This window comes from Phytobacter sp. (assembly GCF_059074235.1).
In genome coordinates, this window is record NZ_JCACPZ010000006.1 from 519,044 (window position 1) to 576,714 (window position 57,671).

General features: G+C 50.1%; 48 protein-coding genes (2 of these 48 running past the window's edge). 18 read left to right on the top strand and 30 right to left on the bottom strand.

Features of this window, described 5'->3' with window-relative positions; all coding sequences use genetic code 11:
• The 3 genes from pagP to AC5JPW_RS17185 form a co-directional block, all read left to right on the top strand.
• Positions 1–329: the 3' portion of a lipid IV(A) palmitoyltransferase PagP gene (gene pagP / locus AC5JPW_RS17175; RefSeq protein ID WP_494242392.1), read on the top strand. The gene continues 205 nt to the left of window position 1, outside the view; 329 of the gene's 534 nt are visible here — the last part of the coding sequence; its start codon lies off the left edge, out of view; it ends in the stop codon at positions 327–329.
• 397 nt (positions 330–726) lie between these two features.
• Complete coding sequence (locus AC5JPW_RS17180) at positions 727–1,836, top strand: ABC transporter substrate-binding protein (protein ID WP_494242252.1); 1,110 nt, start codon at positions 727–729, stop codon at positions 1,834–1,836.
• A gap of 102 nt (positions 1,837–1,938) precedes the next feature.
• The gene (locus tag AC5JPW_RS17185; RefSeq protein ID WP_494242254.1) at positions 1,939–2,487 is read left to right on the top strand and encodes a TetR/AcrR family transcriptional regulator; all 549 of its coding nucleotides are present in this window, start codon (positions 1,939–1,941) and stop codon (positions 2,485–2,487) included.
• A 43-nt stretch (positions 2,488–2,530) separates the two neighbouring features.
• Here the strand turns inward: AC5JPW_RS17185 and AC5JPW_RS17190 are convergent, their stop codons facing one another.
• The 6 genes from AC5JPW_RS17190 to AC5JPW_RS17215 all read right to left on the bottom strand — a co-directional run bounded on the left by AC5JPW_RS17190 (position 2,531) and on the right by AC5JPW_RS17215 (position 6,516).
• On the bottom strand, positions 2,531–2,779 hold the full coding sequence (locus AC5JPW_RS17190) for a biofilm development regulator YmgB/AriR family protein (protein ID WP_494242256.1): 249 nt from the start codon (positions 2,777–2,779) through the stop codon (positions 2,531–2,533).
• A gap of 76 nt (positions 2,780–2,855) precedes the next feature.
• Positions 2,856–3,125, bottom strand: a complete 270-nt coding sequence (locus AC5JPW_RS17195) for a hypothetical protein (RefSeq protein WP_494242258.1) — start codon at positions 3,123–3,125, stop codon at positions 2,856–2,858.
• Positions 3,126–3,260: 135 nt separating this feature from the next.
• Positions 3,261–3,506, bottom strand: a complete 246-nt coding sequence (gene ycgZ / locus AC5JPW_RS17200; RefSeq protein ID WP_494242259.1) for a regulatory protein YcgZ — start codon at positions 3,504–3,506, stop codon at positions 3,261–3,263.
• Between the two features lie 288 nt (positions 3,507–3,794).
• Entirely contained in the window at positions 3,795–4,727 is a 933-nt protein-coding gene (locus tag AC5JPW_RS17205; RefSeq protein WP_494242261.1) for a nucleoside recognition domain-containing protein, read from the bottom strand.
• 214 nt (positions 4,728–4,941) lie between these two features.
• Positions 4,942–5,898, bottom strand: coding sequence for a quinone oxidoreductase family protein (locus tag AC5JPW_RS17210; protein ID WP_494242263.1), 957 nt, complete (start codon positions 5,896–5,898; stop codon positions 4,942–4,944).
• 15 nt (positions 5,899–5,913) lie between these two features.
• A complete protein-coding gene (locus AC5JPW_RS17215) occupies positions 5,914–6,516 on the bottom strand; it encodes a TetR/AcrR family transcriptional regulator (protein ID WP_494242265.1) in 603 nt (200 codons plus the stop codon).
• 142 nt (positions 6,517–6,658) lie between these two features.
• On the opposite strand from AC5JPW_RS17215, the gene AC5JPW_RS17220 reads away from it, so the two are divergent.
• On the top strand, positions 6,659–7,051 hold the full coding sequence (locus tag AC5JPW_RS17220) for a RidA family protein (protein ID WP_494242267.1): 393 nt from the start codon (positions 6,659–6,661) through the stop codon (positions 7,049–7,051).
• 195 nt (positions 7,052–7,246) lie between these two features.
• Here the strand turns inward: AC5JPW_RS17220 and AC5JPW_RS17225 are convergent, their stop codons facing one another.
• Both AC5JPW_RS17225 and AC5JPW_RS17230 read right to left on the bottom strand, forming a co-directional pair.
• Positions 7,247–8,512, bottom strand: coding sequence for an MFS transporter (locus tag AC5JPW_RS17225; protein ID WP_494242269.1), 1,266 nt, complete (start codon positions 8,510–8,512; stop codon positions 7,247–7,249).
• Between the two features lie 55 nt (positions 8,513–8,567).
• Positions 8,568–11,675: a beta-galactosidase gene (locus AC5JPW_RS17230; protein ID WP_494242271.1), complete on the bottom strand. Its 3,108-nt coding sequence runs from the start codon at positions 11,673–11,675 to the stop codon at positions 8,568–8,570.
• A gap of 200 nt (positions 11,676–11,875) precedes the next feature.
• Here AC5JPW_RS17230 and AC5JPW_RS17235 point away from each other — a divergent pair, with 200 nt between their 5' ends.
• The 5 genes from AC5JPW_RS17235 to AC5JPW_RS17255 all read left to right on the top strand — a co-directional run bounded on the left by AC5JPW_RS17235 (position 11,876) and on the right by AC5JPW_RS17255 (position 18,257).
• Positions 11,876–12,946: a LacI family DNA-binding transcriptional regulator gene (locus AC5JPW_RS17235; protein ID WP_494242394.1), complete on the top strand. Its 1,071-nt coding sequence runs from the start codon at positions 11,876–11,878 to the stop codon at positions 12,944–12,946.
• A 158-nt stretch (positions 12,947–13,104) separates the two neighbouring features.
• A complete protein-coding gene (locus AC5JPW_RS17240; protein WP_494242272.1) occupies positions 13,105–14,850 on the top strand; it encodes a patatin-like phospholipase family protein in 1,746 nt (581 codons plus the stop codon).
• 206 nt (positions 14,851–15,056) lie between these two features.
• On the top strand, positions 15,057–16,430 hold the full coding sequence (locus AC5JPW_RS17245; RefSeq protein WP_494242274.1) for an ATP-binding protein: 1,374 nt from the start codon (positions 15,057–15,059) through the stop codon (positions 16,428–16,430).
• An 83-nt stretch (positions 16,431–16,513) separates the two neighbouring features.
• Complete coding sequence (locus AC5JPW_RS17250; protein ID WP_494242276.1) at positions 16,514–16,960, top strand: eCIS core domain-containing protein; 447 nt, start codon at positions 16,514–16,516, stop codon at positions 16,958–16,960.
• 136 nt (positions 16,961–17,096) lie between these two features.
• Complete coding sequence (locus AC5JPW_RS17255; protein WP_494242278.1) at positions 17,097–18,257, top strand: hypothetical protein; 1,161 nt, start codon at positions 17,097–17,099, stop codon at positions 18,255–18,257.
• A gap of 224 nt (positions 18,258–18,481) precedes the next feature.
• Here AC5JPW_RS17255 and AC5JPW_RS17260 read toward each other — a convergent pair whose 3' ends face one another.
• The 14 genes from AC5JPW_RS17260 to AC5JPW_RS17325 all read right to left on the bottom strand — a co-directional run bounded on the left by AC5JPW_RS17260 (position 18,482) and on the right by AC5JPW_RS17325 (position 40,389).
• Positions 18,482–21,076: a hypothetical protein gene (locus AC5JPW_RS17260; protein WP_494242280.1), complete on the bottom strand. Its 2,595-nt coding sequence runs from the start codon at positions 21,074–21,076 to the stop codon at positions 18,482–18,484.
• Positions 21,077–21,086: 10 nt separating this feature from the next.
• On the bottom strand, positions 21,087–25,166 hold the full coding sequence (locus AC5JPW_RS17265; RefSeq protein ID WP_494242281.1) for a contractile injection system tape measure protein: 4,080 nt from the start codon (positions 25,164–25,166) through the stop codon (positions 21,087–21,089).
• A complete protein-coding gene (locus tag AC5JPW_RS17270) occupies positions 25,163–27,523 on the bottom strand; it encodes a hypothetical protein (RefSeq protein WP_494242283.1) in 2,361 nt (786 codons plus the stop codon). The genes AC5JPW_RS17265 and AC5JPW_RS17270 overlap by 4 nt, the downstream gene beginning before the upstream one ends.
• An 8-nt stretch (positions 27,524–27,531) precedes the next feature.
• Positions 27,532–28,362, bottom strand: coding sequence for a hypothetical protein (locus AC5JPW_RS17275; protein ID WP_494242285.1), 831 nt, complete (start codon positions 28,360–28,362; stop codon positions 27,532–27,534).
• Complete coding sequence (locus tag AC5JPW_RS17280) at positions 28,362–32,327, bottom strand: baseplate J/gp47 family protein (protein WP_494242287.1); 3,966 nt, start codon at positions 32,325–32,327, stop codon at positions 28,362–28,364. Before AC5JPW_RS17280 ends, AC5JPW_RS17275 begins: the two co-directional genes overlap by 1 nt.
• A complete protein-coding gene (locus AC5JPW_RS17285; RefSeq protein ID WP_494242289.1) occupies positions 32,324–32,776 on the bottom strand; it encodes a GPW/gp25 family protein in 453 nt (150 codons plus the stop codon). The genes AC5JPW_RS17280 and AC5JPW_RS17285 overlap by 4 nt, the downstream gene beginning before the upstream one ends.
• Positions 32,777–32,805: 29 nt before the next feature.
• Entirely contained in the window at positions 32,806–33,105 is a 300-nt protein-coding gene (locus tag AC5JPW_RS17290) for a PAAR domain-containing protein (RefSeq protein WP_494242291.1), read from the bottom strand.
• Between the two features lie 19 nt (positions 33,106–33,124).
• Positions 33,125–34,915, bottom strand: coding sequence for a type VI secretion system tip protein VgrG (gene vgrG / locus AC5JPW_RS17295; RefSeq protein WP_494242293.1), 1,791 nt, complete (start codon positions 34,913–34,915; stop codon positions 33,125–33,127).
• A gap of 14 nt (positions 34,916–34,929) precedes the next feature.
• Positions 34,930–35,583, bottom strand: coding sequence for a CIS tube protein (locus AC5JPW_RS17300; protein ID WP_494242295.1), 654 nt, complete (start codon positions 35,581–35,583; stop codon positions 34,930–34,932).
• A gap of 197 nt (positions 35,584–35,780) precedes the next feature.
• On the bottom strand, positions 35,781–36,257 hold the full coding sequence (locus tag AC5JPW_RS17305; RefSeq protein WP_494242297.1) for a phage tail protein: 477 nt from the start codon (positions 36,255–36,257) through the stop codon (positions 35,781–35,783).
• A gap of 76 nt (positions 36,258–36,333) precedes the next feature.
• Positions 36,334–36,804 (bottom strand): phage tail protein, encoded by a 471-nt coding sequence (locus AC5JPW_RS17310; RefSeq protein ID WP_494242298.1) that lies wholly within the window; start codon positions 36,802–36,804, stop codon positions 36,334–36,336.
• 77 nt (positions 36,805–36,881) lie between these two features.
• A complete protein-coding gene (locus tag AC5JPW_RS17315; RefSeq protein ID WP_494242300.1) occupies positions 36,882–38,441 on the bottom strand; it encodes a phage tail sheath family protein in 1,560 nt (519 codons plus the stop codon).
• A 580-nt stretch (positions 38,442–39,021) separates the two neighbouring features.
• Positions 39,022–39,804, bottom strand: coding sequence for a hypothetical protein (locus AC5JPW_RS17320; protein WP_494242302.1), 783 nt, complete (start codon positions 39,802–39,804; stop codon positions 39,022–39,024).
• Positions 39,805–40,389, bottom strand: coding sequence for a Pvc16 family protein (locus AC5JPW_RS17325; protein WP_494242304.1), 585 nt, complete (start codon positions 40,387–40,389; stop codon positions 39,805–39,807).
• 376 nt (positions 40,390–40,765) lie between these two features.
• Here AC5JPW_RS17325 and AC5JPW_RS17330 point away from each other — a divergent pair, with 376 nt between their 5' ends.
• The gene (locus AC5JPW_RS17330) at positions 40,766–42,121 is read left to right on the top strand and encodes a hypothetical protein (protein WP_494242306.1); all 1,356 of its coding nucleotides are present in this window, start codon (positions 40,766–40,768) and stop codon (positions 42,119–42,121) included.
• 526 nt (positions 42,122–42,647) lie between these two features.
• Here the strand turns inward: AC5JPW_RS17330 and AC5JPW_RS17335 are convergent.
• The 7 genes from AC5JPW_RS17335 to AC5JPW_RS17365 are packed head-to-tail and all read right to left on the bottom strand — an operon-like array spanning position 42,648 to position 49,113.
• Positions 42,648–43,886: a Zn-dependent hydrolase gene (locus AC5JPW_RS17335; RefSeq protein ID WP_494242308.1), complete on the bottom strand. Its 1,239-nt coding sequence runs from the start codon at positions 43,884–43,886 to the stop codon at positions 42,648–42,650.
• Positions 43,883–44,365 (bottom strand): L-2-amino-thiazoline-4-carboxylic acid hydrolase, encoded by a 483-nt coding sequence (locus AC5JPW_RS17340; RefSeq protein WP_494242309.1) that lies wholly within the window; start codon positions 44,363–44,365, stop codon positions 43,883–43,885. The genes AC5JPW_RS17335 and AC5JPW_RS17340 overlap by 4 nt, the downstream gene beginning before the upstream one ends.
• A 17-nt stretch (positions 44,366–44,382) precedes the next feature.
• On the bottom strand, positions 44,383–45,540 hold the full coding sequence (locus AC5JPW_RS17345) for a branched-chain amino acid ABC transporter substrate-binding protein (RefSeq protein ID WP_494242311.1): 1,158 nt from the start codon (positions 45,538–45,540) through the stop codon (positions 44,383–44,385).
• Between the two features lie 25 nt (positions 45,541–45,565).
• Positions 45,566–46,288 carry an ABC transporter ATP-binding protein gene (locus AC5JPW_RS17350; RefSeq protein ID WP_494242313.1) on the bottom strand — a complete coding sequence of 241 codons (723 nt, stop codon included), beginning with the start codon at positions 46,286–46,288 and terminating at the stop codon, positions 45,566–45,568.
• Positions 46,281–47,048: an ABC transporter ATP-binding protein gene (locus AC5JPW_RS17355; protein ID WP_494242315.1), complete on the bottom strand. Its 768-nt coding sequence runs from the start codon at positions 47,046–47,048 to the stop codon at positions 46,281–46,283. The genes AC5JPW_RS17350 and AC5JPW_RS17355 overlap by 8 nt, the downstream gene beginning before the upstream one ends.
• Positions 47,045–48,154 (bottom strand): ABC transporter permease subunit, encoded by a 1,110-nt coding sequence (locus AC5JPW_RS17360; RefSeq protein ID WP_494242316.1) that lies wholly within the window; start codon positions 48,152–48,154, stop codon positions 47,045–47,047. The genes AC5JPW_RS17355 and AC5JPW_RS17360 overlap by 4 nt, the downstream gene beginning before the upstream one ends.
• 8 nt (positions 48,155–48,162) lie before the next feature.
• Positions 48,163–49,113, bottom strand: coding sequence for a branched-chain amino acid ABC transporter permease (locus AC5JPW_RS17365; protein WP_494242318.1), 951 nt, complete (start codon positions 49,111–49,113; stop codon positions 48,163–48,165).
• A gap of 169 nt (positions 49,114–49,282) precedes the next feature.
• Between AC5JPW_RS17365 and AC5JPW_RS17370 the strand changes: the two genes are divergently transcribed.
• Positions 49,283–50,218: a LysR substrate-binding domain-containing protein gene (locus tag AC5JPW_RS17370; protein WP_494242320.1), complete on the top strand. Its 936-nt coding sequence runs from the start codon at positions 49,283–49,285 to the stop codon at positions 50,216–50,218.
• A gap of 31 nt (positions 50,219–50,249) precedes the next feature.
• On the opposite strand, the gene AC5JPW_RS17375 is transcribed toward AC5JPW_RS17370, so the two are convergent.
• Positions 50,250–51,140: a LysR family transcriptional regulator gene (locus AC5JPW_RS17375; RefSeq protein WP_494242322.1), complete on the bottom strand. Its 891-nt coding sequence runs from the start codon at positions 51,138–51,140 to the stop codon at positions 50,250–50,252.
• A gap of 96 nt (positions 51,141–51,236) precedes the next feature.
• Here AC5JPW_RS17375 and AC5JPW_RS17380 point away from each other — a divergent pair, with 96 nt between their 5' ends.
• The 7 genes from AC5JPW_RS17380 to AC5JPW_RS17410 all read left to right on the top strand — a co-directional run.
• Positions 51,237–52,034, top strand: coding sequence for a substrate-binding periplasmic protein (locus tag AC5JPW_RS17380; protein ID WP_494242324.1), 798 nt, complete (start codon positions 51,237–51,239; stop codon positions 52,032–52,034).
• Positions 52,031–52,822, top strand: coding sequence for an amino acid ABC transporter ATP-binding protein (locus tag AC5JPW_RS17385; protein WP_494242326.1), 792 nt, complete (start codon positions 52,031–52,033; stop codon positions 52,820–52,822). The genes AC5JPW_RS17380 and AC5JPW_RS17385 overlap by 4 nt, the downstream gene beginning before the upstream one ends.
• Positions 52,822–53,499 carry an amino acid ABC transporter permease gene (locus tag AC5JPW_RS17390; protein WP_494242328.1) on the top strand — a complete coding sequence of 226 codons (678 nt, stop codon included), beginning with the start codon at positions 52,822–52,824 and terminating at the stop codon, positions 53,497–53,499. Before AC5JPW_RS17385 ends, AC5JPW_RS17390 begins: the two co-directional genes overlap by 1 nt.
• A gap of 4 nt (positions 53,500–53,503) precedes the next feature.
• Positions 53,504–54,916, top strand: coding sequence for an MmgE/PrpD family protein (locus AC5JPW_RS17395; RefSeq protein WP_494242330.1), 1,413 nt, complete (start codon positions 53,504–53,506; stop codon positions 54,914–54,916).
• A 193-nt stretch (positions 54,917–55,109) separates the two neighbouring features.
• Positions 55,110–56,576, top strand: a complete 1,467-nt coding sequence (locus AC5JPW_RS17400) for an FAD-dependent oxidoreductase (RefSeq protein ID WP_494242332.1) — start codon at positions 55,110–55,112, stop codon at positions 56,574–56,576.
• Between the two features lie 11 nt (positions 56,577–56,587).
• Positions 56,588–57,280: an SDR family oxidoreductase gene (locus AC5JPW_RS17405; RefSeq protein ID WP_494242334.1), complete on the top strand. Its 693-nt coding sequence runs from the start codon at positions 56,588–56,590 to the stop codon at positions 57,278–57,280.
• Positions 57,281–57,499: 219 nt separating this feature from the next.
• Positions 57,500–57,671 carry the start of a TIGR04028 family ABC transporter substrate-binding protein gene (locus AC5JPW_RS17410; protein WP_494242336.1) on the top strand. The gene runs 1,463 nt beyond the window's last position, so the window shows 172 of its 1,635 coding nt (coding positions 1–172); the start codon lies at positions 57,500–57,502; the stop codon falls past the right edge of the window.

Here is a 57,671-nt window from a genome sequence, read left to right on the forward strand (position 1 = left end):
GTTTTGGCATATCACGCTATAACGATGAAGGCGACTGGAGTTCGCTCTATGCGATGGCGTTTAAAGATTCCCATAACGAATGGCAGCCGATCATGGGCTACGGTTGGGAGAATGGCTGGTATCTCGATGAGCAGCGTGATTTCCGCTTAGGACTGGGCTTTACCGCCGCGATTACTGCACGTGAAGACATTGGAAACTACATCCCCGTGCCAATCGTGCTTCCCCTGGTATCCGCAAGCTACAAGCGCTTCAGTGTCCAGTTCACCTACATTCCAGGTACGTACAATAACGGCAATGTGTTGTTCGGTTGGATGCGTTTCGGCTTTTAATCAAAAAGCACTCGCTCAGTGTTGGTTCGTTACCGACCCTGAGCGAGGCGTCAATGTTTCAATGTCAGCGAACCGCTTTATTTAATGCAATACAGAATCAAGTCGGCACGCGGGGCTTATCTTTCTCCTCCTGCTTATTCTCAATGGGCAAAAATGAACTTTTATTTTGTACAAAAGTACAGAAATTGAGATTATATTCTTAAATATTTAATAATCTTCACTTAATTAGTGTTTTTATCTAAAAAAAATAAAAATACATAATTAATATCATGATAATAATGTTGGTTTATTTTGAATGAGTTGTTCAGGGAAGGCCGGTTTTCATCGTTTCTGCCACGGCGTAGCATCCCTTTCGTTGAGGTGAATCCACCTCCTGGTGCGTAAAAAAGGGATCGTTATGTCAGTATCTAAAAAACAACTTCGTTTACTCAGTCTGGCTTTAGCCGCCGTCGTTCCAGCGACCTGGGCCGCCGTTTTACCTGAAACTCAGTCACTGGAGCAGCTCTACCAGCGCGCATTGAAAGAGGGCGGTGAAGTCGTGGTTTATGCGGGCGGCGATACGCCCGGCCAGCAGGACGGTATCAAGCAGGCCTTCGAAAAACGTTTTCCTGGCATTAAGCTCAATGTGATTGTCGACTACAGCAAGTTCCATGATGCGCGTATCGATAATCAACTGGCGACCAACACCCTGGTGCCGGATGTCGTGCAATTACAGACTCTGCAGGACTATCCGCGCTGGAAACAGGAAGGGGTGCTGATGGACTACAAACCGGCTGGCTGGGATAAAATCTGGCCTGCGTTCCGCGATAATGACGGGGCCTGGACGGGCGTCTTTGTGGATGCCTTCTCTAACGTCGTCAACGTGAAAAATCTGCCGCAAAACAAGTGGCCACGTGAAGCGAAGGATTATCTGGATCCGGTACTGAAAGGCAAAATTGTTCTGACCTGGCCGAATGATGACGACGCGGTGTTGTTCTGGTTCAAACAGGTCGTTGATCAATATGGTTGGGATTATGTCGCCAAAATCAAAGCACAGAACCCCATCCTGGTACGTGGCACTCAGGCACCGGCTGACGACGTAGAAAGCGGTAAAGCGCTGGCAACGTTCTCTACCGATGGCGCACTGGCAGTAGATGACAAAGCCAACTCGCGCTTTATGCTGCCGGAACACGACAAGTTTGTTTCATGGGCGCAGCGTGCGGCTATCTTCAAAAAAGCCAAACACCCGGAAACCGCCAAGCTCTATCTGAACTGGTTGCTGGATAAAAATACCCAGTCAAACGTCTGGTACATGTGGTCAGTCCGTACCGACGTAGCACCGGTGAAAGGTTACAAACACGTGTGGGAATACAAGAATACCGACCCTGTTGCCTTTGATGAATTCATGAGCGATCGTGCAGCGGTTGAGCGCTTCCGTGCCCAAATGACCCTGTACTTTGGTGAAGTCACCGGCGAACCGTCTCCGGGCTGGCCGGGTTTGCACCCGACCCAGGCGTTGGCACACTAAGTTGTTGCAACAGCAGTGTTATGATAAATAACACTGCTGGCAAAAAGCCAGTGTGCAGTACCATGCGCCGGTACTGTTGTTTTACCTATTAGGGAAAGCGCAATGTCACAGTCTAAAAGTGAAGCGACGAAAGAGAGAATTATTCGCGGAGCGGCTGAAGTTATCCGTCGGGACGGGTTGCAGGCCTGTACGCATCGCGCGGTTGCTGAAGAAGCGGGTGTGTCTTTAGGCACCACAACCTATCAATTTCGTACCTTAGATGAACTGCTTGAGGCGGTAATGCAACTGGCCATTGAGGAGTTCACCCACTCAACTCGCCACTGGCTGAAGGTGAACAATATCGGTTCACCGGAATCTATCCTGACGCGATTTGTTCTGTGGACACTGAGTGAACGTTCTCGCTTAAGTACAGAGTACGAACTGTTTGTTGCAGCCGTATCACGACCCTTGCTTCGTCCTTGTGCAATGAACTGGCTACATGTTCATGAACACCTGCTTATGGAGTATTTACAGCTCACACCTGAAAAAGCGAAAGCGGCGGTGTCCTTTATCGATGCCTGGTTGATGCGCGGCATTCTGGATGAACCGGAAGCGCTTCTGGCTGAAGCGCAGATTTGTGCAGTGTTTCGGGCGATAGTGCAGGGAGAATAAGGAGAGTCATGTTTGCCGCATAAAGTGAAAATGTGGCAGTGTATTAAATATCGTCCGGCGTGCGACCAACCACAATTTCAAGCGTTTGTCGTATCACATCCAACCTCTGTGCACTCTGCGTGTTTTCTATTTCCGCAATCAGCTGAAGAATGATGGCTTTATTGGTGACGGGAATCCCCTTTGCAATCAGACTCCTGACCGCCTGACCGAGCATTTCGGTCTCTTCTGTCAGGCGCTGACCCGCGCTGTGGAAGAAGTTGATAAGGTCCGCTTGTGCCGTGAGTTGACGCATAATTTTTCCTTGTTATCTGGGAGCTCTGCCTGGACTCGCTGGGGTGACTACAGTCCTTGAGGACGAAACAATGTGCTCAATGTTTGGTATTGCGATTTGTGTCTTCACGCATTGTTGGCAGGGGGTGATCGCCTGATGCATGATTTAGCGCCGTAATGCTGTCGCGTACTTCCGTCAGCGCAAGAGTGAGCGCAATTTTTCGCACGCTGTCTTGCTCTTCCCGCGCCATTATTCTCAACTGCTGAAGAAGAGCGGACTGGGTAATCGCCACACCTTCATTCAGCAATGCCATGACGGCTTCGCCGACGATAATGTCTGTTTGGATCTCTTTTTCACTTCTGTGCATAACCGTTTCTCTGAGTGCCTGTATTTTCCTCTCTTGGACAGTTCCTGACGCAGTCACTTCCTGTTGCTCTGAGCCAGATGATGCTCTGTGCGCGTCATCTGGCTCGTTCCTGATGCGTCGTCGGTCAACGCAACCTTATAATCCATCATCAAACAGGAGGTTAAGTAACTCCTGATAGTGCTTTCCCTGCTCCGGGTTGGATGACTGGCTAAGTTTTGCAAGAAGCCGATCGCAAAGCGCCTTTTTGTTGAGGCGGTCGCCTGCCGAAAGAATTTCTCGCGTGATCTGTCCAAGCGTTTGTTGCTGAGAGGACGACGATGCGCGGGAAAAATAACCCAGGACAGCACGAGTGGCTTGTTGTGTGAACTCAGTCTGACGCATACGTTATTCCTCTGATTAAGGGGTTAAAATAAGTTCAGGATTGTTCCGTTAAAAAAAATAATAAATGTAGAAATAAATGTAAAGACTGGGCTACAAAATTTAACAATTGCCGTGAGCCCGGATTTTGTAGCCTGGAATAGGTCAATTGCAGGCCCTGTGCATCGCGCTAAACGCAGCGGTGGCGCGGGGTTTTCAACATTTACATAGTGAAGGAAAGGGAATCAGACCGGGCCTGTGAAACCTTCTGCAGAACATTCTGAATTTCCATTTCGTGTAAGACATGGGCGCTCAGTAGAGGAAGGCATGGATGATGCTGCGGACCGCAATGCCGATAATCGCGCCGGGGATGACAAAGCGAAAAAGTCTGACGAATCGGCTGGCGATCCCTAAGTAAATACCAATACCTGGCAGATCGAAAGTCTGGATCAGGAACCCCGCAGAAGCATTGACTTGCTCTGGCGTGACCAGCCCTTTGCGCAAAAGCTCTGAAATCACGCCAAAATAGGCCGTTCCTCCCGCCAGAAACTTGGTCATGGTCGGCAACACATAAACGTCAGGAATGCTGAAGTACAACATCACGGGGGAAAGCAAGGTGGTCAGGGCAGTGATAAAACCGGCTTCTTTCAGCATGCCAACAATGGTTAGTGAGAGCAGCAGCATGGGCAAAGAACCGAGGGCTAGACGTATCGCATCCGCTCCAGCACCATTGATGATATTGATAAGACTGGTGGAGGATTTGTCATTCAGTGGCTCCGTCGCTTCGTGGTTCACAATCACGGTCGACAGTTTTTTGCCGAAGAGATGATAGGTCACCGCTGCTGCGACCAGTCCGCCAATAATCGAAATAATAATCGCGCTTCCCCAGTGCAACCCAAACGGGATCAGCGGGTAAAAGACGTTGCCTTGCCCCATCGCAAATAACATCGCCAGTGCCGCGGCAAGTTGGCGTTCTGAAGTGCCACGTTTTTCCATAATGGCTAACGCGGCAATGGGAGCGGCAAAACTGACAAAATTAAGTTGAATCAGGGCAAAAATGGCTAACCCGGAAATGCCAAACGGTTTGAGAACCGGGGTCGTAAGCCGAACAACGGCATCTACAACGCCTTTTGCTTCTAGGTACTTCATGACAATCAGCATGATTATCATGACGGGGATAAGCGTGTATAGCGCGACATCAACAGACGTTTTTCCTGCTGACATAATGACATCAATAATATTCATTACGGGTCCTGGTGAAAATTCACGACGCGGAATCTACACCTCTGCAAGGGCGTGTGACCCCCATGTTGTGCTCTTAAACCCGATTTGTCTAATACGGGAAAATGATTCCTGGCGCGATGAATTGAGCGGGAATACAGGCGGTTGGATGAAAAATCAGTAGCAGAAATGTCAAGCCAGTCAGGCACGACCTATCATCAGTGCCTGACTGGTTATTTCATGGGCGCAGGATGATGCGTCCCAGAACCCGGTTTTCCTCGGCGTAGCGATGGGCAAGGGCGGCATCTGCCAGGGCAAACTGGCGGTCAATCACGATCTGGAACTTACCCTCAAGGGCGTCTTGCAATAACCGATCGACCAACGTTCTGGCTTGCGCATTGGCCAGTTCACGGCCCCAGAAAAGCCCCGTCAACGTCTGGTTGGCATTTTGCAACGCGGTTAAATCGGCATTAGCCGTTCCGCCAGCATTGCCCGCCAGCACAATCGTGCCCCATTCACGCAGGCAGGCGAGGGAGGCGTTCAACGTCGAACCCACAAGTTCAAGTACCCTGTCCACGCCAGTGCCTCCGGTTAGTCGAAGAACTTCAGCCACGATATCCTGCTGGCGATAGTCCAGCGCAACGTCCAGTCCAAGTGCCTGTAAGGCGGCAACACGCTCGCTACCGGAAAGGGTCGCGATTACCCGCGCACCATGGTTTTTGGCCAACTGGATAGCGGCGATGCCCACTCCCCCCGCGCCGCCCTGAATCAGCAACGTATCGCCTGGCTTGAGCGCGCCCCGAACAAACAGCGCTTGTGCCGCTGTACCAAAACTCACCGGGATAACGCTGGCTGTCACTGCATCAAGACCATCAGGAATGAGCCATGACCAGATCGCCGGGACAGCACGGTATTCGGCGTGCGACCCCGTCAGTGCCAGCGTTGCGACCCGTTGCCCAGGGTGGCGATCCTGTACCCGTTGACCGACCTCAACAATGGTTCCTGCCGCCGAGTATCCGGGGATTATGCCTTCTTCCCCCGCATCGGCGTTGGCACGATTAATCAGATCCCCACCTTCAAGCGCAATGGCTTCAACCTTGATAAGCACCTCATCGGGGCCGCAAACCGGACGGGGAACATCACAATAGTGCATAACGTCCGGGTTTCCCGGTTGGTAATAGAGAGCAGCTTTCATTTTGCGTATCTCCTTTCAGGATGTGGCGGGCAGATTGCGTAAGCCGCTCGCCAGTTGCACAAAGGCTTCAATCGCTTTGGGCAGTGCGAGTTGCGGCGCATCGCTACCGGCCACCCAGAGCGCGGCGTTGAGCGCGGCACTGTTGAGCAAATGTGCCGCAGCACCGGCATCGACCGTTTTCATCACCCCGCGAGCGATCATGACCGTAACGGCCTGACGGGTCGCCTCAAGGCAGCCGTTCTGACTCGGCCAGCGGCTGGGATCGCCCAAAAAGGCCGGGCCATCAAGCAGAACAATGCGTTGTACTTCAGCGTCCAGCGCCAGCTCAATATAGGCAATGCCTTCCGCCAGCAGTTTTTCCCAGTCACCACTAACTTCGGCAGCCGCTGCTTTGGCTCGCGCCGCCATTTCTCCGTCGACCTGTGCCACAACCGCGGCCAGCAGCCCCTGTTTGTCGCCAAAATTATGGTACAGCGCACCACGCGTCAGTCCGACGCTGGCGGTCAACTCATCCATAGATGCAGCAGCAAAGCCTTTTTCAGCGAAGGCCTTACGTGCGGCGGCGATCAATTTGGTCCGGTTTTCTTCCATTGTTTCGGCGCGACGTCGTGCAGCCATAGCCTCTCCTTTTCATATACGTATTGTATCTCATTTGACATACGCTACGTATGTGTGATTAATTTCATATACGCAATGTATATTAAATCATGTATAGACGCTGTGCATCCCACATCGCACCCTCACAACAAAAGGTAACGCTATGATCCCACGTGAACCGATTTTTCCTGCCAGCCGTCATGCTCTGTATGAAGCGCACGGTTACTCTGCTGCCATTCGCTCGGGCGATCTGTTGTTTGTTTCCGGCCAGGTGGGCAGCCGTGAAGACGGTTCCCCTGAACCGGATTTCGCCGCTCAGGTCCAACTGGCGTTTGATAATCTGCGGGCCACGCTGGCGGCGGCGGGGTGCACATTTGACGATCTGATTGATGTCACCACCTTTCACACTGACCCGGAGAATCAATTTGCGGCAATCATGCAGGTCAAGCAGGCGCTTTTCCCGCATCCTCCCTATCCAAACTGGACGGCGGTAGGGGTGACCTGGCTGGCGGGATTTGATTTTGAAATTAAGGTGATTGCGCGTATTCCGTCATAACGCCTGAGCTATGTGACCGTTGGTATTAGAGTTAAGCCTGAGCCGAGCGCTCGTCCGATGTACGTGAGGTCAGCTATGTGCCTCCCAACACTACCGCTATTGCGTGAGCTAAAAATTGCCCATTTGATTGATGCTGCAGAAAGTCATTAAAACCGACAAAAAACAGAGCCCGTCCAGTGAGACGGGCTCTGTTTATCAGGCTGCGCTGTTGACGCTGCTCGCCGGAAGTAGCGTTTTACTCCCCTTAAGGGTGAAGAGGGAAATAATGGTGAAGGTCAGCGTAATCGACCCCAGAATAAAGTAAGCCTGGTGGAAGCCGACTGTGTCATACATACGTCCTACCCATGCCGATAACACCACGCCTGAAAGCTGTTTCGATAAGTTAAAGCCAATCAGGAACAGCGTCGCGGAAAGTCGTGGATTAAAGGCCGAAGAGATATATTTAAAGGTGCCGACCAACAGGAACGGCAGCTCAAACATATGCAGCATTTTTAAGATAACCACTTCCACCGCCGAAGAGGCGAAAGACGATCCTAAAATACGTGCTGACATAATCACGCCTGCTGCCATCAAGGCGTTCTTTGCGCCAATGCGATTCACGATAGCGGGCGCGAAGAACATGATGGTGGCGTTGAGCAATTCCCCACCGGTAGTGACGAAGCCAAACACTTCGGTCCCACGTTGTGGACTGGAGAAAAAGCCTTTAAAGAAGTTGGCAAACTGCTGGTCGAATACGTCATAGACGCTGGCAACACCGACGACATAAACAATAAAGCCCCAAAAACGTGGCATTCGCAGCAGTTCAGCGGCGGTGCGCATAGAGAACGCCTGACGGTTGGCCCCCAGCGCATCAATCACCAGCTCGCTGTTACTGCCTTCCGGTTTTGACATCCACAACAGTACGCCAAGCACCAGCGCAAAGCCGGAGGCGATCCAGAAGGTAATATTGGGGTCGATGCCAAACAAAATACCGGTAATAGAGGCGCATAACGCCCAGCCGATACAACCGGAGACGCGCACTTTGCCATATTCAAAGCGGTTCGCACGGCTGACGCGTTCTATATAGGCTTCCACCGCGCCAGAGCCACTGGAGAACACCACGCCTAAATAGATCCCACCCGCCAGCGCACCGGCGAAGATATTCAGTTGCAGTAACGGTGAGAGGACAAAAATAAAGAAAGGTGCAAACAGAATCAGCAAGACCGTAATGGTCCACAGCAGGTGTTTGCGTAATCCCAGCTTGTCGGAGATCAGACCGAATACCGGCTGGAAAATAATCGCAAACAGCGAGATGGAGGAGAAAACAATCCCCGTCTCGGTTTTGGTTAAATGGTTTACTTCCGCCAGCCAGACAGGGAAAAAGGGAAAATAGGCCGACATAATGAAGTAATAGAAGAAAAAGAAGAGCATAAAGTAAATAAAGTTATGCCGTTCTCTTGGTACGAGTTCAGAGAGTTTCATTGTGACTGTTCCATCCTGTTCTGCCTGTAAGGTGGGGGCTTAACGCCCCCGATTATTATTGGAAGTGGAGCGTTAACTGATATTGCCATTGTGTTTCGAGCAGCAACCATTGCTGCAATACGCTGGGGGTCCAGGAGTCATCCCCGCCGACGCCCATATGCTGACCATCCAGGGTTATCCAGACGCCATTTTCCGGCTGCATCCTGTGCCAGTGGTCGGTCTCCATTAATTGCGTGGTGCTGTAGGGCTGAACGGAGAAGTGGAAATTCCCCGTCACGTGCCAGCGCCCCCAGTCCAGCGCTTGCGTATCGCAACGCAGGCCATTTTCGGTGGGGAAAATGTACGGTGTCGTCATCTCATCCAGTGGCAACGTCCAGCGGGAGAAACAGGCGCTGCTACGACGATCCGGGTAGTTCTCATGCGGGCCAAAGCCCAGCCAGGAGACGGTTTTATTCTGCTCCGGCACCTGGAAATTCAACCCGACGCGTGGCAACGGTGGCAGCGTACTCGCACGTTCGCCATCCACCGCCAGATGCAGCTTGCCCTCGGCATCAAAGGTCATCTGCCAGTGGCTGACAATCACGACTTCATCTTCGCGCAGGTAGTGCCAGCGGCTGTCAACCACCACCTCATGAGCCAGCCGTTGCGCGTCACACTGCACGCAGCGCACGGTGAGGTTGTACAGCCCGGCGCTTTTCCAGCGTTCAACCCAGGCGTTAGGATCGATGCGTTCCACTTCGCTTACGCCAATGTCGTTATCCAGCGGGGCGCGCACAAACTGGTCGCGAAGCGGTGTCAGCAATTGTTCCACGCCGTCCACCTGCCAGTGGCTTAACAGCCCGCTCTGGCGGTCAATCGTCCATTTTTGCACGCCATGGTGTACCGCCCAGGCGGTGTCGCTGCCCTCAAGCGCGGGGGCATCACCCATAGATTGCGGTGCGCGCAGTACCAGCGGGGCGGCGAGGGGGAACTGCTGCCAGGCGACGCGATGCCCGGCGTCGGACCAGGCGGTGGCCTGTGGCTGAATCACCTCCAGCGTCAGCCAGACCTCTTCGGCTCCGGCAGGCAGAGTCAACACTTCGGTCAGCGTTAGTTCCTGTTGGCCTTCAGGTGCGATTTCCAGCATCACGCTACCGTGGGCAACGGTTTCTCCTGCCGCCTGAACCTGCCAGTGCAGCGCTTCGTTATCCGTGGTGCGGAACAGATATTCGCTGGTAAGGCTGATACGCAGCGGGTTTTGTTCCAGCAGAGCAAACTGGAAAAATTGCTGTGCATGTTTCGCTTCAATCAATGACGGGTGAGGGCGACGGTCGGGAAATACCAGGCCGTTCATGCAGAACTGGCGATCGTTAGGTTTATCGCCAAAATCTCCGCCGTAGGCCCAGCCCGTGGTGCCATCGTCGAACGTTTTGGTAATGGCCTGATCGGCCCAGTCCCAGATAAAGCCCCCCTGTAGGCGCGGATAGTCGCGAAATGCCTGCCAGTAATCGGCAACGTTGCCCAGACTGTTGCCCATCGCATGGGCGTATTCGCAGAGGATCAGTGGGCGCTGTTCGCCCGGCAGACTGATCCACTTTTTGATTCCCCATTTCGGGACTGCCGGAATCGGCAGGTCGCTGTCTACGCGGGCATACATTGGGCACAGAATATCGGTGGTGGTGCTGTTCGCGCCGCCGCCTTCGTACTGCACCGGGCGGGAAGGATCGTTACGTTTAAGCCAGTGGTACATGGCTTCATGGTTGCTGCCGCCACCAGATTCGTTACCCAGCGACCAGATAATAATCGACGGGTGATTACGGTTGTTCTGCACCATCCTGGTCACGCGTGCGCTCCAGGCAGGCAGCCAGGCCGGATCGTCAGAAAGGCGGTTCATCGGCACCATGCCGTGGGTTTCGATGTTGGCTTCATCGACCACGTACAGGCCGTACTGGTTACAGAGTTCATACCAGCGCGGGGCATTGGGGTAGTGTGAGCAGCGGCTGGCGTTAAAGTTGTTCTGCTTCATCAGCAGAATGTCCTGAATCATATCCTCTTCAGTCACAACCTGACCGCGCTGGTGGTGATGCTCGTGACGGTTTACGCCGCGAATCAACAGCGGTTTGCCGTTAAGCTTCAACAGACCGTTGTCGATTTCAACCCGACGAAAACCAATGTCCCAGGCTTCGGCCTCGATCAATTCATCGCCGCGCCATAAAGAGACCACCGCCCGGTAGCAATTCGGTGTCTCCGCACTCCACAATGCCGGACGCTCAACGGGCAAACGCATCATGGCGCGTTCAGCATAACTACCGCGCTCATCAATGGCTGGTGAACCGGGTTGCTGCTGATGGCTGACGATGCGCTGTGTGCCATTCCAGAGCTCGACGCTGATCGTCAGCTTTTCAAGTACCTGTGCCGGGGCGGCAACGGTAGCATTAACCTCCAGTTCGGCGTCACGATAGAGCGCATCGAGATGCGGAGTGAGTTGCACATCACTCAGGTGTAACGTGGGTTTGTTCAGTAACCAGACGGAACGGAAGATGCCGCTCATCCGCCACATATCCTGATCTTCAAGCCAGGTGCCTGCGCTCCAGCGCATCACCATCACGCAGAGGCGGTTATCACCTGCCTTCAAAAAAGGGCTGAGGTCGAACGCCGCCGGCAGTCGGCTGTCCTGCGAGTAACCGACCCACTCGCCATTGCACCACAGATGAAATGCGGAGTTCACGCCATCGAAAATAACCTGCGTTTGGCCCTCGGTGCGCCAGCCGTCTTCAACGGTAAACGTCAGCGAGTAGCAGCCGGTCGGGTTCTCTTCGGGCACGCGCGGCGGGGTGGTTTCAATGGGATAGCGCACGTTGGTATAGATGGGGGCGTCATAACCTTCCATTTGCCAGTTCGATGGTACAGGCGTGCTGCGACTGTCGGACAGGTCGTTTTGCAACCAACCGGCATCCACGTCAAACGGACTGCGGGCATACGAAAACTGCCACTGTCCGTCCAGTTGGCGGCGGTGCGTTGAGGAGTGATTTTCCTGCGCGGAGCGAACATCGCGCCAACTGGAGAAGGTCGGATGGGCGGCCAGGCGATTGAGGTGTGTGATGGTCTGATTTTGCCAGTCTTCACGGGCAAGAACCTCATCAAACTTAGGCCCCCGGAGGGTATGTAATTCACGCTGTTGCATAGGTATACCTGAATAAAAGTGAAAAATGTCATTCGCTAGACAAGATGCAGGAGTTATCAGATATTTTTTAAATAGCCTCAATATTGGCGAAATTGAAACTCATTAGCGATCACGAAACAGCGGAAAAATGGATGATTTTTGTCGTCTCTTAGACATAAAATGTTAGCGAGCGACATTGTTATTGCAGGGTGAAAAAGATGATGCAGCACCGCACGGCAACCTTAGAAGATGTGGCACGAGAGGCCGGAGTCTCTCAGCAGACGGTTTCACGCGTGTTGAACAAACCTGAGGTGGTTTCAGAACGTACCCGGGAGAAAGTCATCCGTGCGATGCAGGCGTTGCACTATGTGCCTAACCGTTCGGCACAGCTGCTGGCGGGGAAATCAGCACCGTCAATTGGATTGATTACCGCATCGCTGACGCTGCATGCACCTTCACAAATTGCCGCGGCGGTAAAAAGTCACGCCGGTGTGCATCAACTGGAGGTGGCGATTGCGATGCCCGTGATCGCAGATTACGCGTCACTGCAGGCGCGGTTAAATGAATTTCGGGCGCAGAATATTCGCGGCGCAATCATCAATTTACCGCTGGAAGGGAGCATTGCGGAGAAGCTGGTGGATGAAAATCCGGATATCTGTTGCCTGTTTTTAGATATTTCGCCGGAGACCGATGTCTGCTGTGTGCGCTTCGATCACCTTGAGGGGTGTGGGGCCTGCGTGACGCATCTTTGGGAACTTGGGCACCGGGAATTTGGCTTACTTGCCGGACCCGAGAGTTCAGTCTCAGCGCGAATGAGGCTGAGTAGCTGGCGTGAAACATTGCACCGACTCGGGGTCAGTAACGCGGTGACGGTGTTTGGTGACTGGAGTGCGGCCAGCGGCTGGCAGAAGGCTTTCGAGTTGTTGCATCAGTATCCGAAGATGAGCGCGATCGTGGTGGCGAATGACCAAATGGCATTGGGGGTACTGAGCGCTCTGGCGCAGCTCAATCGCACCGGAAGCAGGGCGGTGTCGGTCACCGGTTATGACGACACGGCAGACAGCCTCTATTTCCAGCCGCCGCTTACCACCGTGGCGCAGGATTTTAACAAACTCGGCAAACGGGCTGTGGAATTACTCATCCAGCAAATGGCGGCACCGCAGATGCGCATCCGTGAGTTGCTGCCGACGCGACTGGTCATTCGCCAGTCTACCTGGCCTTATGACAGGGAAGAGGATGATGAAAAGGCTCAATTGATCACGCAACTGAAAACGCTGGTGGAAAAGCTATAAGGCGGGATATGCGCTGCTGAAACCTGCGAGCGAGAAAGCGTTAAATAGCGATGTGTTGATAAGCTAATTGATTGTAAACTCTTTTTTTCGATAAACACGCGGCAATGCCTGCCAGTCTGACAGTACGCCATGCGTTGCACCTGAGTCCAGGGAAGGTCATGAAAGTCTCCATTTCGTTGTTTGCATTTTTGTTTGCATCCGCAATCTGTCTTACGGGATGTGGGCCAACGGTATCCGGCCAGCCTGCGGCCCGTACTTCAGGTGATTTACCCCTGGTACAACAGCCTGTCTGCTCCGTTGATGAGTCGGGTAAGCGTACGGCATTTTTTGTGACAATATCTGGCGGGGGTTCCCGTGCGGCACTCTTTGGGGCGAGGGTCTTATCGGAACTTGAACATGTGGACGGCGAGGATCTGGCTCGTCATATCAATGTTATCTCGTCTGTTTCTGGTGGTTCACTGGCGGCAGCGCTGTATGGCATCTCGAAAGATGCCGGGCAGGGAGAGGCGTGGCGTCCCGTCTGGGATGATAATCTGATTAATGAACGCCTTGACGCTAACCTGAGATTGAGCGCTGCTGCAAAGTTAGCCAACCCCGCATTTCTCGGCAGCTATATTTTTGGTCACCAGACCCGAACGGATGCCCTGTTCGCGGCTCTGGATTCGGATGTCTTCGATGTGTCCGGAGAGCACGGCTCGCTCACGTTGGGTGATATGAACCCGACACGACCCCAAATCATCCTTAATTCAACGATTGCCACCCGGGATGATTCAGATGCATTTCGCCCCCGTCCATTCGGCAGCCTTTTTACCTTTACGAAGAGCAATCTTGGTTCTATCGGTGTTGACTACTCCAGCATGCCCGTTTCCCGGGCTGTCGCCGCCTCTGCAGCATTCCCTGGCATGATGTCGCCGGTCGTCCTGAATCGCTTTCAACGGGGCTCTGACGAGACGGTGGCCGGTATACCAAAGTATATCCATCTGATTGACGGTGGTGCTTCGGATAACCTGGGGCTGCTGGCGGTGAAAAGAGCGCTTATCGAAGATTCTCACCGGTTACTGACACAATGCGATCAGGTGATTGTGTTGACGGTGGATGCTTTTGGTATTCAGGGCAATCATCGGGACGATAGCCCGGATATGCGCTCACCGCTGGGGTTGGTCATTGATACCAATACGTTACTCTCTGCTTTTGATTCACTTCTGGCTGTCAGCAGGACACGAGCACTGGCGGAATTCAAATCGCGAATGTTCGTGCCACCTGCTAACAGCGAGCAGTGCCACAAAGAGGGGCTTCCTGACAACATTTGTGTGGGTGGGGTGCGTGCAAACTGGGAGGAGATAAACACTCTGCTTAAGCAGAAGCTATTTTTCGTCCATCTTTCATTTGATAGTGAGGAAATAGCCAGGCCTCCGTCAGTCGAAATTTGTAAAGGAAATTATGACAAGGGTCGGTTTTCAGATTGTAATACCTCGCCAATCAACAGGAACATTTACGGGCAAGAAGTTAAGGCACTTCGAACGCGGTTGAAGTTGATTCCCACAACCTTCGGACTACCTCAAGACAATGTCGCGGATATTAGCGCTTTCACGAAACTCCTGTTTTGGCCAGAGAATAAGTGTTTAATGCATCTTCGTGACATGCTTCTAAGAGGGGTTCAGCACACTGATGCCTTTAACGAGAATGCGACTAACTCCTGTGATGAAACGACCTCAGTGACTGATGAACAAATGTTTCGTCAGAGAATGCTTAGTGGGGCAATTGGTGACTGGATCCTTGAGAGCGGTAAGAAAAAATGGATTAAGCTTCCACCCGAAAAACCGCTGACACCGGAACAGCGAGAAGCGCTCTGGAATGAGACGCTCTTTTACTATGGCTGGAATGGTCGTGAATATCAGCAGTAAATTTTGTTTACGGGTGCACCTACAAAGGCTGTGCGCTGGCGCAACTGTTTGCGAGGTCCTTGCGTGCGGCGCGTTTTTGCGGAACACTCGGTCACGGCTACACAGATTAAAAATGCCGCACTAATGTCGTGCTATAATGGATGGGTTACATACGCTTCCGGCAAAAACAGTCTTAATCTTGAAACTTCTTTTTCCAGGGATATGCCATGTCCAGCCAGGAAAATGTCGAAAATAATCAGCAAGCAAATAATGTCTTCGTGCTCTATTGCGAAATGGCGTGGTTGTCGCAAGTCATTAACCAGGTTATTTGCAGCTATTTAAAACAAGAGGGGCATGAACGCCACTGGATTGATATTCCCCCTCCGGATTTGGTAAAGGGCACACCCTATGCCGAATTGATTATTGACTGGGAGCTCTCTATTTTTGACCGCCTGGCTCTGGCGCTTGCCATAGCGCCGAGCGTGAAACCCGATACTCTCGATATATTCTTTGGACTTAATAGCCTTATTGATCGTCCCTTTACGGAATTTGGCGGCGTCAGTGATAAAGCTTTTAGCGGTTTTATTCCCACCGGGCAAACACTCAACTTTCTTATTAGTGCCAATGACCCCGAGTGGCGTGTTTACGTTCACGCTATTTTCTCGAATAAACATCGCCTGATGGCGGAACAGGTCACCCAGCTACTTTCGGTTGATGAAGGGGTGCCCAAATGGGCCGGTATTTACCGAGTATGCGACGAGTGGCTACACTATTTTACGACCGGAGAGCGCCTGCGTCCGGAATTAAGCGCCAGCTTCCCTGCCCATCTACTGGAATCGCCACTGGAATGGGGCGATCTGGTACTGAATGGAGAAGTGATGGCACAGGTTGAAGAGCTGCATGCCTGGCTTAAACATGGTCATACGTTGATGAACGAGTGGCAACTGGCAAAAAAGGTGAAGCCGGGTTATCGGGCAGTTTTCTTTGGCCCGCCGGGGACTGGTAAAACACTCACCGCCGCGCTGTTGGGCAAGGCGACTCAGCGGGATGTATATCGCGTCGATTTGTCGATGGTAGTGTCGAAGTATATTGGTGAGACAGAGAAAAACTTATCACGTGTATTTGACGCTGCCAGCTATAAAGAGTGGATCCTATTTTTTGATGAAGGTGATGCCCTGTTTGGTAAACGCTCTGAGGTCAGTTCTTCCAACGATCGACATGCTAACCAATTGACGGGCTATTTATTGCAAAAGATTGAGGATTTTCCGGGTACGGTGATTATCGCCACCAACTTAAAAACGAATATGGATGAAGCCTTTACCCGACGCTTTCAGAGCATGGTGCAATTTGCTATTCCCGGACCGCAGGAGCGCTTACAGCTGTGGCGAAATGCGTTTAATGGTGTGTGTGTGCCCGGCGAGGATGTCAGTTTACCCGCCATCGCTGATCGCTATGAAGTTTCCGGCGGGCAAATTATCAACGTGCTGCGCCAGTGTGCATTAATCGCTATTCAGCGCGGGGAACGCACGGTATCGCAGGACGATATTGTTGCCAGCATTCGTCAGGAATTCAGGAAAGATAACAAACTCTTTTTTGAGTGATAGTCGCATCAGGTTGCGGATTTACTTGCACAAAGGGTGGTTTCTTGTTGATTTATTACGATTGAGAAAGAGGACGGTTTGCGATGTTTTCAAAGCAGAAGGCCCAACATCAGTCAGCCCGACATAGGGTTACTCCGGCGTCGGTCTCGCAGCGTAAAGATAATCATGCGGCGGCGCTGGAGGACAATCGTGCACAGACCGTGCAAAGACAGCCCAATAAAACCGGGCTACCCGATACCTTAAAAAATGGCATGGAAAATCTCAGCGGCATGAGTCTGAATCATGTCCGGGTGCATTACAACTCCGACAAACCCGCCACCGTGCAGGCACATGCCTATGCGCAGGGCAGCGATATACACCTCGCTTCCGGCCAGGAAAAACACTTACCGCATGAACTTGGGCACGTAGTACAGCAGGCGCAGGGACGGGTTTCTGCGACGACCTCAGTCGCCGGAATGGCGGTGAATGATAGCCCGGCGTTGGAACATGAGGCGGATGTTCTGGGGGCCAGCGCGCTGCGGGGAGGTTAGGCGGTGGGGCGCTGTGCGTAATAAAGAATGAAACACGTTTATAACATCCGATGAAAACCAATTAAAAAAAATAAAACAGCTAAAAAACATGCTGATTGGTTGGCAAAAAAATGATAAAACCAGGAAGGTATAATATATGTATGAACATGTGGAAAAACCGCAAAATAATCAAGTCACTGCGGTTGCAAGCAAGGTCGTTAAAAAGGAAGGGGAAAGGCGAGGGAATATTGAGCTTATAGACAACCGATCCACTAGTGTGGCTCAAAGAGAAAATATTAAATTAAACTCCGAAGCAAGAAAACAGAACGTGCGCACCGAACACTTAAAGTACAGCCCGATTGTTCAGCGGCAAGTAAATGAAAATTTAAGGGTGGGTGATCATGTCTTAATAAGAGAGTTAGGTATAATTGGTAGGATTAGTATTGTCTGTTTACCTGGCGATGATACTTATTTTGTGACTCCATTAGGCTTAAATCCTTTCGGTGAGGGGAGTGGTTCTTATAAATTAGATGAGTTAGATTATGATAATGATTTTGATTATAAAGGGCGTGTGCCTATATCAAGTGATATGATTTTAAATGCGTTAATGGCAGCAGAGAAACTATCAGGTGAAATCAAAAAAATAATGGACGATGATAAAACTGAAGAATATGGTGATGTGGTTGTTTCTCCTCAGGGGCAGTTAGCTAAGTGCATTGAAGTGTGTAAGGATAAAAAACCTGATGAAATAGCATTGTATCTATACACAACATATTTCTATATGCCATTAAATAAATACTTGCGTACCAGGGAGACAGTGGAAAATAAAGTTTTACAACATTTGATTAATATTACGCTTGGTGTGTTAAAACAAGCGTTTGATAGCCCTCAAGAAGAAAAAATTATGTCACATTTCAGAATGGAATTAAAACCCAGCCTATGGATTAAGGATAAGAAACCCGGCGATACGCTGAGTTTTCCGGCATTTACCAGTTTGCATCCTAACATAGATGGGGTAAATAACATGTGGGGTAATATTGAAAGAGGAGACTTTGGAGAGTTTGAGTCGCGGTTGGCTTTATTAGTGTTTGCAGGGAAGAGTAAACTATTACGACCGCAATATAAATATTTCAAAAAGGAAGTTGAATATATTCTCCCGCCAGCTACTATAGCTAAAATAATGAAAAAAGAAGAAATAAAATGGCATACTTGGATTGTTGATGTTTACTATCTGACGATCCTGCCAGGAACGCAGGAGGTACCATCTCAAACATTCAATTTCAGTGATGAGGGGTACATTATTCCTGAAGAGAAGTGACATTGAATGTCAGACTTTACGGCAATGCAATATATCGTTATCCATTCAATTTTTTATTTATATTGTAACGGAGATGGTTTTTGACGTGTTCATTAATGTAGAGGTGTTAAGGGAATATACGCTTAGATTTATTAATGTGAAGGTTTAATTAGTGCTGTTCATTCCTCATAGTAATGAACAGCACCCGCCTGGTAATAGTTAAATCCTGTTGCTACAGTAAACCCCTAAGGTTTATCCTCCTCCTTTCTCACCATCCTGACGACAAACAGTATCCAGCCAATAACCAGTGCAGTGACTAGCAAAATAGGAATTTTATAATCCTCAAATAATGGATCTGCAACAAACACCAGCATGAGTCCGCTGATAGACAGCGACGTCAGCGCCACAAAAGGGATACCGCTTAAATGCTTCCTCAGCGGGAAACACCAGATACAGGCAGCCAGGAACACGAGAATAAATACGAACGACACAAATAAGCCTGCTCTTACCTCCCAGCGATTAACGCAGACCCAGTTCAGCAGGCTATTAATGCTGTTTATCACCTGATTGATCGGTTTTGGGTACTGAGGGGCCTGCTGGAAGAACGTGTTATCAATTAGCTTCTCGTTGGTTGCGCTTAGTGGAAGTGGCCAATAGGCCGCCCCCAAAAAGCTCCAGCTTGAAAGGTTAACCAGTTGAGTCAGATCCTGTGCTTGATTACGATTGTCTTCGGTTATCAGTACGGGCACCAACTGTTTGAACAGGCGCTGCACTTCGGCCTGATCCTTCTGGGCGCTGAGCCATTGCTGTAATTGCTTTATCTGATTCAGTTCATTTTTCGGCTCATCGCTATTTTCCGCAGAGCCCGGGCGAACGATCAGCAGATTGGTCTGTTTGGATATCGCATCGAGATTTCTGAAGTTATAAAAATTATCCTTCGTAACCGTCACTATGCCTTTTGCCGGAATAATGACATTCACATAAAAGCGGTCACCGTCGGTAGCTGGGGAATTGAGTGCGTTGATGTCAGCCTGATGTCGGTAGCTTTGGCGTAGCGCAACCTTAAGCTGCTGCAGGAACGATAAGAAGGCCTGCTGGCTCTCCTGCGTGTTTAACACTGAAAGATCAATATCAAAGGTAATACCGTCCGCCATGGGCAGCACGCCTTCAAATCCGAGACTGATCCACTGCTGCACATTATTGATAAAATATTTGTCCATGGGGGTCGTTACGGATGCGACCAGACGTTTCACCATATCGTCGGTAAATAGCCCGCTCAGCTGGTCCCGGGTCAGACCTCTTGGCGTAGTGACCACCAGGTCGAGCATGGTGCGATAGCGGTGGGTTGTTTGAATAAATTGACTATAGGTTGGGTCGGCAACCCAGTTTTGTGGCAGAACTAATGTATTGCTCGTTCCTTCCCGTTTCATTACCGCACCAATATAACCGATGCGGTCCAGGCGACTAAAATCAATAAATTCACCTTTCTCAAGGTGCTGCCAGTATGGATAAAAACCATAAAAGGTGCCGACGCTAAATATTGACTTGATGGTGTCCTGGCAGCCGCAGTCAGGGGGGGCTTCCCACTGCATAGGGACTGCGTGAGTGGGGCTCAGACCGCTTTTCTTCGCTTTATCCGATACACTCTGGCGCTTCTGGTTTGTAAGCGGAATAGCCAATTCATTCATCGCCATCTGTAATAAATAGAGGCTCGGGAAGACTTCATCCTGCAGGGATGCCAGCGATTTCAATTCTTCTTTCGATAAGGCCGTTTCCTCTAATTCTTTGATGGTTTTTTTCAGTTCCTCTTGGTTGAGTTGCCACACTAGCTGCGGTGCGTTCGTCTGGATATCGCTTTGCGTACTGGTTTCAACCACTTGCGTTGAGGGGGATGGGGCGGCGGCAGGTTTGTTATCGGTGCTCTGATCTTCTGTAGCGCCAGCACTCTCTTCGGGTGGCGTTGTTTGAACCGTGCTGGTACTGGTACTGGTACTGGTACTTGTACTGGCGCTCGTGCTGGGTTGTGATGTTTCTATTGTGTAAGAGTCGATCAAATTATCAATATTCGGCTGTTCAGATATGGGAAGACTAAGCTGAGTGAATAGATCACTCAGTTGGTTATAAAGCTGGCTGCGCTGATCAAACTGCTGCTTTTCTAATTTCGCAAAGGTTGCCAGCACGGTCTGACGTAGTGTCAAGCTGGCGAAATCTTTTTCCGTCAGTTGGTAATAGTAAGGAGGCTCAATATTGTCGGAAGGCTCAGGCGCTGAGGGGCCAACGGGGTTAGGTGTAACCGCATTTTTACCGGAGTTTGCGTTGGTGAGGCCGAGTTTAATCTTTATTTCCTCGGTCGTGAAAGTCAGCAGTTCCGGCGGTGTGATTGCCGTACGCCACGTGGGATAGAGAGTGTTACGCTCGGCGGCGCGATTTAGCGCAATCATCAAAGATTCAACAAACACCTGATGCGGATCGTTCTCTGACTCCGGTGCGGCGAACGAAAATTCATTGCAAAAGTAATCCAGCCAGTAACGGGTTGTGGGGCCAACGACGCCATCGTTCAGTAACCTGCCGCCTCTTTTCAGTTGGGCCTGGAAGTCGCTGTTGTTCCGATAAAAATCGGCAAGCTGCGTTTGGATCTCTTTCCCTAAATAGCGCTTATCACTCGCTGTTAACTGTTTACTGCATGTTTTAGCTGCCGGAGTAGGGTCAGTCTGGCCGCTTTGTGCTGCCTGACTCAATGTTGAAATACTGCAAAGCAGGCCGCCACATAATAGCCAGCAGGTGATGCGCCAGGCTGTTTTACGCACAAGTGATAACGAACGGAATTCAGGGTTCTTCATTATTTCGTCCTCAGCGCCATGAAACAAACAGGGGTTTATCCATCCATGGGTATTTAATGGTCTGAAAACTCCAGGGCAATTGGTCGAGTAGCATGTCAAACGCGCTGGGGACGATATTCAGTTGCCAGTGTTTGGGCGTGAAAGTGAGCAGACCTTCACGTTGAATAAAGGTGGATTGCAACCCGCTAATTGAGGTGTTTCCCAGGACTCTCCAGTGGCTAATGATGGCGGTAAGCAGGCCATCGATCACAGCTTCAGCCCCGTTAGGTAATGGGACCTGCTGGGGAACAGGTGCGGATGGCTCGATGCCACACAGGACTTTGTTCAGGAGAAGCTGATATTCAGGTGCCGAGTTGGTGCCATTCGTCATCCACTGCAGGCAGAACAAGGCCTGATGCTGTGCCTCAGTATCAACGAATTTATGCCCGGAGGTCAGCGCCAGCCGCTGGAATAAGATGGGGATATAGGTTGAGGCGATCACTAATCCTGCATTGTGTATGGTGACGGGATCGCCACTGGGTTCGGTCTCATCCTGCTTATCGTTCCAGGGGATCCCTGCGCTTTTGTTAACATCCATTTCTGGCATTTCAATGGCCTCAATGAGTTGTTTGATTTCTGGAAATTGACGATTTAACTGTGCGACCCACCTCTGTCGGTCTGGCCGGTTAGCCCGTCTTTGGCTGGCAACCTGCGTTAGTGTTTTTTGCAACGAAGAAGACGATACCCACGGCAGTAAACGGTTGGTTAATTCACTAACCGGTGCGTCATATGAAGTGGTGCTTTGTGACGTGTGAGTGCGCCATAATAGATGAAGCTCAATGAGCACGTGCTGCATTAACTGGCTGCCAGTCATCGCGAGGCCTTTGAGCCAATGCTGGCGATAAAGCGTTTGCCAAAACAGCAGCTCACCCTGTTGTTGAGTTGCAAAAAGGCGGCAGAACGCATGGCGTAATGCCAGCAGCGCGATAGCCGCGTGAGTTAACGAGGGGAACAGCAGCGCCTGATGTGTTTCAGGCGACAGGGTCTGAACCCAGCGCTGTAAATAGCGCGGATTGGCAAGCGTACCGCATAGCCACTGCCGTAAAGAGTTTTGCTGTGCGCGATGTAACAAGGCCGCTTCCGGGGCCAGGGATTTACCTTCCAGCCATTGCTGTAACCTTGCCTGCAAATCCTCCTTGGGGAGAATGCGGTCTAACCATTGCTGTCGTTGGGTCTGGTTGTGTACAAGATCACGGCGGCCGAGTACGAACTGTTGAAACTGCGGGTAGTACGCCTGCTCAGACGATGTATGGTGTTTAGCAATTTGGCGTAAAAGCTGTTGCAGCCATTGCTCTGGTGTGGCTGGACAATCGCGGCTAAATAGCAGTGCGTAAAACCAATGGGGAGCCAACTTAAAATGGTGGACGATGGCAAGCAGCAGTGGCACAAGCGCAATGATGTGTTCGGGTCGTTGAGGTTGCAGGGTTCGTACCAGCCTCGCCAGCTGTGGTGGCGTCCAGGTTTGCAGTTGTGTTGCCATCATCGATACATTGACCGTCACATAGCGGTGTAATAGCGCGCGCTGTTGTTCATCCAGTACCGGCGCGTGGGGGCGGGACTGTATTTCCGCGAGCAGCAAAGGCGATGTAACCGGAGTTTGTTGATGATGTGCCACAAGATCAATCAGCTGCTGGCGCCATAAAAATCCGCTATCGCTAAGGTTTAACCACTGCACGATCAAGACTTCAGTCTTTATCTGGTAGCGGGCAGAGAGCTGCCCGGTGATGCTGAGTAAATATTGATATTGATTAAATTCACTACCGCGACGGCTAAGTAAGTAGTGGAGCGTTAATTCCCACAGCGCATTTCTGGTGTGTATTGATCTGAAAGGACTGGATATGCAACGGGCAGCTTCCGTTATTCTCCCTTGCTCATTAATAATGCCGTGCACGGTCTCTTTTGCCTGAGGATTGACAATGGCGGTTATTGAGAGCAGCGCTAAATCATCAAAATGGGCGATCCAGCGTGTTAATACCGAAGACGAGCTGCCCAGGTCGCGAATAATCAGCGGTAGCGGCTGGGCATAATCGCGAAGCCATTGGTGAATATATTGATTCCATTGATTTTGATTAGCATTTTGCAGCGTGATGATAATCTTCTCGAGGTCAGCCAGTTGTGCAGAAGAGTGGTTCTTTAAGCACGACGACGGAACGTGTGAAAGTGCATTCTCGCCATTTTTCGCTGCGTTTTTCGTTCGGGAGGATCGGGAAAGATCATGCATCATGGCGCGTATCGTGACGCCAAACTGAGAATAATCACCGGCAATAGTGGCGTCATCCCGTAAATTTTCCAGCAGTTCGCTATACCCAATATTACGGCTGCTGGCTAGCTGCTGGATTAAATAATCGAGATAACTTTGTTTATTGAATGCGCCGTTATTTTCCGCAATAAGGAAATCGAAAGTGAGTTTCCATAAGCGAATACCCACTGTGCGTTCGGTTAACACTGCGGTGTTATGGCGTATAAAAAGACGTTTTTCCACAAGCAGGGCGCTTATAAAGCGTGCTGCCTGGGATACCAGCACTTTAACTAACGCCATTAAGGTGTTATCGGAGTAACTTTCGGACCAATGACGGCGCACATTATCAAGTTGGCCACACCAGCGTAAAAGGGCCGCAAACGGAGGGAGAACATTTGGCCAATATTGCAGTAAGGTGTCTTCCTCGCCTGAGCACAGCGCAATAGTCAGTTCGTTTAGATAAGGTAACCTGTTTTCTGCGACGGGATGGTGAACCACCGGGCTTTCAGAGGCCGCATGCCGACTGTGTGCTTTTGAGTCGATGACAGGTTGAAGAGTATGGAGTAAATCCAGCAGCTGCATACGCAACGTACTGTCGATAGCCGTGCTCTCTAGCGCAGAAATCAATGACGCTGTCAGCGTATCTGCTGACTGGTTGTGTGCGTTTGCCATTCGGATAATCAAACCGGACATATAGCTTTGGCGATTGAATGTGCTGCCACGGTCAACCAGCAGAAAATGGAGCGTAAAGTGCCACAAATGCTGCTGAAGTTGTGAATGAGGCAATCTGGCGATGCGATCCGCCCGCTTCGCAGTGTGAGTGGCGGTGTCCACGTACGAGTGATTATCGGGTCGATGCTGAAGCTGCCACAGATCGGGCGCACGCAGTATTGCTGACAGGAACGGGTACTCCTGTGGTGTTAATACGCTAAGCAGTAGCAGTCGCTCGTTTTCATTCAAATGACGCACCAAATCCCAGGGAAGCTGGCTATCCGTATGCCGTTGGTAGAGAGCCTTAATCAGTTGCGGCGCAAACGAGGGGATTATTTTTTCCCAGAGTGTGCTAAGAGAAGACAGGTCATGCCGGGTGAATAACTGCGCAAAGCGGACGTACCACGCCTGCGCCAGTAGGGGGGATAATTCCCTGGCACTACTTTTAGGATGGGTCAATAAAAACGACATCATGAGCCATTGATGCCCTGGCGTTAACGCACGGAACAGATCCGCAATGCTGGCGGCGGGAAATTGTTCCACCACGCGACGTAAAACTGTCTCTGGGTGATGGGCTTTGCTAAGTGCGTTAATCAATTGCGCAGTATGTTCGCTTAGTGCTGCGGATAACCCGAGAGCCTCAAGTGACGGATTTGGGGAAACAGACCATGGGAGAACACCGGTGCTGAGAAATTGCCAGAGCATATTCCAGCGCTGCACGCGCGGGCTTATCAGCGTTGTTTTATCGGGTGTAGCGGCGGTCTGTTTGCTGCCGCATTTTAAGTCATCGGTGTGTTGTGCTTCCTGAGATCGTATTGCCATGTGCAGTTGTAAACGCAACCGTTCGCGCAGCTGTTGTTTAAGCTTTTCCGGTACCTGTGCATAGAACGTTTTTGAATTGAATTCACCGAGGTCGAGCGTCAGGGTGTTGATAATCAGGGTTTGCTGCGGTGAACATACGTCGTCGAATACCGATTCGATAACCGGGAGTAATTGTTGAATGACCCACTGACCAGCACGTGACTCAAAGGTTTCTGCATCAGAGATTCGGTTGAAATTGAATTCTATGCTGGCCTGATTAATTTTATGCCGTTGGCTCATAGGTTCACCGCCTCCCTGATCTCATTCAGAAGGGGCTGAATCAGTGGATATAAACGTAGAGCGATGACATCGCAGTCCTGTTGGTGCCGGGTGTTTTGCAGCGCGTCGGACTTTGCTTTTCGCCATTGGTTATATACGTTTTCAAATTGACTAAAAGCCGGGAAATCGAGCCATAGACATTGCGTCAACAGGTGTGCCGGGCTGTTTTCAATAATGAGTTGTTCGACCTGTTCGCGAAATATCAGATTATTAAAACGAGCGGTATAGTTGGGTAAAACAATTGTGACCCGATTGGCATAATCGTCCCACGACGCGCTATTTTCACCTGTGCGCAGTAAAATAGGCTCGATAACATAAAGCCCCTCGCTGCGTTGATTCAGTTGAATCAACCAGCGTTGCAGCCGGTGGCAAAGCAAGATGAGTTCCTGTTTGTCAGGGAGGCTTGCAATACAGAACCACTCTCCGACGCCTTCGGTATCCGCTTTGAAAAACAACTGGTAATCATGATGGTCCCCACGTTGAAGCATGCGGTATCGGCGGTTATCCATTCCAGATTGCAATAATGCCGCAGTCAGCATTTTTTTCCTGAAGAGGGTAACAGTCGACAGGATTTGCCGTACGTGTTCCTCATTAACGGTTTCTTCTAAGAAGCTATCAGCGATAGGTTCCAGGGGGATAAGGACGGTAGGATCCTCGCATTTATCATTGGCGCCCCAGACGTCGTTGGGCACCAGATTTAGCGAATGTATAGCGATAGCATGCGCATAGCCCAGCGAAGGGGCCGTGTGAGGAAGTATTCCCAGCAGCAGCGAAAGGCGCTGGCCGTAACTTCCCCTTTGCTCAGGCTGGAGTAAGTTATCACCGATTCCCCGACCATTGGTCATGGTGACGATATTCCGGATAAAGGCCTGTTTATATTTCAGTAGCTGCTCTTCCAGCGCCAGTGAAGAATAATAAGGGTTAAACTGGCGATGCAATAAATCAGGAAAACGTTCTCCGTAGAGAGCGAGCAAATAATCAAAAATGCGATTTTTTCTCTCCGGGTAATTATCAAGCTGGCTGCGCAATTGCTCCAGACGAACGCTGGCATCCTGAGGGTAATGCTGGTCGATATTATAAAACTCTTCATCTTGTAACAGATGATGGTAATACGTTTTCTCAGGCGTTAACGACAGAGAGTACAGCGTTTTCAACCCGGTAATGTCATCACAGAAATTGGCCATGATTTGATCAAAAAGCAGCAGGTAGCTACGCAGTTGGTGCCGTTGCCCTTGCTGCTGCGCATTATAATGATTCGGTATTCCCGGCGCTAAGTGATAGTTACGGGGAAAAAGGGTTTGAATGGATTCATAACGGCTGAAATTGAAGTGGTGACCAGCAGGCAGTGGGGGATAATTGGCGGCTTTTAGCTGGGAGACTCGCTGCTGGTACTGGATTTGCTCGATTTGAATGGCGAGATCGGCGTAGTCAATATCGACAGGATGCTGAAACTGGATGATTTGCATACCTGACATGGCCGATATTCGCGGCAGAATTAAATAAGAAAAAGGGGCAATGGTGTCAAGTGTCAGTGGCTCGTAGCCATCTCCGTTGCCACCGTATTGCACAAACTGCAGCAGATCGATTTGCTGAATTCCGTCTTCGGCCAGAAGCAATTCTTTAATCACATAGACGGGCGTATTTTGCGTATTTGACTCCAGCCACTGGCCGATGCGGTGATAGATTTTGGCAGCGAGCCAGACAACATCCGTCACGTTATCGCTGATGTGAAGCGTGGCGGTGAGTATCAGAGGGTACTGTCCGGCTAATTTAATGGCGGCCAAATCCTCGCCAACTGCACGGACGCGATGGAACTCACTCTGAATGCGTTCAATCGCTGCATGCTGTTGAGCGTAAACCGAGCGATTACCGTTATCTGAACGCTGCTGACTTAATGCATAAAAGTGATTGAGCTGAGCATTAATCGTGTAAATGCCTCGCAGTGGGGCGTTGTCACTCCAGCGCAACCACACCTTATCGAGCTCGGGTAGCCGGGTGAGTAACCAGGTTTCGTACTCTTCAGGTTGTTGCGGGTATGCAGGGATGATGTCCTGCGCTATCGCTAAACCATGAGCCTGATAGTCAATATTCCCTGAGGCTTCACTCAAATAGTCAGCGACTTCAAACTCGCAGCGATAAATCAAATCCGTTAGGGCGTAACAGACCTGCTCCAGGATTGTGATGCCCGGATCGTGCGTATTGTAGTCAGTCCAGATGTGACCACTCAGCTGTTGAATGTACGTCAGGCCAAGTTGATAAAGATGTTCAAAACTATTCGGGTTATCACTATGGCGCTTTTTCGAAATAGCTTTAGACATACGTTGATTTACTCCTCCGTTACCACGTGCTGACATTGCTGCATGAAGTTGTCATTCCATAATTGCGTGATGTGGTATTGGATCGTACGGTTCTCGCCAAATGGGGTATTGGTACGAATTTGCAAAGCATAAGGGCGCACCGTGCCTTTATGGTTTTTTTGCCGCCAGCGAAATTGAATTTTGTCGCCCGAAGAATGAAAGTATGCCTGAGAGACAGTAATGGGATTTTTGTCTTTACGCTGCCACCAACGCTTATTGGGGGCACAGGTATTAATGGCGATAGCGTGGGCCAGAGCATAACGCCCGCTGTATCGAATACCGATACCGGCGACCACTTCGAGCATATGGCATCCTTCAAGCTCAGGTGTAATATCGTGCCATTCGCCATCGGCGGGAATGGGCGTCTCGATAAACACCATCCCCATTCTGCCTTGAGAAGCGACGGTACCATTGACATCCAGGGCCTGTTTTGGGGTCGCGGTATTAATGCCCACGTTTCCCTTTGGCGTCATGGAGAGATTTATTAACGGATCCGTTGGGTTATTGTCCGGGTTTTCTTCCGAGATATTTGCATCCTGATTTGCGAATATGTGCAGATTATTTCCCTGGGGGGGAAAGCCAACGTGCCATAGCGGCGTATCGTGGCTATTTTGCTGATAGAAGCTCAGAATATGTTGCTGGTCTAACGTCCGCAGCTGAAGCCCCGTTTCCGGCGGCTTGATAAAACCTTCATCAATCTGATTAACACACGAGTCAATAAGATCTGAAAAATGTTCTGCCGACGGCATAGTGCCGTGACGGAAATAGTTTTTCAGCGTGCTGCGATTGCGTTTTGCCATTATTTTTTGGTCCCTTCTTGATTCGAATTCGTTGAGGTGCCAACAATAAATTGTTCACCGATCGCTAATTCCCCGATACCTACAGTCAAGGGTCTATACGTAAGATTATCGGGAGAAATCTGAATGTAGTGATGCTCTTCCGGGATCAATAAAAACCATGGCAAGGCTGCACGAATCGGCTGAGTGCTTGCCGCACTGTCCTGAAGTGAGTAATCCGTATCTTCATCGATGCTGATTTTTAGTGCTGATAATGCACTGACGTTAATGACATTTTCTTGCTTGAGAATAAAGGCACTGAGTTTTTCAAGTGATAAACAAAAGCCTAAACCCGTATTGAGCGTGTTCGGTTCCCAGGGGCATAACTGTGATTTAATGGCGTATTCCAGTTTTCGCAAAGCGGGTCCATGACTGACCCCGGCTTTAAGGGCAACCTTGCACCGAATCTGGATTTTTTCGTAGCCAGGATTGCGTACTTCTATGTGTACATGCGAGCGCGAAACGGCCAACAGAAAACATCTGATTTTGAGTAGATATGAAGAATCTAATTGCCGGGGTGAGCATAGCGAGTGGTCGCAGGCGGTATGCAACGGGGTCACGATAATGAGCACGCGGCCAGGCTGCGGGGTATTCGTGTTATAAGTCCGGGTAGGGAAACAATGCACCGCGCCAACTTCAGGAAAATTCTCCAGAATAAGGTGTTCATAATCCCATGGGGTTAACGCCTTTCCTTTATGACGCAGGCGTTCGCTGACGCGCATCTGAAAATGACGATCGCTCTCTATGTCGGGCGTTTTTGTCAGCGCATTTAATTGGGAGATAGCGCCCAGACTGGGCCTCCGTGGAATACTTCGCCACGCGGCAAAAGGTAGCGTGGTAACTCCATCATCGGCGAGCGGGGCACCTTTTCCTGTCGTTTTCACCACGTGGGTCGCGATGTGCTGGCAACCCGGATATCGATCAATTCCTTTGCTGGTACTGACGCGCAACCAAAACAGGCCCGATGGCATCACAGTATGCCTGGTGTTAATGTCGGCTGGAATATCCAGGGTAACGATGCCAGTGGTGAGAAAACTGAGGGTAGTATCGTGGATTATCTGATTAGGGCGTAACGCATGCCATTCATTATCAACAAGGTAATACCACGTATATGAAGTTGAAGGATATGGCATTAATAGTTTTGAGTTGCCATCAAAAACAAAGAAAATATTTAAATAGCCGGATAATTCGGTTGCGGTGATGCCGATAAAACAATGACTATCTTCCTGGTACTTAGGAAAGAATCTAGGGTGTCTGAGTTGATGACTTTCTGCTGGTGGATAAATTATCTTTTCCCCAAAAGGATGCAAGTGGATAATTTCACTTTGAAGGTGATTATCGCTGCTAATTAAATCAATGGATGCTTCCGCCGAATAGTCGATTGATATCCGGGCAACCAATGGTGTATAGGGTTGGTTAGGTAGTGTTCTTTTGCGTTTATTGGTCACATTATACGTTAGCGTGTCGCTTAACAACGGCGCATATTCTTTGTGACCAAATGCCTTTTCCGGACCGGTTAACTTTAATTTAAACAGTCCATTACGGAGATCTGATTGGTTACTGTAGGGCGTTTGAGGCCATGAGTGCATAATCGGCGTGTAACTGTTATTAATGCTAGAAAACTGCAGGTGCCGATCATGATTCAGTACGCCGCTGGAAGGCGTAAATAGAGATATGTGAGCGGGGCCAAATTCAACCCACTTGCCATTATTTAGCACCTCCGCCGTCATTTGAAAACTGTCGTTGGTGTAAGGGGTCGGATATTGGGCGTAATACTGTTTGAAGCCGTCTGACCCCCGAGGAAGTCCAGCCCAATGGAGGTGTAGCGATAAATGACGAAGGGACTTTCTGGCGATTTCTTCGCTCGCAATCACAGCATAAGCATCAAAATAAGGCTGAGAACCAAATAAGAAGAAGGGCTGGGATGAATCAACCTGTCCCTCTGGATTAAATAATTGTATCTGGGTTACCCCCCGCACCTGAGTTGTGATCGTCAGGTTTGCTAACTCAACGTCACGGAAAATGGCGTACGGGAAGCAATTACTTTGCCGTTTCAAGGTTATTTTTAGTGATGCGCTGTGTGAACGTTGGGCATGAAGGGGCGTTATGGGCGGAAATCCGGTGTCAGCGTGACATTTCACCTTAAACCCAATGCGGCACTCGCGGGTTGTGCAGGGGTGGATCTCAATGTTCGTGAGTGTCTCCCAGCCATTTTCGGTAGAGGCTTCAATCTCAAAAATACCTTGAAAAAGTTGATAAAAAGCAGCAGTCGATGAGTAACTGAGGAGCTCATTGATTGTATTAAATGCGATAGGCTCGGCAGCAAGAATCGGTTTTATGCAGATCAGAATATTGTTGATATCTGTCCTGGATAACCATGGGGTCGTGTAAAGACCGCGGCGGCTAATAATCTGGCCGATAACCCGAAAGAGCAGATCTGTTTTTGACAAACCATATTCCATCCCTTTGTCCGTGGTTGAAGAGATAAATTGCAACATTTGCAGATAAAACAATTTATAGGCTGTCGAGACACGTTGCGGCTGCTTTTGCTGCTGAAGCTGATTAAGTTCTTCTGGCGATATGTCCTTTACTAAGTCACGGGCGGCGATACGAGCGCTCCAGTCTTCAAACAGATGGGCGTTCACCGTCAGTAATAGGGTGAATATTCTGATTAATGCTGCGGTGGCGGCGCTGTTATCATTCAGCGTCAGTAATTCCTGAGAAATAATGCCCGATCTCACCTCTTTGAGATGAAAAACGATATCAATGGAGCGATTTCCTTGCTGCATCGAAAATATAGGATCGGTGATAATCAGCCCCATCTGCTGCGTGTTCGCTTCTATTTTGTGTACGTTGCTGAATAAATTAAATCGTTGCGCATTGGGGAAGTCATCCCCCCTGGCGTGAGGTTCTATGCGCAGCTGTTGTCCACTCACCCCATATACGAACCCCGTTTCTTTTTCCGGTGAAACCAGCGGATCTCGTTGCAACGTGAGATTAAAAACGTGCGACACTTCGGCATCCGTCACCTCAATCGGATAGGCGGTGCGATAGATTATCGGGCTGAAGTCAGGATCATAACCGGGGCTAAATTCAGCACCATGCTCAAACTGAATCGTCTTATTGGTTTGATTATTTAACGATAGCTTCAGGTAGACAGAGTTATCGGGCGTAATGCACTTCTCTTGTTGCAGGACCTGCTGATAATAGAACTGCAAATGTCTCTGCGTGAAGAGATTCAGGCTTTGTTGGGCATGTTCGAAAAGTTTCAGGAAGGTGAAGTAAAGCGCCTGCTGCGGGTTGTTTTCCTGATGAACTAATGCAGCTTGCAATACCTGCTGGCTTTGCTGTTTTATTTTTTCGATGACATAAACTATTTTTGCAAAGCAGTGACGCATTTGCTCGCTAAAACTGCTGTGTTGTAAAACCTGGGTCGCAGTATCTAATTTCTGTTGGTCAAGGTTCCATAATGCATCGAGCTCCTGCACGCGTGCGCTGAAATGCTCAGGCAGACGCGTAATGACAAGCCTGAGCGGAAGTGACAGGTGGTACTGATACTCGTGCAACAAATAGTATTTGAACTGATAAGCTGTGTCTGGAGTACCCGGTAGGTGCAAATACCATTCCTGCAGTCGCTTTAACAGCACAAATAAGAATTCAGTCGTCACGTCCTGACCTTGGGATTGGGTTTGTTTAAACTGCACCTGAAGCTGATTTATATTACTGGTTGCTATGGCGGCGCATACCACGATTTCATTTTGTTTGAATAGATTTCCCCAATGACCATCAATGTGGTCCTGTAGGTTACGAAAGGGAAGTTGTTGTGCAAACTGATGGACCCAAACAATCAATTGTTCGAAGCTAAGTTCGTGCGGTTTAATTATTGATGCATCAACCGCCTCGTCCAGTCGTTGTTGCCGTGAGGTCATTCTGAGATACCCCATCCATTTGTTAACGGCTGCAGCTGCGGTGATATCAAGGTACCTTCATTGAGATAGAATGGGTAAACCATGTTGCTGCGCGTATTCGTCGTGATGACGCGGTAATCAATTTGAATAAGTAACTGCCCAGTGAGCTGCTCGGGCCAAAAAAGAACCTCATCGACATTGATGCGTGATTCGAAAAATAAAATGGCATAGCGAATTTCAGACTCGAGTTGGGTCAACACCGTCTGTGTCAGTTCTTCAAATACAAATTGATTAATCCGGCACCCAAAGTCGGGTGCCATAGGTCGCTCTCCGGGTGTAGTGGAGAGTAATATCGTCAGGCTCTGCTCAATATCCTGAATATCAGAACTCATGGCAGCCTGATGATTCGGCCCGACAAACCGCGGGGGGAATGCCCAGCCCGTCCCTAGAAATGCGTTGTTGTTTGCCATAAATTATATGCGATCCTTATTGGTGATCATTAACCGCCAATCATGACTGTTGGGCATCCTAAAACAATGGTCCCTCCATGACTGGTGGCGTCACCCATTCGTGCGGCCGGTTTGCCGCCAATCATGACCGTTGCTGAGCCTTTAATAATCGTCGACGGCGGCCCGACACAGACACAGGAATCACCAATTACCGCCGCAGGTAAATTTGCAATGAGCACCGTAGGTACACCTGGGCCTATAATTGGGCCCCCAACATGTGGAATAGGGGGAAGCGCCGGCGTGGCCATCGGACAGGTTTGCAGATCGGTAATTCTTGCAGCAAAGGGCATAAGTTATCTCCGCAGAACGCTAGTTGATTTTGACCAGTGCGCCTTTTACGGTCGTTATCCCGGAACAAGAAAGTTCCGCCGTTGCATTTCCTTTTAGCGACAAACCCGTATTAGCCTGCGCTGACACATTTAAACCTGAAATCTTTGCATCACCTGTCGCCTTGATAGTCGTATCACTTGTGGATTGAATACTGACCGCGCTTTTGGCTGAAATAGTGATATCTTTGTTGCTGGTAATGGCAATACCATTTTCATTCATGCTTATCGCATTGTTATTTTGATCGGTTAAGGTAATGGATTTGCCCTTATCGCTCATGATGATGGAGTTGCCACCTGGCGTTGCTAATGTCACGATTTTGTTTTCATCATCAAAAGTTATTTTTAGTTGACTCTTGGTTACGACTGATTTGATATAATTGTCCGCTGTAAGCTCGTTTGGCATCTTATTTTTGCTGCTATACACCGAGCCCAAAATAATCGGATTGCTGGGATCCTGATTGATGCAGCCAACAATAACTTCATCGCCCACTTCGGGGATGAAAAAATTACCGCAGCCAGAAGAAGCATAGTAAGTCGCCTGGCGTGCCCAAATTAGATTAGATTCACTATTCAACATGGGGAGTTTTATTTGAATACGATAGTTTGAATCCGGATCCTCATCTAATTTAGTGACCACACCGATTTGCAGGCCGTCGACGGGTGGGAGATAACCGGAGGCGGGGGCGGCGCCAACGTCACGATGTTCCGCTGACCACATCGGAGATATGCCCAATTCGGCCGTGGTGATCCATTGGCCTTTTTCAATACTATGGTGAACGCCACCGACATAATGCGAGCCATTGTAACGCTCCCCAACCCCCGCCAGTTCGAGCAAGCTGTCGATAGTCGCGCTTGCATTACCCTGAAAAGTCACGCTTCCTCGTACCTTACTCAGCATTGCTTTGACCTGCTGCCCGCTGGCCCAGCGGGTGAGAGAGTCCGAACTTATCGTGGAAGAGGTTTGCAACTTATAATCACTGATCCCCAGCACCTTGGCTAAATCCTGACTCGTAAAATTGCCCTGACCCGAGATTGACTGCACCGCGCCGGTACCTGTAACACTATCCTGTTTGGTCGAATCCCAGGCTGAAGCGGTGACAGAAGCAAGTTGATTTCGTGCATCCACCCTGGCGCTAAACGACATTAAATCTGTGCCATAAGTGACTACAAGAGCAGCGGAGCCGCTTACTGACGGTTTATTGATCGTGACCTTGTTTGATTGGTTAGTGACAACAAAGCCATTAGCTTCAGCGCGGGTGAGAATGAAATCCCAGTCGCTGCTGTTGAACTGGACAAGTTCAGCATACGGATCCGTAATGTTGCCGACAGAGCCTGTGATCCTGGGATATTTTGCGATAAGGCTACTCATGATACTGCTGTCAGATTGAGCGAGGAAGCATTGGCTATGCTTAGCTATAGTCATAGCGATTGCCTGGTCTTTACAGACAATATTCAGCGATGTGCTGTTATTTGCGGTAATTTCTATACCATGGCTGATTATGATGCCTTCAAAAATAGTTTTTTCTTCGCTTGCATACCCGGCGGAAATGGAGATGATTGAGCCGGGTTTGAACGTGTCAGCATCACTAATATCGAAGCGCTGAGAAGCCATATCGCCATCGCTGATGGTTATCTCTGCGGTCGCAATACGGTTTACCTGATAATAAATATGAATGCCGATCACGCCGATGGAGCTATCAATCGCATTACCACCCACTTTGATAGTATACGTCGTTACGCCTGTGCTGTTGGATGATGGGGAAATGGCCATAATAATCCTGGTGGCTAAATTAAAGGTGGGAAGTAAAGTTTGGTGCCGGGCTTGATTTGCCTGGTACTTATTAGGTTATTAGCGCGGGCAACCTCAATATAATAACTACTGTCGTTATAGATTTTATGACATAGCATAGGGAGGGAGTCGCCTGCCTTAAATTCAATAATGTGAGTTAAGTCAGGGGAGGACTGTTTTTTTAACGCACTTTTTTCTTTTTGGGTTAAAAATTTGGTAAAGCTAAGCGACACAGTGGCGCGCAGCGGATTGCCTGATGAGTCAAACAGAGAGTAATTAATATTTATTGATGTTAATCTGCCTCTAAAACTCACGGATGTGCCCCATGTTATTACAACTGGATAGGGTTCATGCTGCTCACCGTTGTAGGCATAAGTGACTTTTTTAAGCGTGGCGAGTTGTTTTTGTACAGTGTTAGTACTTGTGTTACCGGTTACGCCCGTACCATCAAGCAAAAGCTCGAACTCTAGCTTTTCGCTTTCATAACCCTTAAATGCCGTTTTTGGTGAGATATCGCCTTGTTGTTGCAGACCTGTGTTGGTATAAGAAATCCCAAAGTTATGCTTAATGCTGTTAGGGTTTAATGTTGCTGAGAATGTTTGTGCGACGCTTCCGCTAGAAGTCATCGATTTTATCGTTATTCTTTCCATGTGGCATTCCCTTATCTTAAGCCTCTATCTTTCTCTTGTTTCATTCGATGAGGAAATTAAATGATAAGAGAAGCCTTTCTCTTGTTGTTTGTTTTCGGATTCATGGCTCGGTATATTGGTATCGAGCTGTTCAAATTTTGTATCGTCACTTATCGTTTTTGACTTAATGACGAGCTGTTTTATCTCTACTGGCACAGTTATAAATTCCTTTGCAAGCGGCTAAAGCAGATTTCGATCTCTTCTATTGCAACGTCATTCTTTATTGAGCTGAAGGGTTCAACCTTTAGCTTAACCGGATAGGCATTTGATGCAGTCCAGCTTTTACAGGTAGTTCCATTTTCATTCAGTAAATTGATCGAAACGCTTTTGGTCGAAATCGGTTTTGATAACTGATCGTTTAAAATACCCAGGCACCAGGTAATGAGCGGAGACTTTTTATCCGTAACAGCTCTCTTTAACGTCAGGTTGCTACTTTTTATCGCTTTTGGCAGATGGTAAACCAGGTTGTTGCCTCCCTCGCTGAACTCTTCAGTTTCTATCTGGAACTCCAGCCCGGATACTTCCTGAAAGGCGGTGTCATCAGCACATCCGCTGATAGAAACGTTAAAATAGAAAGCGGGAAGAGGCCACTCACCCTCTCCCTGGGCTGCACCTGCACCTTTTATTGTCACCATGATTTCACTTGCTCAATAGGTGAGAAAATAAAATCTGCCTCTAAATAAAGAGTCAGATAGCGCCTGATTGTATAAATCAGACGGAGATCTCTAACCCTTCATGGGCAAGTTCAATCGTTTCCACCGCCACTTCATTACTGTCCGATTTTAAATCGGTGCCGGTCACTTTTGTCGGCCAGGCATTTTTTAGCTTCCAGCTCATCACTGGCGCCCCACTTTCATCTAATAAGTTTATCGTGATGGCAGTTCGGGCTATGGTGTTCATTTTGATCTTGGAATACCAGGTGTAGAAATTATTATCACCTTTAAAAATACCTTTCTTAAGAGTGATATTACCGCTTTTTATCAGCCCTGGCATTTTTATGGTCGAAAATACGGGACTATTACCAGCCCGGTATTCAATGGGCTGAGCTTCTGAATCAAGACCTGAAACTTCCTGAAATGCTGACACCATTCCAGCGCCTGCTCCGCCATCCCATTTCACTTCGAAATGAAACTTTGGCATTGGCCATACTGTTTCGGATTGAGCTGAACCATCATCTGCCATGGGGGTCTCCTGAAAAACTATCCACGTTATACTTGACGATATTGAATGCTAACCGCATAGAGACACTACGTAGAAATCTACGACTCCTGCATTTTTTGCTGGAAGGTGATCTCGATAAACTCGGCAGGTCGTGCGATAGCGACTAATACGGTAATACGTAAAATGCCTTCCAAAATATCATTAGCGGTCATGGTTTTACCCAAACCGACGCTTACAATGTAAGCTTCTCCCGGAGTTGAACCAGCTAAACCACCTCGTTTCCAGATCCCATACAGGAAGTTACCTAGCATACTTTCCATGGATACCCAGGTATTGGCAACGTTGGGCTCAAAGACATACGCTTTCGAAGCAAGCCTGATTGATTCTTCTAACATAATCATCGTGCGTCTGACGTTTATATAACGCCAGTCCAGACTATTGCCATCCAGTGTTCTTGCACCCCAGACGAGCGTGCCTTCACCAATAAACGGCCGAATAGCATTAATTGATTTACCTTGGGTTGTGACGTTTAAATCTTCCTGCTCATCATCACTGATATTTACGGTTGGTGAGACAACCGCGTTTACGCTGACATTTGCAGGTGCTTTCCATACGCCGCGAGAGTTATCAACCATGGTATAAATACCGGCCATTGCCGCGGAGGGGGGCAAAATATTTTGCTGGAATTTGATGTCCGCCATAATGGTCTGGTAAAGCGGGCTTATATTAAAAAGGATCTTGTGCAGCAATACCGCATCAGGGAGCGAGAGTTCAGTACTAAGCTTAGCGATTTCATCCAGCATCGACTTTTTGCGTGTGGCTCTTAGTTTGTTACCACCGGTACTGAGCTCCTCTTCGGAAAGCCCCTCTAAGTCACTAAACATTGCGGCAACTTCGGTATTCAGCAGTTCAACAAGCTTATCTAAATTACTGACATTGCGAAAACTGACGTCGCTGTCCTGGACGATTGAAGTATTTAGCCACGGATAATAAGCAGAAGCAAAGTCGAGATAACTGGTACCAAGCTTAGATCGGAAATTCACAATACAGTCACCATCAGGGTGCTGGCGATCTTTATAACCGTTCCAGATATCTAAAATGGCAACGCGATTTTTCATTTTTCCACCGCAGTGGCCAAGCATAGCTTGCTCTACATTGATACAATCATCCTCCGCCAACTGGATGGCTTCAGGGATGATGAGCATGGTGGGTTCAGCTTCTTTAATGAGAGGGAGAATACCCCCTTTTAATACTCCAGCATCAATATCATCAGCGTAACTGCCAACCGAGACTATATAACAAGCACCGCCACCATTTTGGAAGAAAAGCAGCATGCTGTAGTAAAGATGATGCCGGGTGTTTGATTGCGTAATCTGGTAGGTTTTCCCTGCCTGCTTAAATGCTTCTCTGCTACTGGTGTCGGGGGTTTTGCTGATTTCGGCTATTTCAAATATATGCTGAGGTTCACCGCCAAAATATTGACGGTATTCAGACATTGATGTAATACGCCATGGCTGATTACTTAAGGACTTGCCGCCATTGTCGGCTTTTTCCGTATGCCCAATAAATGCTGGAACTGAAGTCGCAACTTCTACAACAGAGTTTGGAAATGCATTCTGCTCAACAATATAGACACCCGGTGTTTTCATTACGCCCATAGTGTGGACCTTCAGTTAATTAGGTGGCGACCATGCCCAACTGTTAACACACAGGAATAAGCACTGTTAAGAAAGGCATTCAATAAGAACTATCTGACTGACTAAATGCTGATATGTCTTGTATAGCGTTTGCAGTGTTTTCTGTCAACTGCCGATGTCGAGAAAACTTAGCCACTGTTTTAACTTGTATCAATATAGTAGAACTGTAACATTTTCATTGTCCATTCAGTAATTGTTGACTGAGGTGTGGTTATTGACGAACTGAGATGAATGATATTATATACATCCGTGACAATTCGACGTTTGTATTTAAGTGGTGCTTAAGTAAAGTATGACCAGGAGTCAAATGACACCGGCGTCTTAGCGCATTGCCGAAATATTGGTATTACGGCATTTTGCAGTTCTCTCGAATAATTGTAAGACAATGGATTAATTTGCATTTCAGTGCCAATTTTAAATTTTCTAAAACAAGGTGGCTTGAATTTAAAATGTAGAGCAAGCTTCAAAATCTCGTGGTTTGTATTTAAACTTAACGATTTTTGTCATTGAATTGAGTGCGAAATTATTTATTGTCACGACATCAGTTGACATAAATGTGAGCGATATGTTTTTGATTTCCGTCGATGAGTGATGTTGATATGTTTGCTGGGATGGGCGAGGGGAGTGAGTTAATTATGATTTTTCTGTCGGTTAACAATGAGAATGGTTGAGTATAAATCTTCCTCAAAGGGATTTCGTTGTTGGACAGAAACACTCGCATCATTTTATCCAGGGCCTGTTCCCGATCTTGTTCAGTAAAGGATGGATCGCCCTCGCATAGAGAAGGAATGTTGTACTCTTTTTCTGCATTTAAATTAAATATATGATATTGCCAATAAACCGATATGGCACTGTAACAAACGGTGAGAGACTTTTTTTCTAAGTTAAGACGTTCCTGTGGGATGTGTATGTTAAGAATACTAATTAGGTTCCTGTTATGGGCGTTTACCTCACTTGATTGATTACTGTCACCCCAATTATCTACGTTTAGATTGAGTGTTTCGCTCTGAGTAAAATCTGCATCTATAGTTGAAATGTCAAATATATCAGGCATTTTAGTAATGCTTCGGAGCAGTGGGTCAGCAGCCACGAGATAAAATCTTAAATTAAACTCTTTGGTCAAGTTAACCTGATCTCTAAACAACTCGGTATCGACAATCAGCTGTGCATAACCATGCTTGGATCTTTGAAGAATACCGTACTGTCGGAGTAATGTTGCGGTATTCCCGTCAGGAAAGATATCGAACGGTGCAAGGTCATCTTTACGCGTATTGTAGTAATCATGTTTCACGCTGATGGTTAAAATAGATTGATAATTCGTCATTTAGGAGTCTCTTTTTGCCATAGAGGTATCGGATACATGGATGCTGCCCACCTGCGATAGAATAGCCTCGCTGTCAGGGATAAGTGCTCGGACTTTATAAAGACATGATGGCAGGTAATGTGAGCCGAATATCCCCCACAAATGGCTTAATTGTTCACCGGGTATAGACTCGAGTTCCATGTTGATTTGCTCAATATTTTTAGGCAGATCCGGTGAGTTTTGGCGACTAAAACTGTTATTACGATTGAAAAATGCGAGTAAATGAGAAAGCACCTTTAACCCGTCAGAGTAGTGATTGGTACTGAAGTTGGCCGCGATAGTCACTGTCAGGGTAATAAAAAGCGGTTTCGAAGATAGAGATGTCCTTGTGCTATTGGTGTGATAATCCTGCCGATAACTCTTTGAAAATGAATCTTTTTCGATATTGCTAACGAAAATGAGGATCTTATTTTTTATTTTATCTGATTGTGACCCGTCAAGATCTATCGGGGGAGAGACGATCACCAGGTCGTCTGACAAATCAAAAACGCTTTTTATTGATAGGTTCATCCTTTCTTTTAAGTATTCTAAGCAAAGATCTAGCATGAGATATTCCTGATTAAGAATAGAAGATGACGATGCGAATTGAGATTTTATAGCTATAACGCATTTGCTGAAGGTTTTACAACCATAAACAACGTTATGCGTGACTCCGGCACAAGTGATCCGGGCGACAACGGCGGGGGACATTAGTGAAGGGTATTGAAAATTTAGACAGCACAAGAAACTTGCTATAATGGAGTCGTTACGTTGCTGTTTTAGAGGTTAATCGCCAGGAAAAGGTGCAACGAAAAACTACTCAAAGCAGCTGTCTTACAACATGAAAAACGATGATATGGCAAAGACCCGTATCATTAACCTCGGTCATGTCCTGGTGCATTAGACATTGTATAAAGCTAAAGAAAATTTAGAGGCATAAGATATGTATGCACAACCAGATAAATTGCAAAGAGATCAAACCAGGACGGCTTCTCATGCAGTTGCTCAGAATAAAAATAATAAAAAACAAGGTTTTGTATTTGAGGATAACCGCTCCGGTGTTGCGATACAAAGGCAGTGGGAGATATTCACGGAACAGGACTTTGCCCCTGTCGAAAATGAGAGAGTGCAGATGCCTGGAATAATGCAGAGGGCCACGATGAGTTACCCGGGCAATGTTATTCAAAGATCTGCTGTTAGTGATATCGTAATGTTGCTTTTAAGACCAGCGCCAAACCATGTTGAAAGAACCGGAAAATTCAAAGTTGCAGCGCGTCTTGAAAGGATAAATAATGAACTCAAAGTAGCAGTTGATGATGATAAACGTGAACGCCTTGAAGCGTATAAGAGAATATTAATAAATGGTAACTCATTTGACGCCAGGGTTCGTGCGCATGAGTTGGCAAAAAAACTACCAACTGCAGATCTCAAGAGAATTCCGGATGTACAATATAAAGAAAGCTTAGAAGGAGGTAAAAAACGTGTCGAGTTTGCAAAAGAAAACAGTGGCAAAGTGTTGGGGGATACAAGAAATAAGATAAATAATGAGCAGGCCAAAAAATTAATTGCGAAAATGACGGCTGCAAAGGTAACTTTTAACTTTGACTATAACGCGGCAAAAAACTGGTCTATGCCCAGTATGTTAAATTCTTTTGAGGTATTAGAACATCATAATATAATGGCGGGGAATTTGAAAGGTCATGTAGATTCAAGAGATAAGATAGAACATGAGCAATTTGGTATTCCGAGAGGAATGGATGATGATATTGAAAAAATCGTTGGCGATGAAGCACAAGCCAGGGCATTAAACAAGAAAGTGTCGCCTAATTTAAGACCAAAGTATGCAGCGCTAAATTTTGCTGGCTATCATCAAGGTGCTGCCCCATCGACTTATTATGGGAATAGTCATATGCAATTTAAAAATACAATTAAAAAAAGGTGCACGATTACTGGCGGTGACAGTTTGGGTGCGGCTGGCGGACTGGCTGGTTTGGCTTTTCCATTAACCGAGGATGGTATAAAGGGATTAGTAGAATACTGTAGTAGAGAAGCAGGAAAAGGAGGATATAGATGGCACTCTTTAGATACTCAAGGACAGGATGAAATTAATACTTCCGGTGAAAATGCTGACAATCCTGATTATAATTTTATTGAAGTGCAGATACATGGCGATGTTATTTATGAGGTTGATATTGCCAAAATTGTTATAGCAAGTTCTGAATTAAATGGGGAAGCTCCTGATCAGGCAATAAAAAATATGAAAAAAATAACAGAGGTAGGTAATGTAGTCGTTGAATAGGTTATTTTTAACAAACAGGTTTTTTTCGCAGCGCTCATGGGTTACTTGTTTCAGGTGTTTCAGGAGGACAACTAGTTTTCCTGGTTATGAACATAAGATGACAAAAAAAATCAATCTGCGCCAAGCACAGAAAAAGATCAAGGGATTGCTATGGTCTTCAGGAAAAACGATAGGTAATAAATAAGAAGGAAATCCTAAGATATTAAACCGTCACAACGGGATCAAAACCGGAAATCTCAAAAAGTGCGTGGAACTCAAACGGGTGTGCTTACACTGGAACTGAGAAGCACATTTATAAAATGCGGAGCGCCCGGTTTCCCGACTCGGCGATTGTCAGCGTAGTTCACCAGGACGCACTGGCCGCATTTCATGAAAACCTTTTGCAACTAACCCCTGCGCGCGCAAGTATTGTATTGGCATGCTGGAAGTGGCAGGGCAGTGGATGACGTAACTTGTGGCCATATCTCATCGGCAAATATTAAAAACCAACGCAAATCAGGGCGACGATAGACACGTCGCCCGGCGGTTATTCGCGTTCATTTGCTGCTGCAAGCAGGGTATGCAGCAACACATTGGCTCCTTTTTCTGACCACGACGGCAGGATATTTTCCGCTTCGTTATGGCTGATGCCTTTCTCGCAAGGGATAAATATCATGCTTGCCGGGGCAATGGCATTCAGGTAACAGGTGTCGTGACCTGCACCGGAGACCATCGTTCGCCAGGCATAACCCAGTTGCGTCGCGGCGTGCTCAATGCGTTCGCTACACTTCGGATCAAAGGCAATCGGAGCGTAGTCAAAAATCCGCTCTACGCGTGCATTCAGCAACTGCGCCGCCAGTGCCTCTACGGTCTGGTAGAGTGCTTGCTCCATACTTTCCAGCGCCGCCGTCTGCGGGTGGCGAAACTCCACGCTACAGACAACCTTGCCGGACACAACATTGCGCGAATTTGGCGTGTTCTGCACCATGCCGATAGTTGCGCGGCCATCAGGTACTTGCGTGAGGCCAATGGTTTCAACGGCCAGAACCAGCCGGGCAAAACCGGCCAGAGCATCACGGCGACTGGTCATGGGTGTGGTTCCGGCATGCGCGGCAAACCCCTCCAGCGTGACGGTATACCAGCGTTGTCCCATCGCGGCGCGCACAACGCCAATATCGATGCCTTCTTCTTCCAGAATGGGCCCCTGTTCAATATGTACTTCATAACAGGCATGCAGCGGGAAGGCGCGGGTTGGCTGTGTGCCACGGTAACCGATGGTTTGCAGCGCTTCACCGACGCTCACTCCAGCCTGATCCTGGCGGGAAAGGGCAAAATTCTCACTAAATTGCCCGCTCCACACGCCGGAAGCCAGCATCGCCGGGGCAAATCGTGCACCCTCTTCGTTAGTCCAGTTGACCAGCAGCAGATCCCGCTCGGTCTCAATCAGCCGATCGTTAAGTGTTCGCAGTACTTCCAGCCCGGCCAGTACGCCGTAAATACCGTCGTAGCGACCGCCCAGCGGCTGCGAGTCCACATGCGAACCGGTGAGCACCGGTAGCAGGTGCGGGTTTTTACCGGGGCGACGAATAAACATATTGCCGAGCGTATCCACCTCACACTGGAATCCTGCCTGTAACGCCCAGTCGCGCAGCAAATCACGGGCAATACGATCTTCGTCACTCAGGGCCAGTCGTGTAACGCCACCAGCGGGGGTGGCACCAATCCGCGCCATGGTATTAAGGGATGACCACAGTCGTTCGGCATTCACGGTGATGACTTCACTCATGGCTTGTCCTTTTTCACGCGATAGCGGAAGTCGCAGCAGGGCGCACCCTGCATCACTGTGGTGGTGCGGGTCAGTTCAACTTCCGGCGCATAACCGACGATAAATTTTTCATCTCTGGCGCAGGAGAGCAGATGCCCAATTTCGCCGAGTCCCATTTCGTGATACATCTCGGCGTACCGGCAGCGAGTGACATCATAGTTATAGTGTTCGTCGTCGTTATCAATAACCCTGACATCCAGTGCGTTGTCCTTCTCCCACAGGTATTGCAGGGCGACAAAACTGCGCAAATCCGCACCCTGCGGTTCATTGCGCGCAAACTCCGCTCCTGCAGCTACCGCCGCCTGTTCAATGGCTTCGCCGATAATTGCTTGCGCTCGGTTTTTCCCGATTTCGCGGACCAGGATGTCATAAATCGGTTTAATAATTTCAGCTTCAATCTTGCGGCGGGCGAGGATGCCCAGCTCGTTATTATCACTCATCACATTGCCTCACTACATTACTTTGCTGCTGCGCCACCTAATACGGTTTGCGGCTGCCACTTGCCATCCACTACCTTGTAAACGGTGAACGACGGTGCTTTCAGATTGCCCTCTTTATCAAAGGCGATTTGTCCGGTTACGCCGGAATAGCTGATAGCGCGCAGTGTCGGAAGATACTTAGCAGGATCGACGGAGTCGGCCTTTTCCATTGCCGCTACCAGTACACGGGTTGCGTCGTAAGCAAAGGGTGCATGCAATTCGATATGGGTGTGGTAGCGCGACTGGTAGGCCTGCTCAAATCCTTTTCCCCCCGGCATCTGATCCACCGGCAAACCCGGTTCCAGCGCCACCACGCCATCGCCCTCTTTTTGTGCCAGTTGCAGGAAGGTCTGGCTGACAAAACCGCCAGCGCCCATTAACCGTGCGTTGAGACCCAGTTGTTTGATGCGGCGCGCCAGCGGTGCGGCCTGACTATCGACGCCGCCAAAGAAAATCAGATCAGCATTTTTACTGCGGATCGCGGTCAGCACGGCGCTGAAATCGACGGTTTTGTCATCCACATACTGGCGGTCAACAATCTTCACACCTTGCGCTTCCAGCGATTTAATGAACTCATCCGCCAGCCCCTGACCAAAGGCCGTGCGATCGTCAATCACTGCAATGCGTTTTGCTTTCAGCGTTTGCAGGGCGTACTGACCAGCGAACTGGCCACCATCATCGTCATGTCCCATCACGCGGAAACTGGTGTCGAAGCCCTGGCGGGTGTAGGCATGCCCGGTCGCTACCGGTGCGACCTGCGCAATGCCGGCATCATGGTAAACACGGGCCGCCGGGATGCTGGTGCCGGTGTTCCAGTGACCCACTACGCCTGCGACACCACTGTCGACCAGACGCTGCGCCACGGCAACGGCGGTACGCGGGTCGGATTGATCGTCCTCAGACTGTAACTTGAAGGTGACCGCTTTGCCGCCGATCACCGGATGTTGGTTATTGATGTCGTCAATGGCTAACTGCGCGCCATTCTCCAGATCTTTGCCAATGCGCGCAGATGGTCCGGTTAGTGGCCCGGCCAGACCAATCAGCACGGTTTCGCTCTCCTGGGCACCTGCTGGTGCAGCAGATAATCCGGCAAGAGCAATGGCAGTACTGAGTAGGCTAAGTGTTATTTTTTTCATGGGGGATCCCTGGTGTGGGTTGTGGTTAAACGGGCATTTCGCCCAGGTATATTTGCGCAATGCTGTCATCAGCCAGCAGTGCGCGAGAGTCGCCGTGATGGACAATGCTGCCGCTGTCCATCACCCAGGCGTTTTCGGTGATTTCCAGCGCTAGTCGGGCATTCTGCTCAATCAACAGCAGGCTGACGCCTCGAGCGCGCAGACTGGCAATGACGTTAAAAATGTTTTCAACCATCAGTGGCGCAAGACCCATCGAAGGCTCGTCGAGGATCAGGAGCCGTGGCTGGCTGAGCAGCGCACGGTTGAGCGCCAGCAGTTGTTGTTCACCGCCTGAAAGCAGTCCTGCAAGTTGATGCTGTCGTTCGCCAAGGCGCGGGAAACGGTTAAAAATGTCGTCGATATCGTTGCGTACTGCGCGGCTATCTCGCCGCAGCCATGCACCCATTTGCAGGTTTTCGAGTACTGTCATACGGGCAAAGATGCCGCGACCTTCCGGTACCATAACCAACCCAGCGCGCAGCAACGCTTCCGGCTTCTGTTTTGCCACTGCGTGCCCTGCGAAAATTATCTCACCGCGAAAAGGCTGTAAGCCGCTGATGGCGCGTACGGTGGAGCTTTTCCCGGCACCATTGGCGCCGATCAGCGTGGCCTGTTCACCTTCATGCAGGGTGAAGGTCACGTTGCGCACGGCCTGAATGCCGCCATAGTGCACATCAAGTTGCTCGACGTGCAGTAAAGGTTCAGCCATGTTTATGCCCTCCAAGCCAGGCTGCGATCACGTTTTCGTCACTGCGCACGCTTTGTGGAGAGCCGCTGGCGATCACTTTTCCGTGATCCAATACCGTGAGCCTGTCACAGATGCCCATTACCAGTTTGACGTCGTGTTCAATCATCAACAGCGTTTTGCCGTTATTGCGGATGCGTTGCAGCAGCTCACCAAGCGCCACTTTTTCGGCGGCGTTCATGCCTGCGGCAGGTTCATCAAGTGCCAGTAGGCGAGGTTCGGTGGCCAGCGCGCGGGCGATCTCCAGCCTGCGCTGGTGACCATAGGCAAGGTCGCAGGCGCGGTAGTGGGCGAACTGTGCAATGCCAGTGAATTCCAGCCAGTGCCAGGCCAGTTCGCGGGTTTGCTCTTCCTCCTGGCGTGCGCGGCGATGACGGGAAAGTGCTGCCCACAGGCCATTGCGGGTACGGACATGGCGGCCCACCATGACGTTTTCCAGCACCGACATGTCGTTAAACAGGCGCACATTCTGGAAGGTGCGAGCAATCCCTGCACGGGTGACGTTTTCTACATTACGTGGCGAGTAGGCGATGCCATTGAGTGCAAAGTGGCCGCTGTCGGCACGATACAGACCGGTTATGAGGTTGAAACAGGTCGTTTTTCCTGCACCGTTGGGGCCAATCAGGCCGTAAATTTCCCCGGGCATGATGTCCAGGGCGACGTTATCCACCGCCTGCACGCCGCCAAAGCGTTTACTCAGGTTGCTGATGGTAAGCAGCGTCATGCTTTTATCTCCGTATGACGGGCAGGCCAGAGGCCGGCAGGGCGCAACAACATGACTAACACCAGCGCCAGGCCGTAGAACAACTGACGCAGGATCTCCGGGTCAATCAGCACGCTGCCAAACAACGCCTGTTGTACCGGCGCGGCCTGGCTGCGTAACAGTTCCGGCAGGGCGGTCAGCAGTACCGCGCCGAGAATGACGCCGGGAATATGTCCCATACCGCCGAGCACCACCATTGCCAGCACGGCAATGGATTCCTGCAAGGTGAAGGATTCCGGTGAGACAAAGCCCTGAAACGCTGCAAACAGCGCACCGGCCACCCCGCCAAAGGACGCGCCCATGGCAAAGGCCAGCAGTTTGTAATTGCGCACATTGATGCCCATCGCCCGCGCCACGTCTTCATCTTCACGAATGGCATGCCAGGCACGGCCAATTCGCGAATGCTGCAAACGCACGCAGATGGTGATAATCAACACAATCAGCAGCACCAGCAGGTAGTACCACAGCCACAAAGAGGGGATTTTCATGCCGAACCAGTGCTGTACGCCGCTGAATTTCATGCCAAACAGTGACAGCGTATCGACGCCCGAAATGCCCTTTGCACCATTAGTAATGTTGATCGGGCGGTCGAGATTACGCATCAGGATGCGGATGATCTCGCCAAATCCGAGGGTGACAATTGCCAGGTAATCACCACGCAATTTTAGCGTTGGCGCACCGAGCAAGATGCCGCAGATTGCTGCCAGTAGTGCAGCCGTGGGCACAATCAGCCAGTATGAGGTGTGTAAGCCGTCCGGCAGCCAGGACTGCAATAGCGGAAAGGCGTCCAGCAGGTGCGGGGAGGCCAGTAATGCCGCCAGATACGCCCCCACGGCATAGAAAGCGATGAATCCCATATCCAGCAAACCGGTGAAGCCCACCACGATGTTCAGGCCGAGCGCCAGCATGATATACAGCAGGGCGAAGTCGATTATCCTCACCCAGTAGTTGCCACCGAGCTGCCCGGCGACCACTGGCGCAATCACCACGGCGATAATAAACAGTGCCAGACCTGCCTGTAGTCGGCGTGATGAAGGGGCGGGGGTATGTAATAACGAAGTTGTCATGATCTCTCCTACGCCCGATGCGCTACGCGCTCGCCAAGAATGCCCGCCGGACGGAATACGAGGACGAGGATAAGCACAATGAAGGCGAACACATCTTGATAATTGCTGCCGAAGACACCGTTGGTCAGCTCGCCGAGGTAACCAGCGCCCAGTGTTTCGATGATGCCGAGAAGTATGCCGCCGAGCATGGCTCCGCGAATATTGCCGATACCGCCGAGAACCGCTGCTGTAAAGGCTTTGATACCAGGCAGGAATCCCATAGAGAAACTGGCATTACCGTAGTTACTGGCCATCATCACGCCAGCCAGTGCGGCAAACAGGCCGCCGATTGCAAAGGTGAGGGTAATGATGCGGTTGGGGTTGACGCCCATCAGGCTGGCGACACGGGGATTTTCTGCCACTGCACGCATACCGCGCCCTAGGCGGGTAAATTCGACCAGCGCCCACAGGCCAGACATCACCAGCAGCGCCAGTGCAATGGTGACTATTCCGGTCACGGTGATGATGGCGGGAGGGTGGACGTCGCTTCCATGTGTCACGGCAATCGGATCCATGGGCAGGATTTGCGGAAACATCAGTGGGTTGCGGCTCCAGATAACCATCGCCACGGTTTGCAACAGCACTGACACGCCGATACCGGAAATCAACGGTGCCAGACGTGGCGCGTTGCGCAGGCGGCGATAGGCGAAGCGTTCAACCGCCATCGCCAGCAGGGCGCAAACCGCCATGGCAACCAGCAACGCCAGCGTCAGACGCGCCAGTGGTGGCATGCCTGGCGCGGTGTGCTCCAGCCAGTTGAGGCCAGACAGTGTCGTCAGTGCGCCGACCATCAAAATATCGCCATGGGCGAAGTTGATGATGCGCAGAATGCCATACACCATGGTATAGCCGAGGGCGATCAGGGCGTAGATACTGCCCAACATCACGCCATTAATGAGTTGTTGTATTAGGGTGTCCAAAATGGGTCCGACAAATTGCTCAATTTGCCGCTACCTTCCAACAATTGAATTTAATTGTGAAATACAGATATATTATTTCTTATGATTTTTATGAATTCATTTAAATAATTGTTTTAATTGTATTTTATTTGATGGGCACTATGTCATTCAACGCTAAAGAAATCATCATATGAGAAAAACAGAACAATATTCAGAGCAGGGGGAGCCCGTATCGGCAGTGCTGGCTAACGATCCGCCACTGCGTGCAGTACGTGCCTTTGAAGCTATTGCCAGGTTGGGGAGCATCTCACAGGCGGCAAAGGAACTGGCGATCTCGCCGTCGGCGGTCAGTCACCAGCTGCGCGTGCTGGAGGATTTTTTACAGATACTGCTTACCGAGCGTGACGGACGGCGTCTGATCCTCAGCCAGCAGGGGCGGGACTATTATCGTTCGATTCGTACTGCGTTTAATGTTTTGCGCCAGGCGACGGAACACCTTGTCGAGCAGGCGCAAACCCGACAAGTCACCATCAGTTTGATTCCGCTGTTTGGCATGGGTTGGTTTATTCCACGTCTTCCGGCGTTTATGCGCGCTAATGCACAAACGGAGATTAACGTGGTTTACGCCAACCATCGCAACTACCTTAGCGATGCGGCGGATATGTCAATCCGTTTTGGCAATGGTCAGTGGGCGGGATATCAGAGTGAAGCATTGATTTCAGGCAAAATGGTTCCGGTGGCCAGCCGGAGCTTTTTGCGTTTGCACGGGCATGTGGATACCCCGGAGCAGCTGTTACAAATGCCTCTACTGCATGATGAGGAGCGCACGACGTGGTCGCAGTGGTTTTTACAGCAGAACGTCCGGAGACCGCCGAAACCCAGTGGGCCGCTGTTCGAGGACGGCTTGTTGACACTGGCGGCCGTTCAGGCCGGGCTGGGTTGTGCACTGATGCGTGAGCCGCTGATTGCGCCTTATCTGCAAAGTGGTGAACTGGTGAAACTGTTTGACCTGCCGGTTGACGACGGACGCAGCTATTATCTTTGTGTTCGTCAGGGCAGCGAAATGACCGAAGAGGGTATTTCTCTGTACAACTGGTTACGTACAGAAAGTGCCCGATCAGCATAAATAGTCGGGGCTGGCCTCAACGCCTGTTTTCTTAAAAAGCGGTCTCTGCCATCAATGCTTTCATCACCCTGACAAACTCCTCTCCGGGTTGGGACATGACGCTATGACCATCAGACACTGCAACCACTGAAACGCTGAGCGCCGGTTTGAACGGGCGTACGACTAACCCTGTCACATCACAGCCCTGTAAAGAGAAACGATCAACGATAGTCACACCGTTATTATGCCTGACCATATTAATCGCTATGCTGTAGCGGTTGGTTTCTATGGCAGCGACCTGGCGTTGGCGAAACTCGGGTACGGCCTCGGCGATCATGGCTACCAGCCTGGCGTCGGTAGTAATAAATACCAGCTCGCGAGGTTCAATGTCTTGCCAGCACACCTCGGCCTTCGTTGCCAGCACATGTTGCTCCGACAACACGCATACCATCTCTCCCTGGCTAACCATAAGCTGGTTTTCGCCTTGCTCGGAGCCAGGTTTAACCACAAATCCAAGGTCGTAGCGACCGCCTTTAACCGACTCTTCGATCTCGTTATTCAGGCACATATCTGCGACGATGCCATAGTCGGGGAAGGTCTGACGAAAACGTGCGACAGCAAGGGGCAATAGGTTTAACGCTAATGCCGGCGTAGCGCAAACGCGTAGCTGCCCAACGCGATATTGGCGGATATGTTCGATAAAACGCTCAAAACGCAGCCTGTCGAGATAAACGCGCTGCGCTTCTTTATACAACTCGGTGGCCTCGCGCGTCGGCTGCATTTTGCCCTTGTACCGCTCGAACAGGCTAAACCCCATCTGCTGCTCGATGAGTGACAAAATTTTACTGACCGAAGGCTGCGACATCGCCAGCTGTTGCGCGGCCGCTGTCACAGAACCGAGCTGTACTACACTAATGAACACTTCAAGCTGCTTCGGAGTCATAGCCATTTCCCATATAAAGATATACGATTTTTGCATTTTTAAATGCATGCAGTTGACGTTATAAAATTGACAACTATATTCACTTAAGGGCATAAAATGAAATTGTTCAAAGCACGTTTGATGTCGGCCTTATTGCTGATACCAGGGATTTTTCTTACACAAACCACGGCGCAAGCTGCGGAAGATATTAATACTATTCTGCCAGATCATGTTATTCGCGTCGGTGCGGTTAACGCGCCGCCGTGGTATCAAAAAGATCTGCAAACCAACCAGTGGACCGGTCTGGTTCCCGATGTGGTGCAGGCGATATTCAAAAAGACCGATATAAAAATTGAATACGTCGACACGCAATGGGGCACTGCGGTTGCTGGGTTGCAGTCAAATCGTTTCGATATTCTGGGTGGCTTTAATAAGACGCCGGAAAGGGCAAAAGCCGCTGATTTTACTCGTCCAATGGGCGCTCATCAGATGGGCATCCTGACGTTAGAAAAAGAGACGAAAAAGTATCAGAACTGGGCGACGATTAATAATCCGCAGACCCGGCTCGCCGCGATTGATGGTTCAGCGGCGGTGACGCTGTTGCAACCTCAACTGGACAAGGTGCAGTGGGTTATTGTGCCAGATAGCGACAATATGCAATTGCAAATGGAAAGCGGTCGCGCAGATGCTATCGTGACCAATGATATCCAGATGTCACAGTACATTCAGAAACGACATCAGGGCACCATGGTGATCCCTGAGCCCGTTAAGGAGCAGGCGACTAATATCGGTTTGCGTCAAAACCGTCCCGAGCTACAAGCCTGGCTGAATGGTCAACTGGAGCAACTGGAGAAAGACGGCACGCTGAAAATTATCTGGCAAAAATATACTCATCCGGCTAATTCCCCCAAATGACTGAACAGGCCTCTTTGCCGTTACTGAAAATAGAAGCGCTTAGCAAATCGTTCTCAGGAAAAAAAATCATTGATAACGTGACCTTCGAGGTTCGCCCCTCGGAGGTGATCGGCGTTATTGGCCGCAGCGGCGCGGGGAAATCGACCCTGTTACGCTGCCTGAATATGCTGGAGACGCCCGATAGCGGTCACATCTGGCTCGGCGATGAAGAGATCGGTTTTTTCGGCACTGAAAGAAAGCCGGTGAAGCAGCGCACGTTGGCGCGTCAACGCGCATCGATGGCGATGGTGTTTCAGCATTTTAATTTGTGGCCGCATCGTAGCGTTTTGCAAAATATTATCGAAGGGCCAGTGCAGGTGCTCGGGGTATCACGAAAAGTCGCCACTGAGAAGGCTATGGCTTTACTCACTCGCATGGGTTTGGCAGAAAAAGCGGCTGATTTTCCGATTCAACTCTCTGGCGGCCAACAACAGCGCGTCTCCATTGCTCGTGCGCTGGCAATGGAACCTCGGGTGATTTTGTTTGATGAACCGACTTCTGCTCTGGATCCCGAATCTGTCGGCGAAGTGCTCGCCGTTATCTCTGAATTAGCAAATACCGGCACCACGATGATCGTCGTCACTCACGAAATGCGTTTCGCGCTTCAGGTGTGTCGCTCTCTTTTGCTGATGGATAATGGGAAACTGGTGGGTAAGGCTACCCCGCAAGAAATCTGGACCCAGCCTGACAACGCTGAATTTCGTCACTTCATGGCGCTGTCGGGTGTGACGGCGAAGGATCTACTCTGATGCCGGTTTACCACTGGGACTTCTCAATACTCTTTCAGTATCGCGCCATTCTTGCTGACGGGATTTTCACTACGTTTAAAATCGTACTCGCTTCAGTCACGTTAAGCATTATCGGCGGTGCCTTACTTGCACCATTGCGGGGGGCGTCAAAAGCGCTTATTCGCTTGCCGACTCAGGCGTTGATCGAAGTGGTGCGTTCAATCCCACCGCTGGTGTTGATTGTCTGGGCGTTCTACTGCCTGCCGATTTTGTTTGGTCTGACGATGTCTGCCTGGCTGACTTGCGTGCTGGCGATTTCGCTCTACGGCAGCGTGTTCTTTGCCGAGATATTCCGCTCCGGGTTGCAATCGGTCGATCACGGTTTGGTTGAGGCAGGGCTTTCTGTCGGTATGTCACCGTTGAAAGTGTTGTTTCGCATAACTGGTCCGGTTGCCTTTTTGCGTATATTGCCCGCCTTTGTCAGTCAGTGCGTTATGTCGATCAAGAATTCGGTACTGGCGAGCTATGTCGCTACTGGCGAAGTGCTGTATCAAGCACAACGACTGAGTACCGCTACTTTCCGACCGCTGGAAACACTGACTTTTGTCGCCGTGTTTTTTGTAATAACTATCCTGCCCTTGTCACTACTGGCGAGCTATACCGAACGTCGGATCCGTGCGCGCTACTTTAAGCGTTGAATAAATGATGAATATCACCTCCACACGCCAGTTAATTAACTTCGCCAAAACGTTACAAGCACAATCGATCCCAGTAGCGGTTCGCCATAAAGTCAGCCTGCATTTACTGGATGGTCTCGGCTGTGGCTGGGCAGCAAGCCAGCATCAAAGCAGCGCGTCGGCTATTCGCTCTGCCCGCCAGTTTGGCGGTCAGGGAAATTGTAGCGTATTTGGACAGACCGGATTTAGCCCGTCAGCGGCGGCTTTTAGCAACGCAACGGTGATAAATGGTCTGGATCATGATGACGGCGTGGAAATTGATGGTAAAGGGCTTGGTCACCCTGGGGCGACATTAATTGCCGCCGCAATGGTTGCTCTGGATATCAGTCCCGCACTGATTAGCCACGAGACGTTGATAACCGCGTTAACAGTGGGCTTTGAGGTTAACAATCGTCTTATCCACGCCATCCAGCCAACGGCTGAGCGTTTTAATCAGGTGTATGGCGTTGCGCAGCATCAGTCAATTGGCGCTGCATTAGTTGCCGGGCTTCTTTTGGGACTGGATGAACACCAGTTACATAACGCTGTAGGACTGGCTGCAACATTAACGCCGTTGCCCAGCTTGCATCAATATAACTGGCAACAGCGGCCATTGTTATCGCTCAAAGATGCCGTTGCACCGGCAGCTCAGGCTGCGGTGCAAGCCGTCATTATGGTGCAACATGGCTTGAGCGGCAGCCTGGACGTGCTCGATGGTGAACAGGGTTTTTGGCGCATGATCGGCTCAGACCAATTCGCAAAGAACATCCTCACTGATTCTCTTGGCAGCCACTGGTATGCGGAGTATGGCAGTTTTAAAATCTATCCAGCCTGTCGCTGGCTGGCCTGTGCATTAGAATCAATGGACGCCCTCATTCAGCAAACTGGCTGGTTGGCTAAGGAAATCCGCTCTGTAGAGGTCTATACCTTCCCGCGCATTGTCGACGATATGATGGATTATCGTCCGCAGACCGTTACTGATGCGCAATTCAGCCTCCCCTGGACCATGGCCGCAGTCGCGGCCGGGCTCTTACCCGGTGCAGACTGGTACACTGAACAAAATATGCAAAATCCGGAGTTGCTGGGCCTGGCGGATAAAGTCACAGCCTTTATCGATCCGGATTTTACCGCTCGAATGACTGGCCCGGCTCGCCAGCCTGGCGCACGCGTGGTGTTGACGCATGTAAATGGCAATCGCTCGGTAGAAGAACGTTTTAAACCATTGGGTAGCCTCGAACGCCCCATATCCGAGTCAGATGTTATTGCCAAGGCGCGCCTGAACCTGCGGGGGCAAAACGTTAATGCTGAGGCGCTGCTTACACGTGTGATGCAACAGCACGGAAGCGATCGAGTACTTTATTCTTCCGCCGCGGGGCTAACAGCCGCATTAATTCAATGATCTTAGCGGGTGAAATGTTTATCTTTTCCGGGGCATGAAAAAATCTCTGGCCTCATTCATTTCACATCCGTCACCACGCCCCGCATAGCAAAAGTCTGCATTAGGCTAGCAATATAAAATCGTAGTTGCCCTGGCATCGAAGTGCTATCACTCAGCAAATGACTGAATGCATTGACACAAAAGGATAACGACGATGTCACTTTCTTCTTCATCATCGGTCGCGGCAGAGCAGGGGCTTGTCGCGCTGCAAGCCCGAATCAAACAAGATCTGGAGTGGCTGGCGCTGCCTGCTAAACGCTGGCTGCCGCCACAATCTGACGCCCAGGCGCAGAACGTGGTCATCATTGGCGCAGGCATGGCGGGTCTGGCGGCGGCGTTCGCACTGCGCCTGCAGGGCATTGACGCTGTGCTGTATGACAAAGCGCCCAAAGATTACGAAGGTCCGTGGGCGACCACCGCACGCATGGAAACGCTACGTTCTCCTAAACAACTGACCGGACCGGCGCTGGATATTCCCTCGCTGACGTTTCGTGCCTGGTATGAAGCGCAGTTTGGCTATGAGGCCTGGGCGGCGTTAGACAAAATTCCCCGTTTGCAGTGGGCAGACTATCTTCGCTGGTATCGTCAGGTGTTGGCGCTGGATGTGCGTAACGATCACACTTTAACGGACATCAATGCACAGGATCCCAAACGTGTCGACCTGACCTTTTCACATCACGGTGAAACCCAGCGGGTGAGCGCACGCAAAGTGATCCTCGCCATTGGGATGGATGCCTTTGGTGGGCCTGCGATCCCGGATTTTGTGACCGATGTACCGAAGCAATATTGGGCGCATTCGGAAGAAGCGATTGATTTTACTGCACTTGCTGGACGCCGGGTGGCAGTGGTTGGCGGCAGCGCTACGGCGATGGACGTCTCTGCCACGGCGCTGGAAGCCGGGGCCGCAGGCGTTGAACTGCTGATCCGTCGCCCGGATTTCCCCCGGGTGAACCTGTCGAAAGGGGCGGGTAACCCAGGGCTTGAATCCGGTTACTATAACTTGCCGGATGAGTGGAAATGGCGGCTGGCCCAGCATATTGCCACCGTCCAGACGCCACCACCGCACGGCAGTACGCTACGCGTGTCGCGCCATCCCAATGCCTGGTTCAATTTTAACGCCCCGGTCGAGCGTGTCGAAACCCGGGGAGAAGGCCTTGTCATTCATACGCCGCAGGGCGAAGTACCTGTAGATTTCCTGATCCTCGCCACCGGATATGCCCTGGACTGGGAGGCGCGTGCGGAATTTCATACGCTGGTGGGGCAGGTAAAAACCTGGGGCGATGCCGACTGGCAGCCACCCGCTGATAACCAAAACGCGCAGCTGGCTAGCTACCCTTATCTGGGGGCCGATTTTGCGTTTCAGGCCAAACATGGCGATGCCCCGGCCTCGCTGGCGCGGTTGCACTGCTTTAGCTACCCGGCGCTGCTCAGCAATGGTCACGTCGTCGGCCTCATTCCCGGTATCAGTCAGGGCGCGCGTACCCTGGCACAAAACATTGCCGGGCAGCTTTATCACGAGGATCGCGAACACCACTATCAGGCCATTATCCATTTTGATGATCCCGAGCTGTTGGGTGATGAGTGGCTGCCTGCCGTACCTTATGCCTGGCGCGAACGCTAAGGAGCGGTCTTATGCCTCAGAACACGCAGCAACGGCCGGTAGCCGTGGTTACCGGTGGCACCAGCGGCATTGGGCTGGCGATTGCCCAGGCCCTGATTCGCGATCATCAGGTCTATGTAATTGGTCGTCGGCCGGTGGCCTTTGAAAGTGAGGAACACGCGCATCTGATTCCGGTGAGCCTGGATATCCGCGACAGCGGCGCAGTGGCGGATTTTGTCGCCACGTTGCCGCGCCTGGATGTGCTGGTGCACTCCGCCGCGGTTGCCCTGCCTTATCGGGTCTCGGAGGCCACGCCGGAGGTCTGGCAGCACCATTTTTCCATTAACGTTTTTGCCCCTGCCGAATTGACGCGCCTGGCGTTGCCGAAGCTGCGCGACAGCCGGGGGCAGATTGTGTTTATCAACTCCGGTTCAGGCACACGTGCGCTGGCCGGTCATACGGTCTATTCCGCCAGCAAATTTGCCCTGCATGCGCTGGCGGAGGCGCTACGCAATGAGGAGCGGGAGCAGGGGGTTCGTGTTGCCACGGTTTACCCCGGTCCGACCGATACGCCCATGAACCGCCCGCAGCACGGGGACGATCCGCTTACGCGCAGTTCCCCGCACTCTATTGCCAGTGCCGTACGTATTATCGTTGATACCAGTGAGGATTCGCAGGTGACTGAGGTCGTTGTGCGCCCGCGTCATGACCCTGCTGCACGTTGATTTACCCGCAAAACACAATGGCGCAGTGACTGCGCCATTAACGCATCGAGTCACATCTCACTAACAAATTTACGCATATTCATTATCAGTATTGTTCTTTGCGGTTTACGAATCGCTGTGAAAATATCGAATCAGGTTTCGGACGGCTAGCCGCCTGTATGGGGTCGTCTGGCCGCTCTCAGCACGACGCTTAAACGATAACCCAAGGAAAAAATAACAATGTCGATTTTGCTCTCCACACACCGATTTCGCCTTTTCGCCGCGATGGCGCTGGCAGGGATCAGCTCCGCCTCGGTTGCCGCAGAGAACGCGCCCAAAAACGGCGGCACCCTGGTCTATCTGGAACAACAGGCACATACCAACCTCTATCCGCCTGCGGGCGGCTTTTACC

What these genes read in the sequence shown, in the direction of transcription:
- AC5JPW_RS17220 (WP_494242267.1), top strand. Translation starts at nt 6,659, where the DNA reads ATGATCCCACGTGAACCGATTTTTCCTGCCAGCCGTCATGCTCTGTAT.
- AC5JPW_RS17185 (WP_494242254.1), top strand. Translation starts at nt 1,939, where the DNA reads ATGTCACAGTCTAAAAGTGAAGCGACGAAAGAGAGAATTATTCGCGGA.
- AC5JPW_RS17300 (WP_494242295.1), bottom strand. Translation starts at nt 35,583, where the DNA reads ATGGAAAGAATAACGATAAAATCGATGACTTCTAGCGGAAGCGTCGCA.
- AC5JPW_RS17390 (WP_494242328.1), top strand. Translation starts at nt 52,822, where the DNA reads ATGCCGGTTTACCACTGGGACTTCTCAATACTCTTTCAGTATCGCGCC.
- AC5JPW_RS17350 (WP_494242313.1), bottom strand. Translation starts at nt 46,288, where the DNA reads ATGGCTGAACCTTTACTGCACGTCGAGCAACTTGATGTGCACTATGGC.
- AC5JPW_RS17180 (WP_494242252.1), top strand. Translation starts at nt 727, where the DNA reads ATGTCAGTATCTAAAAAACAACTTCGTTTACTCAGTCTGGCTTTAGCC.
- AC5JPW_RS17370 (WP_494242320.1), top strand. Translation starts at nt 49,283, where the DNA reads ATGAGAAAAACAGAACAATATTCAGAGCAGGGGGAGCCCGTATCGGCA.
- vgrG (WP_494242293.1), bottom strand. Translation starts at nt 34,915, where the DNA reads ATGGCCATTTCCCCATCATCCAACAGCACAGGCGTAACGACGTATACT.
- AC5JPW_RS17310 (WP_494242298.1), bottom strand. Translation starts at nt 36,804, where the DNA reads ATGGCAGATGATGGTTCAGCTCAATCCGAAACAGTATGGCCAATGCCA.
- AC5JPW_RS17330 (WP_494242306.1), top strand. Translation starts at nt 40,766, where the DNA reads ATGTATGCACAACCAGATAAATTGCAAAGAGATCAAACCAGGACGGCT.
- AC5JPW_RS17270 (WP_494242283.1), bottom strand. Translation starts at nt 27,523, where the DNA reads ATGTCTAAAGCTATTTCGAAAAAGCGCCATAGTGATAACCCGAATAGT.
- AC5JPW_RS17405 (WP_494242334.1), top strand. Translation starts at nt 56,588, where the DNA reads ATGCCTCAGAACACGCAGCAACGGCCGGTAGCCGTGGTTACCGGTGGC.
- AC5JPW_RS17380 (WP_494242324.1), top strand. Translation starts at nt 51,237, where the DNA reads ATGAAATTGTTCAAAGCACGTTTGATGTCGGCCTTATTGCTGATACCA.
- AC5JPW_RS17285 (WP_494242289.1), bottom strand. Translation starts at nt 32,776, where the DNA reads ATGGCAAACAACAACGCATTTCTAGGGACGGGCTGGGCATTCCCCCCG.
- AC5JPW_RS17240 (WP_494242272.1), top strand. Translation starts at nt 13,105, where the DNA reads ATGAAAGTCTCCATTTCGTTGTTTGCATTTTTGTTTGCATCCGCAATC.
- AC5JPW_RS17395 (WP_494242330.1), top strand. Translation starts at nt 53,504, where the DNA reads ATGATGAATATCACCTCCACACGCCAGTTAATTAACTTCGCCAAAACG.
- AC5JPW_RS17320 (WP_494242302.1), bottom strand. Translation starts at nt 39,804, where the DNA reads ATGACGAATTATCAATCTATTTTAACCATCAGCGTGAAACATGATTAC.
- AC5JPW_RS17305 (WP_494242297.1), bottom strand. Translation starts at nt 36,257, where the DNA reads ATGGTGACAATAAAAGGTGCAGGTGCAGCCCAGGGAGAGGGTGAGTGG.
- AC5JPW_RS17335 (WP_494242308.1), bottom strand. Translation starts at nt 43,886, where the DNA reads ATGAGTGAAGTCATCACCGTGAATGCCGAACGACTGTGGTCATCCCTT.
- AC5JPW_RS17375 (WP_494242322.1), bottom strand. Translation starts at nt 51,140, where the DNA reads ATGACTCCGAAGCAGCTTGAAGTGTTCATTAGTGTAGTACAGCTCGGT.
- ycgZ (WP_494242259.1), bottom strand. Translation starts at nt 3,506, where the DNA reads ATGCGTCAGACTGAGTTCACACAACAAGCCACTCGTGCTGTCCTGGGT.
- AC5JPW_RS17205 (WP_494242261.1), bottom strand. Translation starts at nt 4,727, where the DNA reads ATGAATATTATTGATGTCATTATGTCAGCAGGAAAAACGTCTGTTGAT.
- AC5JPW_RS17250 (WP_494242276.1), top strand. Translation starts at nt 16,514, where the DNA reads ATGTTTTCAAAGCAGAAGGCCCAACATCAGTCAGCCCGACATAGGGTT.
- AC5JPW_RS17385 (WP_494242326.1), top strand. Translation starts at nt 52,031, where the DNA reads ATGACTGAACAGGCCTCTTTGCCGTTACTGAAAATAGAAGCGCTTAGC.
- AC5JPW_RS17315 (WP_494242300.1), bottom strand. Translation starts at nt 38,441, where the DNA reads ATGGGCGTAATGAAAACACCGGGTGTCTATATTGTTGAGCAGAATGCA.
- AC5JPW_RS17235 (WP_494242394.1), top strand. Translation starts at nt 11,876, where the DNA reads ATGCAGCACCGCACGGCAACCTTAGAAGATGTGGCACGAGAGGCCGGA.
- AC5JPW_RS17275 (WP_494242285.1), bottom strand. Translation starts at nt 28,362, where the DNA reads ATGGCAAAACGCAATCGCAGCACGCTGAAAAACTATTTCCGTCACGGC.
- AC5JPW_RS17400 (WP_494242332.1), top strand. Translation starts at nt 55,110, where the DNA reads ATGTCACTTTCTTCTTCATCATCGGTCGCGGCAGAGCAGGGGCTTGTC.
- AC5JPW_RS17360 (WP_494242316.1), bottom strand. Translation starts at nt 48,154, where the DNA reads ATGACAACTTCGTTATTACATACCCCCGCCCCTTCATCACGCCGACTA.
- AC5JPW_RS17340 (WP_494242309.1), bottom strand. Translation starts at nt 44,365, where the DNA reads ATGAGTGATAATAACGAGCTGGGCATCCTCGCCCGCCGCAAGATTGAA.
- AC5JPW_RS17195 (WP_494242258.1), bottom strand. Translation starts at nt 3,125, where the DNA reads ATGCACAGAAGTGAAAAAGAGATCCAAACAGACATTATCGTCGGCGAA.
- AC5JPW_RS17290 (WP_494242291.1), bottom strand. Translation starts at nt 33,105, where the DNA reads ATGCCCTTTGCTGCAAGAATTACCGATCTGCAAACCTGTCCGATGGCC.
- AC5JPW_RS17260 (WP_494242280.1), bottom strand. Translation starts at nt 21,076, where the DNA reads ATGAAGAACCCTGAATTCCGTTCGTTATCACTTGTGCGTAAAACAGCC.
- AC5JPW_RS17355 (WP_494242315.1), bottom strand. Translation starts at nt 47,048, where the DNA reads ATGACGCTGCTTACCATCAGCAACCTGAGTAAACGCTTTGGCGGCGTG.
- AC5JPW_RS17265 (WP_494242281.1), bottom strand. Translation starts at nt 25,166, where the DNA reads ATGAGCCAACGGCATAAAATTAATCAGGCCAGCATAGAATTCAATTTC.
- AC5JPW_RS17230 (WP_494242271.1), bottom strand. Translation starts at nt 11,675, where the DNA reads ATGCAACAGCGTGAATTACATACCCTCCGGGGGCCTAAGTTTGATGAG.
- AC5JPW_RS17210 (WP_494242263.1), bottom strand. Translation starts at nt 5,898, where the DNA reads ATGAAAGCTGCTCTCTATTACCAACCGGGAAACCCGGACGTTATGCAC.
- AC5JPW_RS17325 (WP_494242304.1), bottom strand. Translation starts at nt 40,389, where the DNA reads ATGCTAGATCTTTGCTTAGAATACTTAAAAGAAAGGATGAACCTATCA.
- AC5JPW_RS17255 (WP_494242278.1), top strand. Translation starts at nt 17,097, where the DNA reads ATGTATGAACATGTGGAAAAACCGCAAAATAATCAAGTCACTGCGGTT.
- AC5JPW_RS17280 (WP_494242287.1), bottom strand. Translation starts at nt 32,327, where the DNA reads ATGACCTCACGGCAACAACGACTGGACGAGGCGGTTGATGCATCAATA.
- AC5JPW_RS17190 (WP_494242256.1), bottom strand. Translation starts at nt 2,779, where the DNA reads ATGCGTCAACTCACGGCACAAGCGGACCTTATCAACTTCTTCCACAGC.
- AC5JPW_RS17215 (WP_494242265.1), bottom strand. Translation starts at nt 6,516, where the DNA reads ATGGCTGCACGACGTCGCGCCGAAACAATGGAAGAAAACCGGACCAAA.
- AC5JPW_RS17225 (WP_494242269.1), bottom strand. Translation starts at nt 8,512, where the DNA reads ATGAAACTCTCTGAACTCGTACCAAGAGAACGGCATAACTTTATTTAC.
- AC5JPW_RS17345 (WP_494242311.1), bottom strand. Translation starts at nt 45,540, where the DNA reads ATGAAAAAAATAACACTTAGCCTACTCAGTACTGCCATTGCTCTTGCC.
- AC5JPW_RS17245 (WP_494242274.1), top strand. Translation starts at nt 15,057, where the DNA reads ATGTCCAGCCAGGAAAATGTCGAAAATAATCAGCAAGCAAATAATGTC.